Annotated in this window: 48 protein-coding genes and 1 other RNA gene (2 of these 49 cut by a window edge); 24 read left to right on the top strand and 25 right to left on the bottom strand. The window is 63.9% G+C overall.

Going from position 1 to position 57,274, the window contains the following annotated elements; translation table 11 throughout:
- Both KUV74_RS09995 and KUV74_RS10000 read left to right on the top strand, forming a co-directional pair.
- Positions 1-664, top strand: partial view of a tripartite tricarboxylate transporter permease gene (locus tag KUV74_RS09995; protein WP_045995208.1) — the end only. Its footprint begins 851 nt before the window's first position; only the last 664 of its 1,515 coding nucleotides appear in the window; its start codon lies beyond the left edge, outside the window; the stop codon is at positions 662-664.
- Positions 661-1,713: an Ldh family oxidoreductase gene (locus KUV74_RS10000; protein ID WP_222516245.1), complete on the top strand. Its 1,053-nt coding sequence runs from the start codon at positions 661-663 to the stop codon at positions 1,711-1,713. The genes KUV74_RS09995 and KUV74_RS10000 overlap by 4 nt, the downstream gene beginning before the upstream one ends.
- Before the next feature lie 386 nt (positions 1,714-2,099).
- On the opposite strand, the gene KUV74_RS10005 is transcribed toward KUV74_RS10000, so the two are convergent.
- Positions 2,100-2,588 carry a DUF2938 domain-containing protein gene (locus KUV74_RS10005; RefSeq protein WP_315900763.1) on the bottom strand — a complete coding sequence of 163 codons (489 nt, stop codon included), beginning with the start codon at positions 2,586-2,588 and terminating at the stop codon, positions 2,100-2,102.
- Positions 2,589-2,742: 154 nt separating this feature from the next.
- On the opposite strand from KUV74_RS10005, the gene KUV74_RS10010 reads away from it, so the two are divergent.
- On the top strand, positions 2,743-3,219 hold the full coding sequence (locus KUV74_RS10010) for a helix-turn-helix domain-containing protein (RefSeq protein WP_222516246.1): 477 nt from the start codon (positions 2,743-2,745) through the stop codon (positions 3,217-3,219).
- A 127-nt stretch (positions 3,220-3,346) separates the two neighbouring features.
- On the opposite strand, the gene KUV74_RS10015 is transcribed toward KUV74_RS10010, so the two are convergent.
- Genes KUV74_RS10015 through KUV74_RS10025 form a run of 3 tightly spaced genes read right to left on the bottom strand, consistent with a single transcriptional unit; the run spans position 3,347 to position 5,095 of the window.
- Positions 3,347-4,087: a 16S rRNA (uracil(1498)-N(3))-methyltransferase gene (locus tag KUV74_RS10015; RefSeq protein ID WP_222516247.1), complete on the bottom strand. Its 741-nt coding sequence runs from the start codon at positions 4,085-4,087 to the stop codon at positions 3,347-3,349.
- Positions 4,087-4,629: a protein-export chaperone SecB gene (gene secB / locus KUV74_RS10020; protein ID WP_222516248.1), complete on the bottom strand. Its 543-nt coding sequence runs from the start codon at positions 4,627-4,629 to the stop codon at positions 4,087-4,089. Before secB ends, KUV74_RS10015 begins: the two co-directional genes overlap by 1 nt.
- 43 nt (positions 4,630-4,672) lie before the next feature.
- The gene (locus tag KUV74_RS10025; protein ID WP_045990988.1) at positions 4,673-5,095 is read right to left on the bottom strand and encodes a rhodanese-like domain-containing protein; all 423 of its coding nucleotides are present in this window, start codon (positions 5,093-5,095) and stop codon (positions 4,673-4,675) included.
- A gap of 494 nt (positions 5,096-5,589) precedes the next feature.
- On the opposite strand from KUV74_RS10025, the gene gpmI reads away from it, so the two are divergent.
- The 3 genes from gpmI to KUV74_RS10040 all read left to right on the top strand — a co-directional run bounded on the left by gpmI (position 5,590) and on the right by KUV74_RS10040 (position 9,811).
- Positions 5,590-7,161 (top strand): 2,3-bisphosphoglycerate-independent phosphoglycerate mutase, encoded by a 1,572-nt coding sequence (gpmI, locus tag KUV74_RS10030; protein WP_222516249.1) that lies wholly within the window; start codon positions 5,590-5,592, stop codon positions 7,159-7,161.
- 167 nt (positions 7,162-7,328) lie between these two features.
- A complete protein-coding gene (locus KUV74_RS10035) occupies positions 7,329-8,435 on the top strand; it encodes a murein hydrolase activator EnvC family protein (protein WP_315900764.1) in 1,107 nt (368 codons plus the stop codon).
- Positions 8,436-8,506: 71 nt separating this feature from the next.
- Positions 8,507-9,811, top strand: a complete 1,305-nt coding sequence (locus KUV74_RS10040; protein WP_222516251.1) for a S41 family peptidase — start codon at positions 8,507-8,509, stop codon at positions 9,809-9,811.
- Positions 9,812-9,850: 39 nt separating this feature from the next.
- Here the strand turns inward: KUV74_RS10040 and KUV74_RS10045 are convergent, their stop codons facing one another.
- From KUV74_RS10045 to KUV74_RS10055, 3 genes are all read right to left on the bottom strand, one after another.
- Positions 9,851-11,113 carry a UbiH/UbiF/VisC/COQ6 family ubiquinone biosynthesis hydroxylase gene (locus tag KUV74_RS10045; protein ID WP_222516252.1) on the bottom strand — a complete coding sequence of 421 codons (1,263 nt, stop codon included), beginning with the start codon at positions 11,111-11,113 and terminating at the stop codon, positions 9,851-9,853.
- Between the two features lie 254 nt (positions 11,114-11,367).
- Positions 11,368-12,696 carry a 2-octaprenyl-6-methoxyphenyl hydroxylase gene (gene ubiH / locus KUV74_RS10050; protein WP_083970168.1) on the bottom strand — a complete coding sequence of 443 codons (1,329 nt, stop codon included), beginning with the start codon at positions 12,694-12,696 and terminating at the stop codon, positions 11,368-11,370.
- A 470-nt stretch (positions 12,697-13,166) separates the two neighbouring features.
- Positions 13,167-13,751 carry a UPF0149 family protein gene (locus tag KUV74_RS10055; RefSeq protein WP_045990983.1) on the bottom strand — a complete coding sequence of 195 codons (585 nt, stop codon included), beginning with the start codon at positions 13,749-13,751 and terminating at the stop codon, positions 13,167-13,169.
- A 232-nt stretch (positions 13,752-13,983) separates the two neighbouring features.
- Here KUV74_RS10055 and KUV74_RS10060 point away from each other — a divergent pair, with 232 nt between their 5' ends.
- The 3 genes from KUV74_RS10060 (at position 13,984) to KUV74_RS10070 (ending at position 15,347) form a co-directional block, all read left to right on the top strand.
- Positions 13,984-14,295: a cell division protein ZapA gene (locus tag KUV74_RS10060; RefSeq protein ID WP_045990982.1), complete on the top strand. Its 312-nt coding sequence runs from the start codon at positions 13,984-13,986 to the stop codon at positions 14,293-14,295.
- A gap of 210 nt (positions 14,296-14,505) precedes the next feature.
- Positions 14,506-14,690: non-coding RNA, 6S RNA (gene ssrS / locus KUV74_RS10065), on the top strand.
- Positions 14,691-14,726: 36 nt separating this feature from the next.
- Positions 14,727-15,347 (top strand): 5-formyltetrahydrofolate cyclo-ligase, encoded by a 621-nt coding sequence (locus KUV74_RS10070; RefSeq protein ID WP_260425354.1) that lies wholly within the window; start codon positions 14,727-14,729, stop codon positions 15,345-15,347.
- 387 nt (positions 15,348-15,734) lie between these two features.
- Here KUV74_RS10070 and ilvA read toward each other — a convergent pair whose 3' ends face one another.
- Positions 15,735-17,297, bottom strand: coding sequence for a threonine ammonia-lyase, biosynthetic (gene ilvA / locus KUV74_RS10075; RefSeq protein WP_260425355.1), 1,563 nt, complete (start codon positions 17,295-17,297; stop codon positions 15,735-15,737).
- A gap of 204 nt (positions 17,298-17,501) precedes the next feature.
- Between ilvA and rpiA the strand changes: the two genes are divergently transcribed.
- Positions 17,502-18,176, top strand: coding sequence for a ribose-5-phosphate isomerase RpiA (gene rpiA, locus KUV74_RS10080; protein WP_045990979.1), 675 nt, complete (start codon positions 17,502-17,504; stop codon positions 18,174-18,176).
- Positions 18,177-18,182: 6 nt separating this feature from the next.
- Here the strand turns inward: rpiA and waaA are convergent, their stop codons facing one another.
- The 3 genes from waaA to KUV74_RS10095 are packed head-to-tail and all read right to left on the bottom strand — an operon-like array spanning position 18,183 to position 22,013.
- Entirely contained in the window at positions 18,183-19,481 is a 1,299-nt protein-coding gene (gene waaA / locus KUV74_RS10085; protein WP_222516253.1) for a lipid IV(A) 3-deoxy-D-manno-octulosonic acid transferase, read from the bottom strand.
- A gap of 2 nt (positions 19,482-19,483) precedes the next feature.
- Positions 19,484-20,914, bottom strand: a complete 1,431-nt coding sequence (hldE, locus tag KUV74_RS10090) for a bifunctional D-glycero-beta-D-manno-heptose-7-phosphate kinase/D-glycero-beta-D-manno-heptose 1-phosphate adenylyltransferase HldE (protein ID WP_045990977.1) — start codon at positions 20,912-20,914, stop codon at positions 19,484-19,486.
- Positions 20,904-22,013, bottom strand: a complete 1,110-nt coding sequence (locus KUV74_RS10095) for a glycosyltransferase family 9 protein (RefSeq protein ID WP_108131936.1) — start codon at positions 22,011-22,013, stop codon at positions 20,904-20,906. Before KUV74_RS10095 ends, hldE begins: the two co-directional genes overlap by 11 nt.
- Here KUV74_RS10095 and KUV74_RS10100 point away from each other — a divergent pair.
- On the top strand, positions 22,012-22,734 hold the full coding sequence (locus KUV74_RS10100; protein WP_222516254.1) for a 3-deoxy-D-manno-octulosonic acid kinase: 723 nt from the start codon (positions 22,012-22,014) through the stop codon (positions 22,732-22,734). The two genes, KUV74_RS10095 and KUV74_RS10100, sit on opposite strands and share 2 nt — an antisense overlap.
- A gap of 95 nt (positions 22,735-22,829) precedes the next feature.
- Here KUV74_RS10100 and KUV74_RS10105 read toward each other — a convergent pair whose 3' ends face one another.
- Positions 22,830-23,975: a glycosyltransferase family 4 protein gene (locus tag KUV74_RS10105; RefSeq protein ID WP_261395294.1), complete on the bottom strand. Its 1,146-nt coding sequence runs from the start codon at positions 23,973-23,975 to the stop codon at positions 22,830-22,832.
- A 38-nt stretch (positions 23,976-24,013) separates the two neighbouring features.
- Between KUV74_RS10105 and KUV74_RS10110 the strand changes: the two genes are divergently transcribed.
- The 3 genes from KUV74_RS10110 to KUV74_RS10120 all read left to right on the top strand — a co-directional run bounded on the left by KUV74_RS10110 (position 24,014) and on the right by KUV74_RS10120 (position 27,647).
- Positions 24,014-25,126, top strand: a complete 1,113-nt coding sequence (locus tag KUV74_RS10110; RefSeq protein WP_213229453.1) for a glycosyltransferase family 9 protein — start codon at positions 24,014-24,016, stop codon at positions 25,124-25,126.
- A gap of 87 nt (positions 25,127-25,213) precedes the next feature.
- Positions 25,214-25,972 carry a glycosyltransferase family 2 protein gene (locus KUV74_RS10115; RefSeq protein ID WP_045990973.1) on the top strand — a complete coding sequence of 253 codons (759 nt, stop codon included), beginning with the start codon at positions 25,214-25,216 and terminating at the stop codon, positions 25,970-25,972.
- Positions 25,973-26,012: 40 nt separating this feature from the next.
- Positions 26,013-27,647 (top strand): sulfatase-like hydrolase/transferase, encoded by a 1,635-nt coding sequence (locus KUV74_RS10120; RefSeq protein WP_222516255.1) that lies wholly within the window; start codon positions 26,013-26,015, stop codon positions 27,645-27,647.
- Between the two features lie 110 nt (positions 27,648-27,757).
- Here KUV74_RS10120 and waaF read toward each other — a convergent pair whose 3' ends face one another.
- Together waaF and rfaD are read right to left on the bottom strand one after the other, a co-directional pair.
- On the bottom strand, positions 27,758-28,831 hold the full coding sequence (gene waaF, locus KUV74_RS10125; RefSeq protein WP_409996586.1) for a lipopolysaccharide heptosyltransferase II: 1,074 nt from the start codon (positions 28,829-28,831) through the stop codon (positions 27,758-27,760).
- Positions 28,824-29,780, bottom strand: a complete 957-nt coding sequence (rfaD, locus tag KUV74_RS10130) for an ADP-glyceromanno-heptose 6-epimerase (protein ID WP_108131940.1) — start codon at positions 29,778-29,780, stop codon at positions 28,824-28,826. The genes waaF and rfaD overlap by 8 nt, the downstream gene beginning before the upstream one ends.
- Before the next feature lie 92 nt (positions 29,781-29,872).
- Here rfaD and glyQ point away from each other — a divergent pair, with 92 nt between their 5' ends.
- Positions 29,873-30,835: a glycine--tRNA ligase subunit alpha gene (gene glyQ, locus KUV74_RS10135; RefSeq protein WP_222516256.1), complete on the top strand. Its 963-nt coding sequence runs from the start codon at positions 29,873-29,875 to the stop codon at positions 30,833-30,835.
- Between the two features lie 2 nt (positions 30,836-30,837).
- On the top strand, positions 30,838-32,904 hold the full coding sequence (glyS, locus tag KUV74_RS10140; RefSeq protein ID WP_222516257.1) for a glycine--tRNA ligase subunit beta: 2,067 nt from the start codon (positions 30,838-30,840) through the stop codon (positions 32,902-32,904).
- A 634-nt stretch (positions 32,905-33,538) separates the two neighbouring features.
- On the opposite strand, the gene KUV74_RS10145 is transcribed toward glyS, so the two are convergent.
- Positions 33,539-34,705 (bottom strand): zinc-binding dehydrogenase, encoded by a 1,167-nt coding sequence (locus tag KUV74_RS10145; protein ID WP_222516258.1) that lies wholly within the window; start codon positions 34,703-34,705, stop codon positions 33,539-33,541.
- Positions 34,706-35,028: 323 nt separating this feature from the next.
- Here KUV74_RS10145 and KUV74_RS10150 point away from each other — a divergent pair, with 323 nt between their 5' ends.
- Positions 35,029-35,988, top strand: a complete 960-nt coding sequence (locus tag KUV74_RS10150; RefSeq protein ID WP_222516259.1) for a LysR family transcriptional regulator — start codon at positions 35,029-35,031, stop codon at positions 35,986-35,988.
- A 485-nt stretch (positions 35,989-36,473) separates the two neighbouring features.
- Positions 36,474-37,043, top strand: a complete 570-nt coding sequence (gmhB, locus tag KUV74_RS10155; protein WP_124804525.1) for a D-glycero-beta-D-manno-heptose 1,7-bisphosphate 7-phosphatase — start codon at positions 36,474-36,476, stop codon at positions 37,041-37,043.
- 1,328 nt (positions 37,044-38,371) lie between these two features.
- On the opposite strand, the gene gyrB is transcribed toward gmhB, so the two are convergent.
- From gyrB to dnaA, 4 genes are read right to left on the bottom strand one after another with little or no spacing between them, the layout of a single operon-like run.
- A complete protein-coding gene (gyrB, locus tag KUV74_RS10160) occupies positions 38,372-40,792 on the bottom strand; it encodes a DNA topoisomerase (ATP-hydrolyzing) subunit B (protein WP_045995091.1) in 2,421 nt (806 codons plus the stop codon).
- Complete coding sequence (recF, locus tag KUV74_RS10165; RefSeq protein WP_222516260.1) at positions 40,789-41,919, bottom strand: DNA replication/repair protein RecF; 1,131 nt, start codon at positions 41,917-41,919, stop codon at positions 40,789-40,791. Before recF ends, gyrB begins: the two co-directional genes overlap by 4 nt.
- Before the next feature lie 28 nt (positions 41,920-41,947).
- Entirely contained in the window at positions 41,948-43,051 is a 1,104-nt protein-coding gene (gene dnaN / locus KUV74_RS10170) for a DNA polymerase III subunit beta (RefSeq protein WP_045995089.1), read from the bottom strand.
- 60 nt (positions 43,052-43,111) lie between these two features.
- Positions 43,112-44,587 (bottom strand): chromosomal replication initiator protein DnaA, encoded by a 1,476-nt coding sequence (dnaA, locus tag KUV74_RS10175; RefSeq protein ID WP_045995088.1) that lies wholly within the window; start codon positions 44,585-44,587, stop codon positions 43,112-43,114.
- 601 nt (positions 44,588-45,188) lie between these two features.
- Between dnaA and rpmH the strand changes: the two genes are divergently transcribed.
- From rpmH to KUV74_RS10200, 5 genes are all read left to right on the top strand, one after another.
- On the top strand, positions 45,189-45,323 hold the full coding sequence (gene rpmH, locus KUV74_RS10180) for a 50S ribosomal protein L34 (RefSeq protein ID WP_008959105.1): 135 nt from the start codon (positions 45,189-45,191) through the stop codon (positions 45,321-45,323).
- A 13-nt stretch (positions 45,324-45,336) separates the two neighbouring features.
- Positions 45,337-45,786 (top strand): ribonuclease P protein component, encoded by a 450-nt coding sequence (gene rnpA / locus KUV74_RS10185; RefSeq protein WP_083970680.1) that lies wholly within the window; start codon positions 45,337-45,339, stop codon positions 45,784-45,786.
- A gap of 199 nt (positions 45,787-45,985) precedes the next feature.
- On the top strand, positions 45,986-47,665 hold the full coding sequence (gene yidC / locus KUV74_RS10190; RefSeq protein ID WP_045995087.1) for a membrane protein insertase YidC: 1,680 nt from the start codon (positions 45,986-45,988) through the stop codon (positions 47,663-47,665).
- Between the two features lie 140 nt (positions 47,666-47,805).
- Positions 47,806-49,176, top strand: a complete 1,371-nt coding sequence (mnmE, locus tag KUV74_RS10195) for a tRNA uridine-5-carboxymethylaminomethyl(34) synthesis GTPase MnmE (protein WP_213229459.1) — start codon at positions 47,806-47,808, stop codon at positions 49,174-49,176.
- Positions 49,177-49,437: 261 nt separating this feature from the next.
- Positions 49,438-50,010 (top strand): YceI family protein, encoded by a 573-nt coding sequence (locus KUV74_RS10200; RefSeq protein ID WP_222516261.1) that lies wholly within the window; start codon positions 49,438-49,440, stop codon positions 50,008-50,010.
- Between the two features lie 38 nt (positions 50,011-50,048).
- Here the strand turns inward: KUV74_RS10200 and KUV74_RS10205 are convergent, their stop codons facing one another.
- The 4 genes from KUV74_RS10205 to rdgB all read right to left on the bottom strand — a co-directional run bounded on the left by KUV74_RS10205 (position 50,049) and on the right by rdgB (position 54,083).
- On the bottom strand, positions 50,049-50,924 hold the full coding sequence (locus tag KUV74_RS10205; RefSeq protein WP_222516262.1) for a 23S rRNA (adenine(2030)-N(6))-methyltransferase RlmJ: 876 nt from the start codon (positions 50,922-50,924) through the stop codon (positions 50,049-50,051).
- 665 nt (positions 50,925-51,589) lie between these two features.
- The gene (locus KUV74_RS10215) at positions 51,590-52,264 is read right to left on the bottom strand and encodes an OmpA family protein (RefSeq protein WP_222516263.1); all 675 of its coding nucleotides are present in this window, start codon (positions 52,262-52,264) and stop codon (positions 51,590-51,592) included.
- A 38-nt stretch (positions 52,265-52,302) separates the two neighbouring features.
- Positions 52,303-53,472: a radical SAM family heme chaperone HemW gene (gene hemW / locus KUV74_RS10220; RefSeq protein WP_222516264.1), complete on the bottom strand. Its 1,170-nt coding sequence runs from the start codon at positions 53,470-53,472 to the stop codon at positions 52,303-52,305.
- Positions 53,472-54,083 (bottom strand): RdgB/HAM1 family non-canonical purine NTP pyrophosphatase, encoded by a 612-nt coding sequence (gene rdgB, locus KUV74_RS10225; protein ID WP_045992730.1) that lies wholly within the window; start codon positions 54,081-54,083, stop codon positions 53,472-53,474. The genes hemW and rdgB overlap by 1 nt, the downstream gene beginning before the upstream one ends.
- A gap of 328 nt (positions 54,084-54,411) precedes the next feature.
- Between rdgB and KUV74_RS10230 the strand changes: the two genes are divergently transcribed.
- The gene (locus KUV74_RS10230; protein WP_045992729.1) at positions 54,412-55,083 is read left to right on the top strand and encodes a LuxR C-terminal-related transcriptional regulator; all 672 of its coding nucleotides are present in this window, start codon (positions 54,412-54,414) and stop codon (positions 55,081-55,083) included.
- A 160-nt stretch (positions 55,084-55,243) separates the two neighbouring features.
- Here KUV74_RS10230 and KUV74_RS10235 read toward each other — a convergent pair whose 3' ends face one another.
- Positions 55,244-56,485: an AAA family ATPase gene (locus KUV74_RS10235; RefSeq protein WP_045992728.1), complete on the bottom strand. Its 1,242-nt coding sequence runs from the start codon at positions 56,483-56,485 to the stop codon at positions 55,244-55,246.
- A gap of 12 nt (positions 56,486-56,497) precedes the next feature.
- On the bottom strand, positions 56,498-57,274 hold the 3' portion of the coding sequence (hemL, locus tag KUV74_RS10240) for a glutamate-1-semialdehyde 2,1-aminomutase (protein WP_045992727.1). The gene runs 516 nt beyond the window's last position; the window shows 777 of its 1,293 coding nt (coding positions 517-1,293); its start codon lies beyond the right edge, outside the window — the gene reads right to left on this strand; the stop codon is at positions 56,498-56,500.

Here is a 57,274-nt window from a genome sequence, read left to right on the forward strand (position 1 = left end):
CTCAAAGCAAAAGGAGGCATACGGGACGGGCCATATTGAAGGCATTGTCGATGCCAGCTCCGCCAACAACTCTGGCATCAGCGGCGCCTGGGTGCCGGCTTTGGTGTTCGGCATCCCGGGAGACTCCATCACGGCCATCGTCATCGGGGTGCTGTACATGAAGGGCATGAACCCCGGCCCCACCATCTTCATGGATGGCAGTGGGTTGATCTATGCGCTTTTTGTCGTCTTTTTCCTGGCTAACCTGGTGATGCTGCCCATTGGATATGCCGCAATACGGTCGGCAAAAGTATTTATCCTGACGCCAAGGAAGGTACTTATGCCGATTATCCTTTGCTTCTGCATCGTTGGCGCATTTTCGATCAACAATTCGATTACCGATGTCTGGATCATGCTTATTATCGGCGCGGTGGCATCGATCCTGGCGAGGTGCGATTTCCCGATGGCGCCCGCCATCCTGGGGCTGGTGTTGGGCACTACCCTGGAAAACAACTTCATGAGCTCCATGCTCAAGAGCAATGGCGACCTGCTGGCCTTCTTTTCACGCCCGATCAGCGCAGGGCTAGGCGCCCTCGTCATTCTGCTGTGGCTCTCGCCGTTGCTGACCATGGCCTACAAGAAGTTCAAGCACGCCAACTCCAACAAGGCACAGGAATTATCATGAGACGCTATACGACTCCGTGGTTGGAAGATGTCCTGGTGACACTTTTCAGAGAAGCCGGCGCATCCGAAGAAGTCAGTCGGACGACCAGCAGCATCCTCATCGAGGGAGACCTGCTGGGGCACCATACCCATGGGGTAAAACTGGCCAACGGCTACCTCAAGGACTTGAAGTCCGGCCATGCACGTGGTGATGCGTCGCTGCTCGAATCCCGCCAGATCAGCCCTGTGGCGGCGGCCTACGACGGACACTATATCCTCGGCCCTTACCTGGTCCAGAAGGCGCTTGAGCAAAGTGCTGATGCGGCCAGGACGTCGGGGATCGGTATCGTCAGCATCAAGCGATCCCACCACATTGCCTGCCTGGCCTCCTATCTGAAGCCCTTCGTCGATCAGGGGCTGATGCCGATCATCATGACGTCTGACCCGGCGGTAAAGTCGGTGGCGCCATACGGGGGGCTCGACCCAGTCTACACACCCAACCCGATCGCCATGGGAATCCCGAGCCGAATCCAGCCGATCATGCTGGACGTCAGCATGTCCACCGTCACCAACGGCAGCGTGGCCAAGGCCAGGGCCGAGGGCTCAAGGCTCGATCATCCGGTCATTCTCAGCAACCAGGGAGTCGTCAGCGATAACCCCGCTGACTACTTTACGGACCCTCAGGGCAGCATTCTCCCGCTTGGTGGGCGCGAGTTTGGCCACAAGGGCTTTGCCATGGGATTGATGGTCGAGGCACTGACCTCGGCCCTTGGTGGCTTCGGACGCAAGGACGATCCAAGTGGGTGGGGGGCCTCGGTGACCGTCATGGTGATCGATCCAGCACTATTTGCAGGGAGCAGCGACTTCCTCGACGAAACCGACCACCTGGTCGAAGCCTGTCTGCAAGCCAAGCCCGTTGACCCCGAACGTCCTGTGCGACTGCCAGGCCAATCGGGGCTCAGGCGTCGCACCGAGTTTCTCGATCAGGGCATCCCGCTTCCCGGCGAAGTGGTCGCAGAGCTTCGCAGCGCCATCGAGGATTCGTCATTGAAAGGAACCCTGGACGTTTGAGCCATCAAGGCTCGCTACCAGGCTGCGCCAGGTGCGAATGGATCATGGCGTTGTCCCTCGCCCCGGTATCGCAAATAGCCCGGCTCACATGAGCCGGGCTATGCACGAGAGGCTATTGGCGTCCTGCGGGGGAAGGCTGGACAACCACGCCCAGCCAGCATGTAAGCGCTCACTAGCACGAATTTACACGCCGGTATTGCAGAGCTCAGGCGCTCGTCGTACGCGCCCTAGGCGCTGTCCGAAAAGTCGACGAGCGAAGGTTAGACAAGGCAAAAATCGGTGAGAAAGCGCAGTTTACGGGGTGTAAATGAGTATTTTGACCGGGCTGGCGTACCAGACGATTTTTAACGCCGTATTACCGAGCGCAGGCACTTTTCAGACAAGCCCTAGAAGGCGAGCATGCCCCCAAGCCCGGCTACCCAAAGGCCGATACCGAAGCTTGCGTGCGCCGTCAGGCTGCGAAGCCTGGCGATGTTAGGCCGAGGCGTCCTGCGGGCGGCGATGCCTGCGCCCAACCCCGGTTGCAGTACCAGAAAAGGGGCGAGCACCGTCACCACACCGAACACCAGCGCGGACACGAACGCCGGTCGTTGCTGCCAATCCGATCCGACAAGCACCAGAAACACCAGGGCGAACACCACGCCCGTCAGATAGTGAAACGTCCACCCCAGCGCCGCCTCTGCGCGTAACGGCGCGCTTCCCGAGATGGGGCGATGGACGACAGTGCCTCCCGCCAGGTGACCCAACCAGCGCCCCACCAGGGCGTAGTCCAGGGAGGGAATGCCGAGTACCCGGCGCTGCGCCAGCGCGACGACATCCATGAAGGCGGTCGCCCCCACGCCAAGCCAAAGGGCATCAACCAGAAGTTCTGCCACTGCACTACTCCTCCAACAGAGAGAGCCCGCTGTCGAGCCGATCGAAGAGAAACGCGTCCTGAGGGGCAAGAGACGGCAAGGTCGCGCGCTCTCTTGCAGATTCAGGCAAAGCCGAAGTAGCTTACGACCTCAAGTCAACTTGAGGTCAAGCGCCATGCTCGACATCTCCGAGGTCTCCCGGCAAAGCGGCGTCGCCGCGTCGAAACTGCGCTATTACGAAGAGATCGGACTGATCCGCTCGATCGGACGTAGTGGGCTGCGGCGGGTCTTCGCGCCGGACGTGCTGTCACGCCTGTCGCTGATCGCCCTGGGACAGGCGGCCGGGTTCTCGCTGGCCGAGATAGGCGACATGCTTGGCCCGGAAGGCAACCCCGACATCGACCGCGAAAGACTGGGTGCCAAGGCGGACGCCCTGGACCGGCGCATCAAGCAATTGAGCGCGATCCGCGATGGCCTGCGCCATGCCATGACCTGCACCGCACCCCGCCACCTGGAATGCCCCACCTTTCAGCGCCTAATGCGCATTGCGCTTGCCAGGCAGTCAGCGCGAGGGCCTGGACGACAAGGGGCGAATGGAGCGAAAGAGGCGAGAACCCAGCATGGACAAACAAGACTGAAACGAGATGGCTGAACGGATCTCTGCCACTAGCGCAAAAAAGGCCCGGCTCCTCGAAACAGGAGCCGGGCCTTTTTCAACACGCGGATCAGGACGCCGGATCGGGTCAGCCGGGACGACGCTGGCCGCCTAAAGTAAGCACTTACATATCCCCGAAGCGTGATTGAAGAAGCGTCAGCGCCACCACCGGGGCGGTTTCGGTACGCAGGACCCGTGGTCCCAGGGTCAGCGCCGCAAACCCTTGTGCCGTCGCCGCCTCGACCTCGCGCGGGGACAGACCACCCTCGGGGCCGATCAGCACGCAGGCGCTGGCGACATGCTCGGCGCGCTCGAGCACGCCTGGCGTACCCGGGTGGAGCACCAGCCTGAGCGCCTCGTCACGCTGGCCCAGCCACTCGCTCAGCGCCTGCGGGGCCCTGACCTCGGGCACCGTGGCGCGGCCGCACTGCTCGCAGGCGCTCACCGCCACCGCCTGCCAGTGGGCCAGCTTCTTTGCCTCACGCTCGCCCTTGAGGCGCACATCGCCGTGCTCGGTGTACAGCGGAGTGATCGCGGCGACGCCGAGCTCCACCGCCTTTTGGATGGCGTAGTCCATGCGATCACCCTTGGAGATCGCCTGCCCGAGATGGACGGACAAGGGCGATTCGCCGTTTCCATCGCGCACTTCGAGTATGTGAACGCTTACTTTCTTGCGATCGGACTCGGAGATGTCGGCACGGGCTTCGCGACCCTGACCGTCGAACAGCACCAGGGGATCACCGGGCTTGAGCCGCAGCACGCGCCCCACATGTCGCGCGGCTCCTTCAGGCAGAACGACGTCGCCGCCGGCGACAAGCGCGGCGGCGACGTGGATGCGGGGGCCCTGGAAGGCGGCGTCGCTCATCAGTGGGCGGTCGGCGCCTGCTCGCCCTGGGCAGTGCCCTGAGCATCGCTCTGCTCGGCCTCGCGGCGCTTCTTCTGGGCGTAGAGCGCCTCGAAGTTGACCGGTGCCAGCATCAGCGGCGGGAAGCCACCACGATTGACCAGGCTGTCGACACACTCGCGGGCGTACGGGAACAGCACGTTGGGGCAGAAGGCACCCAGGGTGTGGTCGAGCTGGTCACCTTCGATGCCGGTGATGCGGAACAGGCCGGCCTGTTCGATCTCGGCCAGGAAGCAGGTGGTGCCGCTCTCGCTGTGGGTGACCTGGGCGGTGACCTTAATCACCACCTCGAAAAGGCCGTCGGCGACCTTGGTGCTGCGGGTGTCCAGGTCGAGGCCGACCTTGGGCTTGAACGGCTGACCGAAGACGCCAGGTGAGTTCGGCGCCTCGAAGGAGATGTCCTTGACGTAGATGCGCTGCAGCGAGAACTGCACCTGCGGCTTTTCCTGATCCTGCTGACCGGCGGCCTGGGCGCCAGCGTTCTGGTTGTTTTCGTCTGCCATGAGAAAGATCCTTGAATCGGGTAATCAGAAATCGTGCGGACGGTCACTTCTTGACGATGGGCAGGTTATCGGTCTGCCACTGGGTCATGCCACCCTTGAGCTTGAACACGCGCTCGAAGCCAGCCTTCTTGAGCTTGGCCGCCACGGCACCTGAGCTCTGGCCGTGCTTGCACACCACCACGATGGGCGAGGCCTTGACCTTGTCGAGCTCGTTGATACGGGAATCGAGGCTGCTCTGGGGAATGTTGCGAGCGCCAGCGATGTGTCCCGCCTTGAAGTCGTTCTTGTCGCGAACGTCCAGAATTACCGCGTCTTCGCGGTTGACCATCTGGGTCGCTTCGCTGGTGGTAACGCCACCGGCGTTGGCGTTGCGCAGCTCATACAGCAGCCAGGCCGTCAGCACGGCCAGGAAGGCAGCCACCAGCAACGGGTGATTCTGCACAAATTCGAACAGCTGATCGATCATGGGGTCGGCTAACTCTCGTCGGATGCAAAAATGGTGGTGGCCTGGGTGGCGAAATCGGCGTCCATGGCCTTTGTTACAAGATCTATGTCACAAGACCGGTGCCTCAAGGCCGGTGTTGCGAGTCCAGTCTACAGACCGGACGACGCGAGACGCAGGTACGTTGCCCGCGCTCGATCACCGCTACCCGCCGCAGGGCGGTCAGTATACACGACTCGGGGGCGATGCCGCCTGCCTCCGGACACTGCCTCGTCGGGTCAATGACGACCGCTGCCAGCGTGCGATATGATGCCGCAAGGAGGATCGTGTCGCGAGCCTGAAACCGCAAGCCACGAGACTCACGAAGACGCGCCGATCTTATTGTCGGACGCGCTTCCCGAATCGCCAGGCACCAGCGTTTACCCACGACACCCCAGGACATCCGGCGACGACGCCAGGCGTCGAGCGCCAACAAAAGGATGCCGGGCGAGGTCATCTTGAGCTAGAGGCAATTCCTCATGACGGATACTGCGACCGCACCGCGCCCGGTGGCGCTGATCATCCTCGACGGCTATGGACACAATGAAGACGCCGCGTCCAACGCCGTCGCCGCCGCCGACACCCCCAACATGGACCGCCTGTGGCAGCAACGCCCGCACACCCTGATCCACACCGATGGCCGCCACGTGGGCCTGCCGGACGGTCAGATGGGCAACTCCGAGGTCGGTCACATGAACCTCGGCGCCGGGCGCATCGTCTACCAGGACTTCACCCGCATCACCAAGGCCATCGAAGACGGCGAGATCGACGACAATGCCGTGCTGACCGCGCCCATCGACGCGGCGGTGAAGGCGGACAAGGCGGTCCACCTGCTCGGCCTGCTGTCCCCCGGTGGCGTCCACAGCCACGAGGATCACCTGCTGGCGGTGGCCGAGATGGCCGCGCGGCGTGGCGCCAAGCGCATCTACCTGCACGGTTTCCTCGACGGCCGCGACACCGCGCCCAAGAGCGCCAGAGCCTCCATCGAGCGCGCCAACGCCAAGCTTGCCGAGCTGGTGGGTCAGGACAACGGCTTCGTCGCCTCGATCATCGGCCGCTACTTCGCCATGGACCGCGACAACCGCTGGGACCGCGTCGAGAAGGCCTATCGCCTGATCACCGAGGGCCATGGCGAGCACCAGGCCGAGAGCGCCGAAGTCGGCCTCGACGCCGCCTATGAGCGTGGCGAGACCGACGAATTCGTCGCCGCCACCAGCGTGCGCCCGAACGGCAAGCCGGTCGCTGCCGAAGACGGCGATGCCGTGCTGTTCCTGAATTTCCGCGCCGACCGCGCCCGCGAGCTGACCCGTGCCTTCGTGCTCGAGGACTTCGACGGCTTCAACCGTCAAGTACAGCCGACGCTGGCCGCCGACGGCCTGGTCATGCTGACCCAGTATGCCGCGGATATTCCCGCGCCCTCGGCCTTCCCGCCTGCCGACCTGAACAACACCCTGGGCGAGGTCATGGAGAAGCGCGGCAAGACCCAGCTGCGCATCGCCGAGACCGAGAAGTACGCCCACGTCACCTTCTTCTTCTCCGGCGGCCGCGAGAAGGAATTCGAGGGCGAGGAGCGCGAGCTGATTCCTTCACCCCAGGACGTCAAGACCTACGACGAGAAGCCCGAGATGAGCGCCTTCGAGCTCACCGACACCCTGGTCGACGCCATCGACGGCGGCAGCTTCGACCTGATCATCTGCAACTACGCCAACGGCGACATGGTCGGCCATACCGGTGACTTCAACGCCGCCAAGGCGGCCATCGAGGCGGTAGACAAGTGCGTGGGTCGGGTGGTCGAAGCGATCGAGCGCGCCGGCGGTGCCTGCCTGATCACCGCAGATCACGGCAACGCCGAGCAGATGGTGCACCCCGAGACCGGCAACCCCCAGACTGCGCATACCACCTTCCCGGTGCCACTGGTGTACGTGGGCAGCCGCGAGGCCCGGCTAAAGGACGGCGGTCGCCTGTGCGACCTGGCGCCGACCCTGCTGACCATGATGGGCGAGTCGGTGCCGGAGGAGATGACCGGCGAGGTACTGATCGAGCTGTCGTGAGACCTCTGCGCACCGCAGCCCCAGTCGCGCCATCGAGGCGCCAGCCCGGCAGCTGCCCACCACCACGTACGACGCCGCCCCGCCCGGGGCGGCGTTGTGGGTTTGTCCGCGCGGCTGTCGCCCTGGGCGCAGCGGTCCTGTGGCTGGGAGGCCTGCCGCTCACTCCTGTGACACAGGCCGGCCTGCCGCTCGCTCAGGCCAGTCCCAGCGAGCAGCAGGCCAGGCAAAGGCTCGACGCCATCGGCGAGCGTATTCAAGAGGCCAGTCAGCGCCTGGCCAGCACCGATAGTGCCCGCGACCAGGCCAGCGAAGCCCTGCGCGAGGTGGAAACGGCGCTGGCCGAGACCCACCAGCGCCTGGATACGCTGCAGGCCGAACGCCGCCGGCTCGACCAGGAGATGGCCGAGCTTGCGCATCGTCGAGAACTGATGGAAGCCGAACGCCAGGAGCAGCGGGCAGCCCTGGGTCGTCAACTCGATGCGCTCTATCGCATGGGCCTGACACCACAGTTGAAGCTGCTGCTGAATCAGGACGACCCAGCACGACTGGACCGCCTGCAGGCCTATCTCAACCATCTTGCCGACGCCCGCAACGAGCGCCTCGACCTGCTCGCTGAACTGGACCAGCGTCTGGATGACAACCGCCGCGAGCTCGAACACCGCAGCGAGGAGCTGGCTTCCCTGGAGGCCGATGTGGCGTCCCGTAGCCAGGCCCTGGCCAGGCAGAGCCGCGAGCGTCAGGCGCTGGTGGCACAGCTCGACCAACGCTACGACACCGAGGCCTCGAAGCTGGCCTCGCTGGACCAGGACCGGGCCCACGCCGAGCGGGTGCTGCGCGAGGTGCAGGAAACCATGGCACGGCTCGAGCGCCCGCCGCCGTCCACCGCCATCGAGCGCACCCGAGGCGACCTGCCGTGGCCGGTGCAGGGCATGATGCTGTCGCGCTTTCGCGAATCCCGCGGCGTCCACCGCAACGGCATCCTGATTCAGGCGCCATCCGGGACTTCGGTCGAAGCGGTTCACCCCGGCCGGGTGGTGTTCGCCGACTGGATGCGCGGCTTCGGCAATCTGCTGATCGTCGACCACGGCGACCAGGTGATGACCCTCTACGCCCACCTGCAACGCTTCGAGACGGAGGTCGGCAGCCGTGTGGAGCGTGGCCAGACACTGGGCCGCGTCGGCGTCAGCGGAGGCCGCGACGCTCCGGGGCTGTATTTCGAGGTACGCCGTGGCGGTGACCCCATCGATCCTGGTGGCTGGATCGCGCGGCGCTGAGCACACGCCATTTTCAACCATCCGGCCTAAGGCTATGCTTGAACCTTGCCCCTACGTCGAGCGGAGACCGCATGACCGAACCCCGAGCCGCCCACCGTCCCTCGCGCCTCAAGACACTGACCGGGACTTGCCTTGCGTGGTGCCTCGCCGCGTCCCTGGCCTGGCCTTCGCTGGCCAGCGCCCAGGCGACCGACGATGATCTGCCGATCAGCGAGATCCAGGCCTTCTCCGAGGTGTTCGAGCGGATCAAGCGCGGCTACGTGGAAGAGGTCGATGATGCGACCCTGCTCAAGAACGCCATGCGCGGCATGCTCTCGGAGCTGGACCCCCACTCCAGTTACCTCGACGCTGACGCCTATCGCAACCTGCGGGAGACCACCGAAGGCGAGTTTGGCGGGATCGGCATCGAGGTCGGGCTCGACGACGGCCAGCTGACGGTGATCTCGCCGATCGACGACACCCCGGCCGAGCGCGCGGGACTTCAGGCTCAGGACGCCATCCTGCGCATCGACGAGACCCCCACCGATCGGCTATCCCTGCAGGAAGCGGTGGACATGATGCGTGGCGAGCCAGGCACCGAGATTCGCCTGACCGTGGTCGGCGCCGGCGATGGTGCTCCACGCGAGGTCACCCTGGCTCGGGAAATCATCCGCACCGACAGCGTGAGGAGCGACATCCTCGAGCCCGGCTACGGCTATCTGCGCATCAGTCAGTTTCAGGCCCGCACCGGCGAGCAGGTCGAGGATGCCCTGACCGAACTGCGCGACCAGGGGGCTCTGTCAGGCATCGTGCTGGACCTGCGCAACAACCCCGGCGGCGTACTGCAGTCGGCGGTGGACGTGGCCGACGCCTTCCTCGACCGTGGCCTGATCGTCTACACCGAGGGGCGCCTGTCCGATAGCGACATGCGCTTTTCGGCGACCCAACGCACCGCGGCGCCGGACGTGCCGCTGGTGGTGCTGATCAACGGCGGCAGCGCCTCCGCCGCCGAGATCGTCGCAGGCGCCCTGCAGGACCAGCGCCGTGGCGTGGTGATGGGTACCGAAAGCTTCGGCAAGGGCTCGGTGCAGCAGATCATGCCGCTGGGCAATGGTGAAGGGCTCAAGCTGACCACCGCGCTCTACTACACCCCTAACGGTCGCTCGATCCAGGCCCAGGGCATCGAGCCCGACGTCGAGGTCGTGCGCGGCCGGCTCGAGGTCGCCGATACCAGCAACCTGCGCATTCGCGAGTCTGACCTGGAAGGACATCTTGGCGATGGTGGAGATCGCGCCGGCAGCAGCCGCAGCGATCGGCTAGACGGCGACTACCAGCTGGGCGAGGCACTGAATCTGCTGAAGGCGCTGAACGTGATCAGTCAGCGCGACACGCGCTAGGCCGGGCGACAAGGCCCTGGCCCGCGCTCGGCCTGCCCCCTAGCGACAGCTAAGCGGCAGGCGTCCGCGTGAGCCGGTGGCCTGCTGCATGATCAGGCGCTTGATCGGAGACAACCGGTCGACGCCGGAAAGCCCCAGGTTGCGCGCCAGCGTCAGGCCCGGGTGGCGGCTGCCGAATAGACGCCGAAAGCCTTCCATCAGCACCAGCATCATGGCGTTATCACCACGCCGACGTCGCTCATAGCGTGCCAGCAGGCTCAAGCCACCAGGTGCCACACCGCGACGGCGCCCGTTCAGCAACTCTTCGGCCAGTACCGCCGCATCGAGAAAGCCCAGATTCACCCCCTGGCCGGCCAGGGGGTGAATGCTGTGAGCGGCGTCGCCGATCAGCGCAAGCCCCGGCAGGTGGTAGCGCTCGGCGTGGCGCTGGCTGAGCGGGAAACTCCTGGCCTCATCCAGCACCTCCACCGCCCCCAGGCGATGATCCAGCGCCTCGGCCATGGCCTGGCCCAGCGCCGCCGGCGAGAGTGCCGCAAGACGTTCGGCTTCCTGCGGGGTGGTGGACCAGACGATCGAGCAGTAGTGGCTGTCTCCCGCCACCGTCAGCGGCAGGAAGGCCAGGGGACCGGTTGCCAGAAAGGCCTGACGGGCTACACCGCCGTGACGCCGCTCGGTCTTCACCGTGGTCACCAGCGCGCACTGCCCGGTGTCCTGTTCACGTACCGCTATCCCGGCCAGCTCGCGCAGCGGTGAACGTGCACCGTCGGCACCGACCACCAGCGGGGCTGCCAGCACGCTGCCATCATCCAGGGTCACCCGCCGACGAACGGCGCCGTCGTCCAGCGCCACCACCTTGCGACCATGCAGGCGCTGCACCTGCGGCAGCCTCGACAGTTCGGCTTCCAGCGCCGCCAGAATCACATCATTTTCGACGATATGGCCAAGCACCGGCACCCCGGCCTGATCGGCGCGGAAGCCGACCTCGCCGGAGCCATCGGCGTCCCACACCTGCATGGCGGTGTAGGGCGTGGCGCGCCAGGCGTCGATGCGCGGCCAGGCACCGAGGCCTTCCAGCAACCGTCGAGACACCGGGGTCAGGGCGCTGACGCGGGGGGCCGGCACACTGCCCGGCAGGTCATCCGAGTCCAGCGGGCCCGGACGCGGGTCCACCATGGCGACCGTCCAGCCTTCCCGTGCCAGCAGCACGGCCAGTACGGCACCTACCATGCCGATACCGGCGATCACCACATCGACTCCCGTCGGCGCTGCCTTGGCGGCTGAACCCTCTGCCTGCTCCTTCATCGGCGTCTCGCTCTCCCAGTCTTCCTGACAATCACTGACTCGCTTGCACCACGTGCCTTTGCGGATTCGCCCTCAGGGGTCCTTTGCGGATTCGCCCTCAGGGTCGCGGCAACGCAGCGCACCCAGTGTACCGCCAAGGGCAATCCTATGCTCGACCGCCAGGCTTTCAGGGGCAGTGCCTGAAGGCTGCCTGACGCCATGGGAAGGCCCTGTGAGCCAGATGACACCAACGGGCCAGGGTTGCCCCTACCCAGTTATCGTTCGCTGCCCATGGCCCGCCTGGCGAGGCCCCGCCTCAGCGGCCCTGCGAGGTTCAGGCCAATCAGTCCCGCGGCACGGGCGTGGGACAGCAGTGGCTGGTCGATGCCGAACAGCCGAATCAGGCCGTCGCTGAAGCGCACCACATTGCGCTGGTCCGCTTCGCGGCGTCGCTCGAAGGAGGCCAGGGTCGCCGCGCTGCCAGGCGCCTGGCCGGCCTCGAGCCCTTGCTCGATGGCCTCGACCAGGTCGATCACCCCTCGCAGCGCGAGGTTGAAGCCCTGGCCCGCCACCGGGTGCAGGGCGTGGGCGGCGTTGCCCAGCACCGCCAGTCCCGGCCGAGTCGTCTCCCGCGCGGTGACCAGCGACAGCGGGTAAACGTGACGCTGGCCGACCTTGACGAAGGCGCCGGCTCGATCGCCAAAGGCGGCCTGCAGCTCTTCGAGAAAGGCGCGGTCCGACAATGCCAGTCGGCGCTGTTCGCTGCCCTTTTCATGGGTCCACACCAGCTCCATGGCCTGTCCCGGCAGCGGCAGCAGCGCCATCGGGCCTTGCCGTGTGAAGCGCTCGTAGGCAACGCCCTGGTGGGGGCGCCCGACCGCGACATTGGCGATCATTGCCACCTGATCGTAGGGGGCCGCGTCGCTCTCGATCCCCAGCGCCTCCTTGAGGCCAGAGCGACCGCCGTCGGCCAGCACGGTCAGGCCGGCCTCCAGCACGCTGCCGCTGGACAACCACAGACGATGGCCTGCGGCCACGGGTTCGATACGCTCCACCCGAGCCGGACAGTGCCAGTCGAGCGGCAGCTCGGCCAGGCGGCGATGCAGCACCCGCCCCATCCAGGCGTTGGGTACCACGTAGCCGAGCGCCTCGACGCCCATTTCGTCGGCACGCAGGCGCGTCGCACCAAGGCGCCCCTTCTCACTGACATGGATCAGCGAGATCGCGCTGGCCTTCGCGGCCATGGCCGACCACACCCCGAGGCGCGAAAAGTGCGCGGCGGACCCCGCCGCAATGGCGCTGGCGCGGGCGTCGAAGCTTGGCTGCCAGGCGTCGTCTTCTCCCGCCGAAGGCGCCGCTTCCTGCGGCGACGGTGCGAGCGGTGCCATCGGTGCGGCCTCGACCACCGCGACCTTGAGGCCGGAGTGTTCGATCAATTCCGCCAGGGCCGCCCCCAGGCTCGCCCCCACCAGCCCCCCGCCGATGATCGCCACGTCGACCCGCTCGACCGCATGGCCACCTTCCTGGCAAGACGCCTGAGGGGCGTTCGCTGAAAGGCGGCTTGCCGTTGGTTCCACAGTGCTCTCGGGGGTGTCTTGCGGCATTACTGTATTCCTGTAATAACTTTACGTAATCAAACATTTATTAGCGTGCTAGTTGGCTATAAAACCACCAACTACCCTGGCGAAACAGCATCCTGATTTACACCTCAACCACCAACATCCCTCCCTTGCAGGACCTGTGACACGACACTCTTCTGGAAAATTGGCGCACCCATGTGCGCGGTAATCCGACGATCATCCGGTCCACGACTACCCGGTCGTCGACCAGCGGCGGCGCCCCGGGCGGCGGCGAGAAGCGTCCACCACACCAGAGGCACGCACCGATGAGAAAGGTGTGATCGCCGAGAAAGGCATGATCGCCAAGGACAGGTAAGCGGCTGATTCGCCAGCGACCCGAGCCCAGAAGCGCGCTGCCGGATCGATCACACCATCCAGCATAGCAGGCTCTGGCGACGGGAAAAGGAGGGAAAAATCCCGAACTTTGCAGGCATCGTTCGGGACTTTGGCAAGCGTCAGTGGGTGGTGGGAGGCGTCTCGTCGACCTGCTCGACCTGCGGGGTGCCAGGGTGCTGTTCGGTATAGAGCAGCATCGCCGCCATGCGGGCGTGTTCGGTCAGGGCAAAGAGGTCGTTTTCATTCTCGGCGCTGTCGTCGATATCGGTCTCGATGGCGGCCAAACCCGCGAGATCCTCGATGGCCTCCCTGAGCGGCTCGGACCACTTCTTTCTGGGCGCGTCGCCTGCATCCTCCACCACTTCGAGAAAGCCGAGGGTCCACTCCTTGAGGCCCTGGGCACGCTCGGCCAGCGAGAACATCTCGTCAGGCAGCAGCGGTTCGAAGTTCAGCTCAGTGCTGGCCAGAGCGTCCAGGGTCTGGCGGCGCCAGCCGAGCAGGCGTTCGGCGCTGGGCTCGTCTCTGGGCTGGTCGACCCCGAGGGTCAGGCAGACCTCCTCGAGCCAGGCCTCGGCGGTGAGGTCGTGCAGGCCGAGTGCCGCGCACAGGCGCCCGTCGAGAAAGGCCGGCGACTGCATGCTGCCATGCAGCAAAAAGGTGTCGGCGATGGTGGAGAAGTCCTGGCGTTCGTTGATCAAAGACATGATGATATCCGCTGAAGAAGAGGTTCAGGGTGGCAATACCGCGGCGCCCCCGGGGTGACCAGAAGCCGCTTGCCCATGGCATCGGCAAGCGCCGTCGGTGATCCCGTCTTGAGGTGTCGCGTTGACCCCCCGCTGAAGGCTCTCTTATAGTGACTCGCAATCGATCCCCGATGGTAACGCATCCTGCCCGTTCGGCGCTGCGTTAGCCAAGGCCCGCCCCGGAGCCAGGCCCATGAATGACACCAAGCGGCATACCACCGACATTACGCTGCTAGAACGCCCCTACACCATCGCCTGTGCCCCCGAGGAGCAGGAGGGACTGGAGCGTGCTGCCCGCTATCTGGACCAGGCCATGCAGGGGATCCACGCCCAGGGCAAGGTGGTGGATCGGGAGAAGATCGCCATCATGGCTGCACTCAACCTGGCCCACGAACTGCTGGGCCTGCGCGACGAGAAGCGTGCAGGCGAAGCCAGCCTGAGCGAGCTGAACACCCGCCTGGAACAGGCGCTCGCCAAGGCGCCGAGTCGCGATTCCGACGTCTGATCAAGGCTGATCAGAGCTTTCGGTACCTGAGCCCGCATCACGTCCCGCACCGCCCCGGTGGTCCGCGCCCCGCCTCATCTGCGAGAGCCGTGCCAGCATCTCATCCCCTTGCTGGTGTCTCGCGACCAGCGCGCCTGGTCGACACTGCCTCCTAAAGCACTCGAAGGCATCTTCACTTTGGCGCCAGGCCCCGGTCTGGTAGCATGGAGGAGTTCCCTGGGGTGTGCGCCAGTCGTTACAGTCCCTCGAGCCTATGCGCAGTACCCAGGGGGCCAAATGCTAGCCGGGCCCGTGTGCAAGTCCGTGCGACGGAAAGCCTGACGGCTCGGCTGCGGCCACCCACCTTGAACCTATGGGTTCAAGGGCCAGAACGACAGCGGCACTCTGGGGAACCTCGAATGAACGATCTGCGCTCTTCCATTGACGCACAGATGACGCTCGGACACTTGTCACGTACCGAGCTGCGACGCGAACTACGCCGCCGCCGCCGGGCCCTGAGCCCGCGCCAGCAGCAGGCCGCCAGCCAGTCACTATTGGCTCGCCTGCGTCGCCTTCCTGAACTGCTGAGTGCCCGTCGCGTGGCGCTCTACCTGCCCAATGACGGGGAGATCGATCCTCGCCCCCTGCTCGACTGGCTACGCCAGCGGCGCGCCCAGGCCTATCTTCCGGTGCTGCGCCCCCTGAGCGACAATCGCCTGTGGTTCGTCCGCTACGACGAGCACACCCCCATGGTCGCCAATCGCTTCGGCATCAGCGAACCCTGCAGCCGTCACGGCGCCCATCCGTCGCGTCGTCTGCCGCCCTGGGCGCTGGACGCCATCCTTCTACCGCTGGTGGGCTTCGACGACGCCGGCCAGCGCCTGGGCATGGGTGGAGGCTTCTACGATCGCACCCTGGCCTTCGCCCATCCCGACAGCGGGCAGGGCGGCCCCAGGCCACGCCTGATCGGCCTGGCCCATGACGTCCAGCGCGTCGAACGCCTGCCGGTGGCCTCCTGGGACGTGCCGCTGAACGCCATCGTCAGTGATCGCAGAGTGATCCGCCCTGCCTGAAACGCCTCCGGCCGCCCCTGAGGGCGGCCGGAGTTGGATCTATGCCGATGTCGTGACCATGGTGCCTGGTGCCTCAACCTCCCACCAGCGCCTGGGCGTAGCCGGTTGCCACGACTCCCAGTCCGAACACCAGCACCAGTGACATGATCAGATCGGGCTTGCGTTTCATTCCTGACTCCCTTCATACGGCCGCTTGCCGTATTGTCTTGATGTTGTGGTCAAAGCGACTGACTCAGACTATAGGGTGATCACCCATGTATGGCAATCATCACGCTTCCACGATGAAGCCCGTCAGCCAGGCGTCATCATGCCCAGCAAGTAAGTCAGCGCTTGCGCGCGCAGGATACGCCGCTTTGCCTCGACTTCCAAGACGTCATCCCGCCATGGCTATGCCATAAACAGTTGGTAGGCGGGATTGTCACTTTCCTTCCAATAGCGATAGCCAATGGCGTCAAAATGTTCCTCGACGTGGGAGCGATCCCCGTTGGGAATCTGCATGCCGACCAGCACCCGACCATAGGCAGCACCGTGGTTGCGGTAGTGGAACAGCGAGATGTTCCAGTCCTGGGGCAGATGGGTCAGGAAGTTCATCAGCGCGCCGGGGCGCTCGGGAAACTCGAAGCGATAGACTTCCTCGGTGAACTCGGTACGGGGCCTGCCGCCGCCCAGATGACGGATATGCAGCTTGGCCAGTTCGTTGTCGGTCAGATCCTCGACCGGGTAGCCCGCCTCGATCAGTTTGCCGATCAGCGCCTGGCGATCCTCGCCGCCCGGCTTGACCTGTATGCCGACGAAGATGTGGGCCTGGTCGGCATCGGCGTAGCGATAGTTGAATTCGGTGACCATGCGCTTGCCGATGGTGCGGCAGAACTTCTTGAAACTGCCAGGTCGCTCGGGAATGGTCACCGCCAGGATCGCCTCGCGCTGTTCGCCGAGTTCGGTACGCTCGGCGATATGCTGGAGCCGATCGAAGTTGGTGTTGGCGCCAGAATTGATGCATATCAGGGTCTGGCCCTCGGCCCCGGTCTCCTGGATATACTTCTTGAGACCGGCCAGCGACAGCGCGCCGGAGGTCTCGGACACCGCCCGGGTATCCTCGAAGATATCCTTCACCGCCGCACACATCTCATCGGTGTTGACGGTGATCACCTGGTCCACCAAGTCACGCATCAGGGAAAAGGGAATCTCGCCGATCTGCGCCACCGCCACGCCCTCGGCGAACACCCCGACCTGTTCAAGGATGACCCTTTCACCGGCCTCCAGCGCGGCCTTCAGGCAGGCGCTGTCCTCGGCTTCCACCCCGATCACCTTGATCTCCGGGCGCAGGTACTTGATGTAGGCCGCCATGCCGGCGATCAGGCCACCACCGCCCACCGGAATAAACACCGCATCGATGGGGCCGCTGTGCTGACGCAGGATCTCCATGGCCACGGTGCCCTGTCCGGCGACCACATCGATATCGTCAAACGGCGGGATATAGGTGTAGCCGTGGGCCTCGACCAGCTCCTGGGCGTGCTCTGCGGCGGCGGCGAAGGCGTCGCCCTTGAGGATGACCTTGGCGCCCCAGCCACGTACCGCAGCCACCTTGATCTCCGGGGTGATGCGAGGCATCACGATCACCGCCTTGACGCCCATCTGCTTGGCCGCCAGCGCCAGGCCCTGGGCATGGTTCCCGGCGGAGGCGGCGATCACGCCCTTGGCTTTCTGCTCATCGGTCAGGTGAGCCATGCGATTGTAGGCACCGCGCACCTTGAAGGAGTGCACCGGCTGAAGGTCTTCACGCTTGATCAGAATCTGATTGTTGAACCGTCGCGACAGCATGGGCGCAGGTGAGATCGGCGTTTCTCGGGCGGCTTCGTAGACCCGGGCCTGGAGAATCTTCTTGACGGTAGCTTCGAGCATTCTGGTATCCAGCGTGAGGGAGGCGGGCAAAACCCCTATTGTTAGCATCGCCTCACGCCCAACGTCCAGCGCCAGCCACCCCAGGCAGACATTGCTTGCCTCAGTGCCGAGCTGCCGCGACCGCGATGAGGGCGGAAGCGGGCGGAGCCCAGGCACCACGGTGACACGCCACACAGCGTTTCTTCCGTCTTTCGCGATGCCCTATAATGGCCGCAGCTTTCCTCTTCTCACGCTCCCCATCGCAGGTATTCCATGACCCAGGACGAACTCAAGGACGCCGTCGCTGCCGCCGCCATCGACGAGGTCCGCCCGATGCTCGGCCGTGACATCGTGATCGGTGTCGGTACCGGCTCCACCGCCAACTGCTTCATCGACCGCCTGGCAGAGCTGCGCGGGGACTTCCGCGGAGCGGTGGCCAGCAGCGAGGCCAGCGCCCAACGATTGAAGGGGCACGGCATCGACGTCTACGAGCTCAATGAAGTCGGCACTATGCCGGTCTATGTCGACGGCGCAGACGAAGTGAACGCTCACCTTCAGATGATCAAGGGTGGGGGTGCCGCGCTGACCCGCGAGAAGATCGTGGCGGCCTGCTGCAAGACCTTCATCTGCATCGCCGACGCCTCCAAGCGGGTCGAGCGCCTGGGCGACTTCCCGCTGCCCATCGAGGTGATTCCCATGGCCCGTTCCTACGTCGCCCGGGAACTGGTCAAGCTTGGCGCCGATCCGGTCTACCGCGAGGGCGTGGTCACCGACAACGGCAATCAGATCATCGACTGCTACGGCCTCGACATCGATGACCCCGTCGCCCTGGAGACCCGCATCAACGCGATCGTCGGAGTGGTGACCAACGGCCTGTTCGCCGCTCGTCCGGCGGATATCCTGCTGATCGGCGGCGCCGACGGCATCAGCCGGCATCTTCCTGCCTGAGCCCGATCACCTGCCTTGGCTGTGGCCAAGCAGCCGGTCCAGGCCAGCGAGGGTGGCCTCCAGCGCACCCCGGTGGGTGTCGATGACACCTTGCCCGGCCTCGCTCAGCCGCTTGCGCTGTTCTGCATCCTCGAGCAACGCGGCGACACGCTCGACCAGCTCGTCGGCGTCGGCGATCTCGACCAGCGCGCCGGCGTCTCTCAGCAGCTGGGCCACGTCCTCGAAATTGTCGAGATGCGGGCCGGTCACCACCGGCACACCCATCAGCGCGGGTTCGAGCAGATTGTGGCCACCGATGGGCACCAGACTGCCGCCGACGAAGGCCAGGTCCGCAGTGCCGTAGAGCGCCTGCAGCTCACCCATGCTGTCGCCAAGATAGACCTCTGCCCTGGCGCTGGGGACGCGTCCCCGGGAGCGCCTGACGGTCTCGAAGCCGGCCTCCTGGCACAGCCTGGCGACCTCCTCGAAGCGCTGCGGATGGCGCGGCACCAGCACCAGCAGGATATCGGGAAAGCGTGCCTGAAGGCGGCGCTGGACCCCGAGCAGCAGCTCATCTTCGCCGGGGTGGGTGGACCCGGCGACCCAGATCGGGCGATGCCCGATGGCTGCGTGCAAGCGCTCACTCACCTTCAGAGATGCATCATCAAGGGCCATGTCGAACTTCATCGATCCGACGACCTGGATGTGGTCGGACGCCATGCCCAGTTCGACGAAACGCTCGGCATCCTCACCGGACTTGGCCGCCAGCCAGTCGACACAGGCCAGCGACTCGGCCATCAGCGGGCGCAGGCGCCGATAGCCACGAAAGGCACGGGGCGACAGGCGGCCATTGACCACCGCCACCGGGATACCCCGCCTGGCGCAGACCCTCAGCAGGTTCGGCCACAGCTCGGTCTCGAAGAAGATCGCCTGGCGAGGGGCCAGACGCTGGACAAAGCGGCGCGCGGCGCCGGGAAAGTCGAGCGCCACGAAGACATGGCTCAGGGGAGCGGCCGCCTCCGCCTCGGGAACGTCGTCCACCAGCGAGAGCACTCGTTCGGCGCCGGTGGCGGTCATGGTGCTGACCACCAGTCGGTGATCGGGATGGCGCAGGCGCAGGGCACGGATCAACGGTCGTGCCGCCACCACCTCGCCCACCGAGGCGCAGTGCAGCCATAGCCGCGGACGCTCGTCGGCGAAGGGCCGCAGACAGCCCATCCGCTCGCCACGAGCGCGATCCGGCAGCTGTTCGCGCCAGACCCGTCGCCAGATCAGCGGCGACAGCAGTCCGATGGCACCTGAATAGGCGAGCCGTGGCCAGCTCACCCTCAGCTCTCGCGATCGAGGATGGTCGAGATCATGGCGGTGGTGGAGACGCCATCCTCGAAGCCGAGCACCTTGACCTCGCCCCCTGCGTCACGCACCGCTTCGCCGCCGGCGATATCCTCGGGCCGGTAGTCCCCGCCCTTGACCAGCACGTCCGGCAGCACCGATTCGATCAAGCGAGCCGGCGTATCCTCGGCGAAGGGCACCACCCAGTCCACCGCGCCGAGTCCGGCCAGCACCTGCATGCGGCGATTGAGCGGATTGATCGGCCGCTTGGGGCCCTTGAGCCGACGGATCGAGGCGTCGTCGTTGACCGCCACGATCAGCCGGTCACCGAGCTGGCGGGCGTGCTCCAGGTAGGCCACGTGGCCGGCATGAAGAATGTCGAAGCAGCCGTTGGTCATCACCACTCGCTCGCCACGGGCCTGGGCGGCGCGCACCGCCAGCACCAGCGGTGATTCCTCGATGACGCCGAATTCGGCCAGCTTGTCGCCGTGCAGCGCGGTGTAGAGCTCGGCGATGGACAGCGTCGCGGTGCCGGGCTTGGCCACCACCAGACCCGCCGCCAGATTCGACAGGGTCATGGCCTCGGCGAAGCCGTGGCCGGCGGCCAGGGCTAGACCCAGCACCGCGATCACGGTGTCGCCGGCGCCGGTGACGTCGTAGACCTCACGGGCCCGAGTCGGCAGGTGCAAGGGGTCATGGCCTTCGCGAATCAGCGTCATGCCCTTCTCGCTGCGGGTGATCAGCAGCGCCTCGAGCTCGAGCTCCTCGCGCAGCGCCTCGCCCTTGGTGGCCAGGATGTCGTCGCTGGGGCAGGGCCCGACCACCGCCTCGAATTCGGCCAGGTTGGGGGTGATCACGCTGGCACCACGATAGCGCCGGAAATCGCTGCCCTTGGGGTCCACCAGCACCCGCTTGCCGGCCCGGCGCATTTCCGGGATCACCATCTCGACGTTGGCCAGGGTGCCCTTGCCGTAGTCGGACAGGATGATCAGGTCGAAGTTGTCGGTGGCCTCGATCAGCCTGGGCGCCAGCTCCGAGGTGTCGATCTTGTCGAGTCCATCCTCGAAGTCCAGCCGGATCAACTGCTGATTGCGGCTCATCACCCTGAGCTTGGTAATCGTGGGCATGCCGGGGGTACGGTGAAAGTGAGTGCTCACCCCCACCTCCTCCAGGCGCGCGGTCAGACGGTCGGCATTGTCGTCGTCACCGACCAGTCCGGCCAACGCCGCGTGGGCCCCCAGAGAGGCGATGTTCAACGCCACGTTGGCGGCGCCGCCCGGACGATCCTCGCACTCTTCCACGCGCACCACCGGCACCGGGGCCTCCGGCGATATCCGGGAGGTGCCGCCGTGCCAGTAGCGGTCCAGCATGACGTCGCCCACCACCAGCACGCGGGAGCGCTCAAGCGCGGTCAGATCAAGCTTCATCGGGTGACTCCCTATCGAGGTCGGAGCGGTGTTGCGAGGCGGTGTCGGCGAGCAGGGTATCGAGTCGCTCGATCACGTCGTCGGCGCGAATCAGCGACATCGCATCGGGATGGCGGACCCGCTGGCCCCAGGTGATGGTGTCGGGATCCGCCTGGAGGAACTCCCGGACGGCGTCAGGGTAGCGATTGACCACGTAGTCGCGCCACAGGTAGGGCGCGGCGCGATCGGGGTTGGTGGTGGCAAACAGGCCCACCACCGGGGTAGCCAGGGCGTTGGCCATGTGCACCGGGCCGGAATCCGGGGCGATCACCACCCGGGCGCGATCGATCAGCGCCAGCAGACCCTTGAGCGAGGTGGCGCCGATGGCGTCGATCACCGCCTCGGGGTGACACAGCGACTGAATGCGCGAGCCCATCTCGCGCTCCTGGGTACTGCCGCCCCCGGTCATCACCGTCTTCAGGCCAAACTGGGTCCAGGCGTGCTCCACCACGGCGGCGTAGCCTTCCGCCGACCAGTTGCGAAAGTTGCGCAGGCGCGGATTGGCACAAGGACTGATCAACAGATAGGCGCTGTCGCCGGTGAGCTCCCTGGCCTCGGCGTAGGCGCTGTCCGGCACCGGCAGTCGCCACTCCAGCGACGTATCCTCGACCCCCAGCAGGCGCGCGAAGTCCATGAACGACTCCAGCACGTGGGCTCGCTCACGCGGGGCCAGCTGACGATGCGTGAACCAGTACTGACGGTCCTTGGCCCGTGCCGGGTCGAAGCCCACCCGCACCTTGGCCTTGAGTCCCAGCGACAGCACGCTGGCTCTGAGTGCCTGCTGCATGTGCAGCAGCACGTCGAAGCGGGTATCGGCCAGCTCGCGCCACAGCGCCCGCATGCCCTTGAGGCCGGTGGACTTGTCGTAGACGACGAACTCGACCCCTGACAGGCCGGTCAGTAGACTGTATTCGCCCTTGCCGACGATCCAGGTGATCCGCGCCTCGGGCCATTGGCGCTGCAGGGCTCGAACCGTGGGCACCAGATTGCACACGTCTCCCAGGGCAGAGAGACGCAGCACGCCGATGTGGGCAGGTCGAGCGGGCAGAGGATGCTTCATGCGGTTGGCAACGTATCAGTCAGGAAAGGTGGGCATTTTATACGATGCCACCAGTTTATGTGACGCTGTACCACGGCCACAAATCGGACCCGCTCTGCTGGCGCCAGAATACTGGCGCGAGGCAGGCCTGGTGACCGGACAGGCGCCGGGTCGCGGCCAGAGTCTGTTTCTCGAGGTGGGCGATCGTCAGTGGGTGCTGAGGCCCTACCGCCGCGGCGGTCTCGTCGCCCGGCTATCGACCTCCCGTTACCTGTGGACCGGGCTCGAACGCAGTCGCGCCTTTCGCGAAGTGCGTCTGACGGCACGGCTTTACCAGGCCGGCCTGCCGGTGCCGCGGCCGGTGCTGGGAGGCGTCGTTCGACATGGCCCAAGCTACGAGGCCGCGCTGATCACCGAGCGCCTGCCGGCCACCCGAGCGTTGGCAGAGCATCTCGGCAGCGGTGATCTGGCCCCGGGCCTGCTCCATGAAGTGGGCCAGGTCATCCGACGCTTCCACGACCATGGCCTCGACCATGTCGACCTCAACGCCCGCAACCTGCTGGTCGACGACAGCGACCGAGTCTGGCTGATCGACCTGGACCGCTGTCGCCTGCGCGCCCCTGGCAAATGGCGCGAGGGCAATCTGGCGCGACTGGGACGTTCGCTGGCCCGCTTCTGCGTCGACGAGAGGTCGGCCCAGCAGGCGCTCGAAGAGATCCGCCGCGGCTATAGCGACGTCTAGCCTGTGATCGATTCTCGGCTCCAGAACACTTTTGCAGCAACGCCTACAGTGATAGCGACCGCTTACTCACCTCTCTGAGCAAGCGGTGTCACTCGTCAGACGGCAGGCCGGCCAGCGAGCACGTCGTCGTAGACCCGAGTCAGCCCCTGCACATGCTGCGACAGCAGGAAGTGCTGCTTGACCCGACGTCGCGCCTCTTCACCCAGACGTCGCCTGAGCTCGCCATCTTGCGCCAATTCCAGCATGGCGGCGGCCCACTCGGAGGCGGATTCGGGGCCTGCCAGGCGGCCACTGTGAGCGTCGATCAACTCGGGGATGGCGCCACTACGCGAACCGATCACCGCCTTGCCGGCGGCCATGGCCTCGATCACGGTCAGGCCGAAGGCCTCGTTGCGCGACGGCACACAGACCACGTCGAGCACCTCGAACAACCGCGCCAGGTCACGCCGAAAGCCGGTAAAGGTGATGCGCTGCGACAGTCCCTGCTCGGCGACCAGCGCCTCGAGCTCGGCCACGTACTCCTCACGACTGCCCTCCTCGGCGCTGAGTCCACCGATGATGACCCCATGGACATCGAGCGTCGGATGCTCGGCGATCAGCCTCGCCAGGGCCTCGACGAACACCCGCTGGCCCTTGCCAGGCGTCAGTCGCCCCGCCACCCCGATGGTGGTGGCCGACGCCGGCAGCCCGAGGCTTGTGCGCAGGGCGCGCCGCTCGCCGGCGTCCAGACGCGGCGCCAGCGGCGCCGGGTCGATCCCCAGATACAGCCGCTGGATACGCTCGGCCGGCAGGGCGAAGGCCTTGACGTTACGTCGCCGGGTCGCCTCGCTGATGGACAACAGCCGCGACACCCGTCCGTAGGCCCAGCGGTGATACAGGTCCTTCTTCGGCCGGGTGACCCCCATATGGTCGGTGAACACCACCTTTAGCCGCGGCCGCAAGGTCGCCAGCAGGGCTGCCAGGCGCAGGTCGCTGGACTTGTGGCAGTGCAACAGGCGGATGTCGTGACGGGCCAGGTACTCAAGCCACCGGCGCACACCGAAAAGCGCCGAGCCTCTGGAGCGGGCAGTCAGCGTCGGCACCCCGGCATCATCGAGGCTCCTGGCCACCCGCGAGTCGCCCAGTGCCAGGGCATGCACCTGCCACCCCTGAGCGGCAAGCTCCGGTATAATCCTCGAAGGATACATTTCCAGTCCGCCCCAGCCGTCCGACAGGCAGATGTGCATGACCTTGTGACTCAAGGTGGTCTCCTTTCCGATAGCGGGGCTCGGGAGCCCAAATGACAGCAACGACGGCCTCGGCCGACGCTCGTGCCCCTCGACTGCTGGTGGTACGCAACGACAAGCTTGGCGATTTCATGCTCGCCTGGCCAGCACTCGCCGCCCTCAAGAAGGCCAAGCCCGCCCCTCATGTCAGCGTGCTGGTACCCGCCTATACGGCGCCGATGGCAAGGCTCTGTCCGTGGATCGACGACGTCGTCATCGACCCGGGTGAACAGGCGCCGAAGGATGCCCAGCGTGCCCTGCTGGCGACACTGCGCCAGGGCGGTTTCACGGCGATGCTGACGCTCTACTCCACCACCCGCATCGGCTGGCTCGGCCTTCGCTCGGGGATCCCCCTGCGCATGGCGCCAGCCACCAAGTGGGCCCAGCTATTCTACAACCGTCGCGTCACCCAGCGCAGATCCCGTTCGGCCAAGCCTGAATACATCTACAACCTGGAACTGGCCGAGGCCATGATTCAGGCGCTGGGACTCTCGTCAGGACAGCCGTCGCAACAGCACCCCGCGCCCCCCTACTGGCCCCTGGCCCCGCAACAACGTGACGCTCAGCGTAGCGCGCTGGGCCAGGCGCTGGGACTCGACGACACGCGCCCTTGGGTGTTCCTGCACCCGGGCAGCGGCGGCTCGGCGGTCAACCTGACTCCCGAGGCCTACGCCGGGCTTGCACAGGGTATCGATCGGCGCCTGGCCGAGTCGGGTGAGCGACCGCCCCACTGGATTCTTACCGCCGGCCCCGGCGAAGAAGCCGTGGCCGATGCCCTGGTCAAGACGCTGGACGAGGCTGGGCTCAGTGCTTACCGACAGCCGGCCTGCGCAGGGCTCGCCGACTTCGCTCGCAGTCTGGCGGCGGCCGACGCCTTTATCGCGGGTTCCACCGGCCCGCTGCACGTGGCAGGCTGTCTCAACCTGATCACCGTCGGCTTCTACCCGTCCCATCGCTCGGCCACCCCGCTGCGCTGGCAGACTTGCAACGACGCCGATCGGCGACTGGCGTTTCATCCACCGACGGATGCCGCTCACCAGGACATGTCGGCCATCGACCTGGAGGCCGCCGCCGCCGCCACTGCAGCGCGCCTGAGGAAGGTCAACCACCATCGGTCGACGGCATAGCAACAGCGTATCGGCGCATCCCACTCGCCACAGCGTATCGGTTGTTGGCACCAGCACCCCATCAAGCCCTTCGTATAGGCAGGCCCCATGACCCCGATTACCGGCATCATCATTACCCTCAACGAGCAGGACAACGTCGAGGAGGCCATCGCTTCGCTGGCTCCGGTGTGCGACGAGGTGATCGTGGTCGATTCCGGCAGCAGCGATGACACCGTTGCCCTGGCCGAGGCCGCCGGCGCTAGAGTGATCCATCAGCCCTATCTGGGCGATGGTCCGCAGAAGGCCTTCGCCGTCCCTCAGGCGTCACATGACTGGATCCTGGCGCTGGATGCCGACGAGCGCCTGGACGACGACGCCGTGGCGGCGATTCGCGAGCTGTCGCTGGACGACCCGCGCAAGGCCTACCGCTTCAAGCGTCGCAACTTCGCCGGCCGCCACTGGATTCGCGCGGCGGGGTTCTACCCGGACCCGGTGACCCGGCTGTACAACCGCACCACCTCGGGCTATCTGCCCAAGAAGGCGCACTCCTCGGTCCAGGCACCGGAGGTGGTCGACGTGGACGCCCATCTGCGTCACTTCACCTACCGTGACCTGTCCCACTGGATGCAGCGCATCGATCAACTGTCGACCCGCGACGCCTGGGCGATGAAGGAACGTGGTGTCACCCCCTCGTCGACTCGTCCCACGCTACACGCGATGACCGCCATGCTGCGCAAGCTGGTGCTCAAGGGCGGGCTGCTGCAGGGCCAGGATGGCATGACCGTCGCCATCACGACGGCATTCCATGCGTACATGAAGTATGCAAAGCTGAACGAACTGTACGAGAACGAGCGAGCCGATCGCTGATTCGTATCGGTTTCACGGAACGACACCTGGCGCCTCGATCATGCCCCTGCACCGCCCCGCCACCTCGACCTGGCTTCGCTGGGCCGTCCATCTGATTCTCGGCCTGTCCGTGGGCCATGCCCTGGTCATGGTCACCCGGCTGCCCGGCTGGTGCCTGCCGCTGCCGGCACTGGTGTGGTGTGCCCTGGCCGGATGGAAACGCTGGGGCGCGCCACCTCCACCACGACTGCGGGTGCAGGTGATCCCCTGGGCGCTGGCGCCACTGGCCTTCTGGGGCATCTACGTCTACCTGGCCAACAGCTTCGGCCAGGTGGACATGGGCGCGGTCTATTTCCACCTGCAGGCGGGCATTGCCAAGCACGGCGGCAGCGAGCGCAGCGTGGCGGCGATACTGTACACCGCAGCCATGTTGCTGATTCTGGCGGCCTACACCTGGCTGGTGCGAGCCGACTACCGCTGGCAACGCTGGGACCACTGGCTGGCCTTCGTGCTGCTGGTCGCCAATCCGATGTTCTACTCCATGGGCCAGCGCGGCGCGGCGGTGGTCACCGATCCCGGCACCTGGCTGGAGCGTCGCTACGTCGAGCCGGTGATCCTCAAGGCGCCGCCGCAGCCCCCCAACCTGCTGTTGATCTACCTGGAGAGCCTCGAGCGTACCTACGCCGACGAGGCCCGCTTCGGCGACGCCTACGCCGACCTGGCCGCCTTGGAAGCGGATGCGGTGGTGTTCGACAATGTTCGCCAGCTCGACAACACCGGCTGGACCATGGCCGGCATGATCGCCAGCCAGTGCGGCACGCCGCTGATGCCCGCCGGCCTGCTCCACGACAGCCAGTTCGAGCCACTGCACCACGTGGTACCCGGAGTCGCCTGCCTGGGAGATCTGCTCGCGGGGCTTGGCTACCGCCAGACCTTCATGGGCGGCGCCAGCACTGAATTCGCCGGCAAGGGGCTGTTCTACGAAGACCACGCCTACGACCGCGTGCTGGGGCGCGAGCAGCTCGCTGGCCGCCTCGACGACCCGGACTACCTCAATAGCTGGGGCCTCTACGACGACAGTCTGTACGCCATGGCGGAAGAGGAAGCAAAGCGCCTGGATCGTCAGGACGGTCCCTGGAACCTGACCGTGCTCAATCTGACCGCCCACGCCCCGGCGGGCTATCCGGCCAGGGCCTGCCAGGCCAATCAGGGTGAGCACGACGGTGTGGATATCCTGTACGCGGTGAAATGCTCGGCCTGGCTGACCCGCCGGCTGATCCAGCGCCTTGGCGACCAGGGTCTGCTGGAGGACACCCTGGTGGTGATCGCCAGTGACCATCTGACCATGCGTGTCTCGGCCTGGGATCAGCTGATTCAGACGCCTCGCACCAACACCCTGATGATGATGGGCAATGCGCTGACGCCCCAACGCATCTCGACCACCGCCACCACCATGGACACCCTGCCGACGCTACTGGAGGCGATGGGCTTCACCATCGACTGGCACCGCGCCGGACTGGGCGTCTCGCTGTTCTCGAACGATCCGACCCTGGCCGAACGCTACGGCCTGGAAGCGCTCAACGGGTACATGCGTGAAGAAACCGCGCTGCAGCAGCGCTTGTGGCAAGGCCTGGCCCCGGCGTATCGCAACGACGGACAGCCCGACACCCCGCCCGAGGCGCCCCAGCAGCCTTGACGTTGGCGTCTACCTGCCTGGGCGCCCATATGAAGAGTAGCGGCGACAGGGCGCCTGGATGACGACCAGGACGGTTGGACAAGGCTTCACCGACGACACCTTGCCCCGGATCACTCGTTGCTGGCGTCGATCCGGTTCGGGGCCTCGTCTGTCAGGATCGCCTCCAGCACGCTGTCCACAGTGATCTGCTTGAGGCAGTTGGTATGCCCGAGCGGGCAATGTCGCTCGAAGCAGGGCGAGCAGGACAAAGCCAGATAGTGAATCCGGGCGTTGTCGGTCAGCGGCGGCGTATAGGCCGGCGACGAGGAGCCATAGATCGCCTGGATACGCGTCCCTACCGCGGCGGCCACATGCATCAACCCGGAGTCATTGGTCACCACCTGACGACAGTCACCAAGCAGGTCGACGGCATCCTCCAGGCGGGTCGCGCCACACAGGTTGTGGGCATGCTCGAGACCGGTCACGATCTCCTCGCCCGCCCCGTGATCCTTGGGCCCACCCAGCACCCTTACCTCGAAGCCTTGAGCGATCAGCTCCCCGGCCAGGCGATGGAAGTAGGCCAGCGGCCACTGCTTGGCGGGGCCATATTCCGCCCCTGGCATCAGGCCAATGGCAGGACGCACGCCGAGTCGATGTTCATCATGCAAGCGCGCCAGGTTGATCGCATCCTGACGCAGCTGTGGCTGGGGAATCTCGAAGTCGCCGGCAGCGGCAGCGTCCGCCGGCAGCCCCAGCGAGACGAAGCGTTTGACGGTCTGGTCGAGCACGTCGCGCTGCAGCTCACGGCGCTCGCTCAACAGGCCAAAACGGTGCTCCCCGGTGAAGCCGGTTCGCCTGGGTATCCGCGCCAGAAAAGGCACCAGTGCCGACTTCCAGGAACGCGGCAGCACGATGGCATGATCGAAGCGTCCCTTGAGCGACCTGGCCAGCCGTCGTCGGGCGGAAAAGCCGAAGACGCCGTGTCCGACGGCCAGCTCGACGACCTCGTCGACCTCATCCATGCGCTCGAGGATCGGCCTCGACCAGGCAGGCGCCACCACCGCCAGGGCGGTGGCGCCCTGCTGCTTCAGCGCCTTGAACAACCCCTGGGCCATGACCATGTCACCGACCCAGCTGGGACCGACCACCAGCAGCCGCTGGCCCGCCAGCCGCGGCTGCGCCATGACCGGCGCAGCTTCAGCCATTCAACCACTCCAGGTAGCGGGTCACGCCCTCGGCCACGGTGTGGAATTCCTTGTCGTAGCCGGCCTCGCGCAGCCGCGAGATATCGGCACGGGTGTAGCTCTGGTAGCGCCCCTTGAGCTCTTCCGGGAAGTCGATGTAGTCGATGCGGCCCTTGCCGTAGAAGTCGATGACCGTCTCGCCGATCGTCTTGAATGGCTCGGCGCGGCCGGTACCGAGGTTGTAGATTCCCGACACCTCGGGGTTGTCCAGAAACCACAGATTGACGTCGACCACGTCGCCGACATAGACAAAGTCACGGCTCTGCATGCCCGCGTCGTAGCCGTCCCAGGCGCCGAACAGGCGCAGGTTCTCGCCGGCGCTGATCTGGGTGTGGTGATGGAAGGCCACGCTGGACATCTTGCCCTTGTGCTGCTCGCGGGGGCCGTAGACGTTGAAGTAGCGAAAGCCCACCACCTGGGTCTTGAGTTCGGCCTGGCGCGAGCGCACGTACTGGTCGAACAGCAGCTTGGAGTAGCCGTAGACGTTGAGCGGTTTCTCGTGCTCGGGGGACTCCACGAACACCTCGCTGCCGCCGTAGGTGGCCGCCGACGAGGCGTAGAGGAAGGGAATGCCCTCCTGCTCGCAGAAGTGCAAAAGCTCCTTGGAGTAGGTGAAGTTGTTCTCCAGCATGAAGCGTCCATCCCACTCGGTGGTGTCCGAGCAGGCACCTTCGTGGAAGATCGCCTCGATGGGCGGAAGCTGGTTCAGCTCGCCGCGCATGTGGGCCTTCACCCGGGACAGGAACTCGTCCTTGTCCATGTAGTCCCCGAGGGTCAGATCCGCCAGGTTGACGAACTTGGTGCCGTCCCGCAGGTCATCCACCACCAGGATGTCGGTGCGCCCCCGGTCATTGAGGGCCTTGACCAGATTTGAACCGATGAAGCCGGCTCCGCCTGTCACTACGATCATGGGAAAACCTCTGTTGGCGCTGTGCCTATAACCGAATTGCCTGTGATTGTATACTTGACGGCTCGTGAATTCATGGCCAACGGTGCTTCCCAATGACACAGTCGACGCCAGACGTGGCAACCTTCCAGGGCCTGATCCTCGCCCTGCAACAGTACTGGGCCGAACAGGGCTGCGTGATCATGCAGCCGCTGGACATGGAAGTCGGTGCGGGCACCTTTCACCCGGCCACCTTCCTGCGCTCCATCGGACCCGAAACCTGGAACTCGGCGTACGTTCAGCCGTCTCGCCGTCCCACCGATGGCCGCTACGGCGAAAACCCCAATCGCCTGCAGCACTACTACCAGTTCCAGGTGGTCATGAAGCCCTCCCCGGCCAACCTCCAGGAACTGTATCTGGGGTCGCTTGAGCGTCTCGGCATCGACCCGCTGGTCCATGACATCCGCTTCGTCGAAGACAACTGGGAGTCACCGACCCTGGGTGCCTGGGGACTCGGCTGGGAGGTCTGGCTCAACGGCATGGAGGTGACCCAGTTCACCTACTTCCAGCAGGCCGGCGGCATCGAGTGTTTCCCGGTCACCGGTGAGCTGACCTACGGCCTCGAGCGCATCGCCATGTACCTTCAGGACGTGGACAGCGTCTACGACCTGGTATGGACCATCGCGCCCGACGGCTCCCGCGTTACCTACGGTGACGTCTACCTGCAGAACGAGCGCGAGCAGTCCACCTACAACTTCGAGCATGCCGACGTGGACGCCCTGTTCGGCAACTTCGACCACCAGGAAAACGAGTGCCAGAAGCTGCTCGCCGCCAACCTGCCGCTGCCGGCCTACGAGCAGGTACTCAAGGCCTCCCACACCTTCAATATGCTCGACGCCCGCCACGCCATCTCGGTCACCGAACGCCAGCGCTATATCCTGCGCGTGCGCACCATGGCCCGCGACGTGGCCCACGCCTACTACGCCTCACGCAAGGCGGCCGGTTTCCCGCTGGCCCCGGAAGCGCTGCGACGTGAACTTCTCGACGACGAACCCCTTGCCGCACAGGGAGACGCATAAGCATGGCCGCCCACACCCTCTTGCTTGAACTCGGCGTGGAAGAACTTCCGCCGGGAGCCATCGACACTCTCTCCGACGCCTTCGCCGAGGGCGTGCGTCGCGGCCTCGCCGATGCCGGCGTCGACTTCCAGGGCGTCACCGCCTACGCCTCCCCCCGCCGGCTGGCGGTACGGGTCGAGGCACTGGCCGACAAACAGCCCGACCGCGACGTCGAAAAACGCGGCCCTGCCCTGGCGGCAGCCTTCAAGGATGGCGAGCCAACCAAGGCAGCCCAGGGCTTTGCTCGCTCCTGCGGCGTCAGCGTCGATGAACTGATCCATCTGGAGACCGACAAGGGCACCTGGCTCGGCTACCGCGAACAGCAACAGGGCGAGGCCACCGTCGCCCTGCTGCCCGCCATCATCGACAAGGCTGTGGCGGCCCTGCCGGTGCCCAAGAACATGCGCTGGGGCGCTTCCCGCATCGAGTTCTCCCGCCCGGTTCACTGGCTGGTGGCGCTCTACGGCGACCAGGTCGTACCCGCCACGGTGCTGGGCCTTGAGGCCGGCCGCGAGACCCGCGGACACCGCTTCCACGCCCCCGAGGCCATCGCCCTGAAACATGCCGACGACTACCTCGGTGCCCTGGAGGATGCCTGGGTGCTGGCCGATCGCAGCAAGCGTCGCGAGCGCATTCGCGAACAGGTACTGGCCGAGGCAGAACTGCTCGAAGCCACCGCCGTCATCGACGAGGACCTGCTGGAAGAAGTCAGCGGTCTAGTCGAGTGGCCGGTGGCGCTGACCGGCAGCTTCGACGAGCGTTTCCTCGAGGTGCCGGCGGAATGTCTGATCTCGTCGATGAAGGCCAACCAGAAGTACTTCCACCTGCTGGATGCGGACGGCAAGCTCAAGCCCGCCTTCATTACCGTGTCCAATATCGACAGCCGCGAGCCGGACAAGGTCATCGCCGGCAACGAGAAGGTGATTCGCCCTCGTCTGGCCGATGCCGCCTTCTTCTACGAGACCGACCGCAAGCGCCCGCTCGCCGAGCGCATCGAGGGCCTCTCGAGCGTGGTGTTCCAGAAGCAGCTCGGGACCCTCGCCGACAAGGCCAGACGCAGTGCCAACGTGGCCGCGCACATCGCCAGCCGGACCGGCGGTGACGAGTCCCGCGCTCGCCGTGCTGCGGCCCTGGCCAAGTGTGATCTGGTCACCGAAATGGTGCTCGAGTTCCCGGAGCTTCAGGGCATCATGGGGCGCTACTACGCCGAGCACGATGGCGAAGACGCCGAGGTCGCACGCGCGCTGGAAGAGCAGTACCTGCCGCGGTTTGCCAGCGACGCCATCCCCCAGACCCTGACCGGACAGGCCCTGGCCATCGCCGATCGCCTGGATACCATTACCGGGATCTTCGGCATCGGCCAGCGCCCCAGCGGTACCAAGGACCCCTTCGCCCTGCGCCGTGCTTCCATCGGCGTGCTCAATATCCTGGTCAAGGGTGAGCTGGATCTGGACCTGCGCGAGCTGCTCGAGCTGGCCGTGGCCCAGCATGAGGCGCTGCCCAAGGCAGACGGCCTGGTCGATGACGTCCTTGGCTACATGCTCGATCGCTTCCGTGCCTGGGCCCAGGACGAAGGGATCGGTGCCGAGGTTTACCTGGCGGTGCGTGCACGCCCGGTGACCCGCCCGCTGGACTTCGCCCGTCGCCTGCGCGCCGTGGCGCAATTCGCCACGCGTGATGAAGCCGCCGCCCTGGCCGCCGCCAACAAGCGAGTCGGCAACATCCTGTCCAAGCAGGATCACGATGGACGCACCGAGGTCGACGAGAGCCTGCTCTCCGAGGACGCCGAGAAGGCCCTCAAGAACGCCGTGGCAGCTTGCCAGGAGCAGGTCGCTCCGCTGTTCCAGCAAGCCCGCTACAGCGACGCTCTGGACGTGCTGGCAAGCCTTCGGGCACCGGTCGATGCCTTCTTTGACCAGGTGATGGTCATGGCCGAAGACGAAGCCGTTCGTGCCAATCGTCTGGCCCTGCTGGCAAGCCTCCAGGCGCTGTTCCTCGAAGTAGCGGATATCGCCGAACTGCAGCAGTAATCCAGCCCCTGGTGGCAACGAGGCCGGTCCCGCAAGGGGCCGGCCTTTTTTTGTATCGACAGGCTGAGCCCGCCCGGCACGCCACCCCACGGCCCCAAACCTTCTGAACCCTTCATAGGGGATACCACAGCCGCTACGAACGCAGGAGTGAGCCAATGGGATGTCGCATGGAGAGTCAAACCTGGCGATGCAGAGTGTGGCACTCGCCACCGACGTTTCACGTGGAACATTGCCCAGATAGAAAGCGCCGGCGGCGACAATGTTTCACGTGGAACATACAGGAGTACAAGCAAGGGCAGGCTCTCGTGTTTCACGTGAAACCCACCCCGCTTGATGTACCTCCAGTACGCCGCCTGGAGCTTGTACCCCGACGCGAGCCCTGAGCCTCACGACCGCTGCTTTTCTTGGCGCCCCGCCTCCGCCGCTTTACTCAGCGCCCCGCCTCCGCCGCCTTACTCAGCGCCCCGATTCCGCCGCTCTACTCTGCGCCCCGCCTCCGCCGCGCTACTCTGCGCCCCGCCTCCGCCGCGCTACTCTGAGCCCCGCCTCCGCAGCCTTACTCAGCGCCCCGCCTCCGCAGCCTTACTCAGCGCCCCGATTCCACCGCGCTACTCTGCGCCCCGATTATGCCGCTTTACTCAGCGATACGTTCCGCCAGCCGCTGATCCATGATCACCAGCGTCTTGCCCAGTTCGAGATCATTGTCCTGCGGGTCAGTTGCCGACAGGCCCACGCTCGGGTGACGGTCGGCTATGGTGCTCGAATGCAAGCCACTGCCAACGGCACCGTTGGCGAGCCACTCAGGCAAGTCGTCGGCGCTCAGACGACGTCCGATAGCGGGCCTGAGTCCGTGGCGATCCATATAGCGGAGCATGGCCTCCAGGTCGTCACGGCTGCCGACGCTGATCCCTTCCAGATGCAACAACTTGCGAATCGCCGGTCCCACCAGATCACCCTCGACACGGCCACTCTCGAGAAAGCCCACCAGGGCGACATGCCCATTGGTAGCCATTGACGGCAGAATGGCATCGACCAGAAACTGCCCGCCCACCACATCGATGGCACGCCCTACGCCCACCGACTCGGTGATGGCCATCACCTGGGACGCCACGTCGGCCGCCCCACCCTCCCGACCGATCACCGCTACCGCGCCTAAATCCCTGAGCCGTGATGCCAGAGCGGGTCGCGACGTCACCACGATAGGCCGAGCACCGGCCGCCGCCGCCATCTGCAGGGCCTGCAGCGACACGTTGCCGGTTCCCGCCAACAGCAGGTAACGGCCTTTCAGCTCATCCAGGTCGCCAAGCGACTTCCAGGCCGTGACGCCGGAGATCGCCAATGCAGCGGCTTCCTCGAGCCGCCAGCCAGATGGCACGGCAACCAGCGCACGACGGGGAACGATGACCTCCTCCGACAACCAGCCATCACCAGGACCTCCCAGCTTTGAGGCGTGATAGGATTCCTTGAAAGCTCCAGAAATCCAATCGATGGTGTAGTGGCCCAGCACCGGTTGTCCCACCTCGAGATCAACGACATCCCTTCCCGTTTCCAGCACCACCCCAGAGCCTTCAGACAGCGGCACGAAGGGGCGTGGCATCTGCGGCAGATAGCTGCCGTCCTGCAGCGCCCTGTCGCGGTAGTTCAGCCCCACCGCAGCGACCCTGACACGCACTTCTTCGCTGGCCAGGTCACGACGTGCTACCTGGTATTCATGGATTCCTTCAGGCCCCACCCTGTCAGAGCGGAATTGACGAAAGTGACGTAGCGATACCAATGGGCGTAGACGAGCTTCCAGTAACATGGGAACAACCTCCTCGTTGGTCTTCCCCTATCCTGGCCCGTCCGAGACCAGCGCAGTAGCGAAGCTCACGGAGTACTGTCTTGCACTAGACTCAACAATAAGGCCCCGACACCCAGCCGACGCCTGGACCTTACCGCGCCTAAGCAAGGCCATGGTCTCTGAAAGGTGGTCATCCACACCAGGAGTTCGCCCGCAGTGGCGCCACACGTGCCTCTGTTTGCATGAGGTCGGTAGGAAGACTTGGGCGAAACCGACTGCATCGACCCTGGCCCCATGGCGACTCGTGCAATGACCAACCCCCTGCCTCTGGACGAGAGTGCACCATGCCATCCCATCACGACACACTGGTCGCTGGACTGCTTGCCCTGGTTGAAGTGGCAAGATATGGCTCACTGCGCGCGGCCGGCGAACAGCTCAACCTCACCAGCGGCGCGGTCAGTCGCCGCCTCGATGCGCTGGAGTCCCGACTCGGGACGAAGCTGTTGCACCGGACCACCCGTGAGGTTTCCCTGACCCTGGCGGGCCGCACCTACCTGGAACGCGCCGTCCCTGCTCTACGGTTACTCGACAAGGCGGCGGATACCTTGCAGGACATCAGTGACCGACCGCGAGGACTGATCCGCCTATCACTACCGGTCAATTTCGGCCGAATCCATATTGCGCCCTTCCTCCCCGAATTTCTCGATCGTCATCCAGACATTGAAGTGGACGCTGACTTCGACGATCGCTTTGTCGATATCGCCTCGTCCGGGCACGATCTGGCAGTGCGAGTCGGGGTGCTCGAGAACTCTCGCTTGGTCGCCCATCCCTTGGCCGCAGATCAGCGCATGCTGGTGGCGTCGAGGGCCTATCTTCAGCGCCAGGGTGTACCGCGTCACCCACTGGACCTGCTGCACCACAACTGCCTTCACTACACACGGTTCCAGGGTATTCAGCGCTGGCCACTTCGCCGTGGCGACGAGGTTCACAACGTGCCGGTCAGCGGAAGCTACAGAGCGAACTATGGGCACGCACTGGTGATCGCGGCAGAGGCAGGTATCGGCATCCTTCATACCTCCCGATCCATCGTCGGGGCCTCGCTGGAAGCCGGCAGGTTGCTCCCCGTGCTCGAGGACTGGTCGCTGCCGGACATCAGCATCCACGCGCTGCTTCCAGGACGGGATCCTCCAATGCGGGTACGAGCATTGCTCGATCACCTGAAGGACTCGATACCCACATCACTGGCGACAGCCGGCGCGACAGGTTTGCACACCGACACTACGTCGCCACCCCTTTCGGACTAGGGTGTTGCCAGCGACAACTAAGGGGCTGGGGTCGCAGCGATCCGTGGCTTACCGAATACGGAGGAACCTGGGATGGTTGTCGCTGGAAAGGGCTTGCGACACCCGTGCATGAGGCCCTTGCATGAGACCCTTGCTACGCCCTCGACATGGCGGGAACAGCACGAGCTTCCGCTAGGGCTTGTCTGAAAAGTGCCTGCGCTCGGTAATACGGCGTTAAAAATCGGATCAAAATGCTCATTTACACTCCGTAAACTGCGCTTTCTCACCGATTTTTGCCTTGTCTAACCTTCGTTCGTCGACTTTTCGGACAGCGCCTAGCAAGGGGTGAGACAGACAGCAACAGCGGCGGGGTTGGTAAAAACTGCGACCTGGGCCACAGACACGGCCTCGTCAGCACCTGATTGTTTCACGTGAAACATGCCCCTACACTGGGTCGATTACGTGACAGCAACCACCCTTACCCATCGCATAGACCAGGTAGACCCATGGCCCCACGACTCGTCATTCTCGACCGTGACGGAGTGATCAATCAGGACTCCGACAACTACATCAAGTCGCTCGCCGAGTGGGTCCCCTACCCCAGCGCCATCACCGCCATCGCCCGTTTGTCCCAACAGGGCTGGACCGTCGCTGTTGCCACCAACCAGTCAGGCATCGCGCGAGGCTACTACGATGAGGCGACGCTGGAGTCCATGCACACCAGGATGCTGAGTCTGGTGGAGGCCGAAGGCGGTCGAATCGAGCATATCGCCTACTGCCCTCACATTAGCGAGGATCGCTGTGATTGCCGCAAGCCCTTGCCCGGTCTGCTCCGCCAGATTCAGGATGCGCTTGCACTCGACAGCCTGGAAGGCGCCTGGATGGTGGGCGACAGCTACCGGGATCTCGAGGCAGGCGCTGCCATGGGCTGCCGCCTTGCATTGGTGCGTACCGGCAAGGGCGAGCGCACACTAGCCAAGCATCCAGAACTTGGCCGGACCGACAGCGAGGCAGAGGTCTATGACGATCTCGCTGGTTTTGTCGACCAACTGCTGCAAGGAAACCTGGATACCTGAAAGCACCCTGCATCAGGCTCGCCCCGTCGTCACCCCTCGCCACCCCTCGGCGAGCCTCCAAGCCTGGGCGCTGACTTAGCTCTCCCTTCATCTGTCTGCAACTGCCGAGCCCCATGTTTCACGTGAAACATGGCGGCTCGCATTCTTCGTATATCAACGTCCAAACAATAGCTTAGAGCACGGAAAAGCTCTTGCGACTTACCCGCCCGGGAGATCATGGTGCTCAAATGTCGGTCTTTCCGTGATGACTACGAGTGCAATGTATCGAGCCCCCTTCAGTATCACAGAGCCCCCCCGGACAGGTTCCCGCACGTTCCATATACCGCGACAACCAGGGCATCCAGTCTGAAGCGTGAGACTCCTCGAGTCCAAATAGCAGTAGGCGGAACACCTGACGTGGATAACAAGACGCAGGTAACAAGATCCAGGCAGCAAGACACAGATGGCAAGACGCGGATCGCAAGATGTGGATAGCCAGACACGGCCCCAGCCTTGGAATCTCAGGCCTAATGCCGTGATGTTTCACGTGAAACGTTGCGGAGGAGCGAGGCCACAGACGCAGCCCGATTATGGCTTGTCGTGCGCTATCGTCTGTTACCACCCCTTGCCACCATCCCTTCCCCCCCCCCTTCCAACAACACCTCCATTCCTCCCTTTCTGATTCCCTCCTTCCATTCCCTTCTTTGAGATGACGCCAGCAGTATCGATACGCCGCCTCTTTGACCACTTCACTTGTCATCGCGCAAGCCAGATACCTTCCTCCACGTATCTTCCTGAAGCCCGTGTACTCCCCCGTAGCCGGCACGAATGCTGATATCGACCAGACATTTGGTATCAAAGAGGCGTGAGTCCTGGCTTGAGCGGTTGGACCTTATATCGCCAGATGTTTCACGTGAAACGTGCAGGCCTGACGCTGTCCTCAAGCGCCTGCCCCGCGTACAGCCTCCGTGGTGAAATCACGCCTTCGTCTTTCCTCTACTGACATCCATCGACGTCCACTGACTTCCATCGCCGACACACCGCGCCCACTCACCACCCACTCACCGCGTTCGCCAGCAGAATTTTCCGACCACAGCCAATGGCGTGCGGTCAGATGTGTATCTGCTCATTCGCGATACACCCTCGCCGGATGGCAATAGAAGCCTGGTGCACCCTGCCCTCTTATAGCGGGCCTTTCAAGAAACCAGTCACCCAGCCATCCAACCATTCGGCCGCTGGCAAGCTACTGATACTAGAACAGAAAAAACCCCGATCCTGAAGATCGGGGTTCTGTCGCGATATGTTTCACGTGAAACATCGAGGCCATGGGCCTGGGACTTCCTGCTGCACTAGATGTCCAGATTGGCCACCAGAGCGTTGCGCTCGATAAAGTCACGACGCGGTTCGACTTCATCACCCATCAGGGTGTTGAACATCATGTCGGCGGCAACGGCATCTTCGATGGAAACCCGCAGCATACGCCGCGTATTGGGATCCATGGTGGTTTCCCACAACTGCTCCGGGTTCATCTCGCCCAGGCCCTTGTAGCGCTGGATCGACAGACCACGCTGTGCCTCGTTCATCAGCCAATCCAGCGCCTCATAGAAGGTCTTGACCGGCTTCTTGCGCTCACCACGGGCGATATAGGCGCTTTCTTCCAGCAGCCCATCCAGCGTCTCACCGAGGCCAGCGATGGCGCGATAGTCGGCGCTGGTGAAGAAGTCCAGGCCCCAGACGTAGTCGGTGGTCACGCCATGGGCAATCAAGGTTACCGCCGGCAGGAAGAACCCGCGTTCATTGTCTTCCTGCAACGAGAAGGTGTAACGCGGTCCGCCCTCGTAGGCCACCAGATCGTCCATTTCCTTCTGCAGGAACTCGATCCAGTTCTGCATGGTGCCGCGATCACGAAGGCTGTTTTCGCCGTCAAGATGTGCCGCATGGACGATCTTGCGCAGCACCTCGCTGGGATAGACCCGCGACAGACGATCGATGCGCTTCATCACATCACGGTACTGGTTCACCAGAGTCTCAAGCTGAGCCCCGCTGATTCCTGGCGCATCTTCACTGACGCACAACCGCGCTCCGTCCAGGGCGGTGGTGGTCAGGTAGTCGATCATCGCCTGCTCATCCTTGAGGTAGAGCTCCTGCTTGCCACGCTTGATCTTGTACAGCGGCGGCTGGGCGATAAACACATGCCCGCGCTCGATCAACTCCGCCATCTGACGGAAGAAGAACGTCAACAGCAGGGTACGAATATGCGAACCGTCCACGTCCGCATCGGTCATGATGATGATCGAGTGATAGCGCAGCTTGTCCGGATTGAACTCCTCACGGCCAATGCCGCAACCCAGGGCAGTGATGAGCGTCCCGACTTCCGCAGACGACAGCATCTTGTCGAAGCGGGCCTTCTCGACGTTGAGGATCTTGCCCTTGAGCGGCAGGATAGCCTGGGTACGCCGGTCACGCCCCTGCTTGGCACTACCCCCGGCCGAGTCACCCTCGACCAGGTAGAGTTCGGACAGACCGGGGTCCTTTTCCTGACAGTCGGCCAGCTTGCCGGGCAGCCCTGCGATGTCCAGGGCGCCTTTGCGGCGGGTCATATCACGCGCCTTGCGCGCCGCCTCACGGGCCCTGGCAGCGTCCAGCATCTTGTTGACGATGGCCTTGGCTTCGTTGGGCTTCTCTACCAGATACTCCGAGAAAGACCGCCCAAGCTCCTGTTCTACCGCGGTTTTTACCTCGGAAGAGACCAGCTTGTCCTTGGTCTGGGAGGAAAACTTCGGGTCCGGCACCTTGACCGAGATGATCGCGGTCAGGCCCTCACGGGCATCGTCACCGGAGGTATTTACCTTGGTCTTCTTCAGCAACCCTTCCGCTTCAATATAGTGATTGAGCGTACGAGTCAGTGAAGCGCGGAAACCGGCCAGGTGGGTACCGCCATCCCGCTGAGGGATGTTGTTGGTGTAGCAGAAGATGTTCTCGGCGAAGGTATCGTTCCACTGCATCGCCACCTCAACCGCCACGCCATCTTCCCGCTCCACATTGAAGTGGAAGACGGGGTTGAGAACGGTCTTGTTGGTGTTGAGGTGGTCGACGAAGGCCTTCAGGCCACCTTCATAGTGAAACAGCTCTTCCTTGCCACTACGCTCGTCCAGCAGGCGGATAGCCACACCAGAATTCAGAAACGACAGCTCACGCAGACGCTTGGCCAGAATATCGTAGTGAAACTCGATATTGGCGAAGGTCTCGGGAGACGGACGGAAGTGCACCCGCGAACCGGTCTGCTCGGTCTGCCCCACCACAGCCAGCGGCGACTCGGGGACACCGTGACGATAGATCTGCTCGTGGACCTTGCCAGCACGCCAGATGGTCAGCTTGAGCTCTTCAGACAGCGCATTGACCACCGAGACACCAACGCCGTGCAGGCCGCCAGATACCTTGTAGGAGTTGTCATCGAACTTACCGCCCGCGTGCAACACCGTCATGATCACTTCGGCCGCCGATACGCCTTCCTCTTCATGAATATCGGTCGGAATGCCACGGCCATTGTCACTGACGGTGATCGACTCATCCGGATGGATGATCACCCTGATCTCGCTACAGTGGCCGGCCAGCGCTTCGTCGATGGAGTTGTCCACCAGCTCGAACACCATGTGATGCAGGCCGGTACCATCATCGGTATCGCCGATGTACATCCCGGGCCGCTTGCGTACGGCATCCAGGCCTTTCAGTACCTTGATGCTCGATGAGTCGTAAGCATGTTCGCTCATTGACCACTCCGTCGTGAAGTCTGTCTGTCTATGGCCTGCAGCTGGCCGAAGCCGTCAGCGTCTTGTTTCACGTGAAACATTGCCATCGGCGTATCGGGTTGCCACAGGTCGGCCAGTACCTCGTGATCCACGCTGGTGATGAAGGCCTGGCAGCGCATCCGCTCCAGCCACTGGCAAAAGATCCTTCGGTGGTTCTGGTCCAGTTCGGCGGGCAGATCGTCGATCAAGTAGAGACAGGTCCTGCCTGTCATCTTCTCGAGTAACCGTCCCTGGGCAAGCTTCAGTGCGCTCACGACGAGTTTCTGTTGTCCTCGTGAAAGCACTTCGACCGCTGGTCGTTTGTCGAGTCGAATCGCCAGATCCGCTCGCTGGGGCCCCTGCTGGGTAAATCCCATCTGACGATCGGTGTCGCGTCCCTGCTCGAGCACCTCGGCCAGATCTCGCTGTCGATCCCAGCCACGGCTATAGCGCAGCGTCAGTGATGGCAGTGAAATCAGCCCTTCCAGCGTTTCCTCGAATACCGGGATGAAGGTATCGATCCATTCCCTGCGCAGGATGTCCATGCGCTCGCCCGAAAGCGCCAGCTCATGCTCCCACACTGACAGGGATTGAGGCTCCATTCTACCATGCCTGAGCAGGGCATTCCGATGTTTCAGGGCGCGACGGAAACGCTGCCAGGCCTGCAGGAAGTCATGTTTCACGTGAAACACTCCCCAATCCAGGAACTCCCTCCTGCCGGCGGGAGACCCCTCCAGCAGGCGGAAGGCGTCGGGGTTGATCAACTGCAGGGGTAGGGTCTCCACCAGACGAGACACCCTGTCGAGTCGCTCACCGCCAATGCGCAGCGTCAATTCGCGCTCCTGACGCAGGCGGCGCAAACCGATCGATACAGGGGGATCACCGGCAAGGCGGCCATGCAGGACAAGGGCGTCAGCATCGTGGTGGAGTACCTGGGATAGCCGACGCGCCCGAAAGGACCGCCCCATGCCCAGCAGGTGGATACCTTCGAGCAGGCTGGTCTTGCCGCTGCCATTGCTTCCAGTGATCAGGTTGATCCCGGAAGATGGTGAAATATCAAAGGCCTGCAAGTTTCGCAGGCCTTGAAACATCAAGCGGTCTAGCGCCATGGAAAGGCCTTGCTGGCAACGAATACCGTCACAGGCGCATCGGCATCACGACATAGAGGGCATCGCCGCCACCGGGTTCTTCCATCAGCGCACTGCTGTTGGGATCGCCCAGCGTCATCTGCACGCGATCCTCACCCACGGCGTTGAGCACATCGATCAGATAGCCGACGTTGAAGCCGATCTCCATGGCCGGCCCGCTGTATTCGATGGCGATGTTTTCCTCGGCCTCTTCCTGCTCCGGGTTGTTGGCCATCACCCTCAGGTTGCCCTCTTCCAGATTCAGCCGTACCCCACGGTACTTCTCGTTGGAGAGGATGGCGGTACGCGACAGCACCTGACGCAACTCCGAACGTTCAGCGATGAAGACCTTGTCGCCGCCCTTGGGCACGACCCGCTCGTAGTCCGGGAACTTGCCATCCACCAGCTTGGAGGTGAAGGTGAAGTCCCCGGTGTGAGCACGGATATGGGTAGAGCCCAGGGTCAGGCTGACAGGCTCTTCGGAATCGTCGAGCAGCCGTACCAGTTCGAGTACACCCTTGCGCGGAACGATCAGCTTCTGGGCCGACTCAATGTTGATCTCCACGGGGCGAGAGCTGACCGCCAGGCGGTGGCCGTCGGTAGCCACGGTGCGGACCAGGTTCGGGGCGAACTCCAGCAGCAGGCCATTGAGATAGTAGCGAACGTCCTGCTGCGCCATGGCGAACGAGGTGGCGTCGATCAGCTGCTTGAGGGTCCCCCGCGGCAACGCCAGTTCGACACTGCTCTGACCATCTTCAATATTCGGAAACTCGGCGACCGGAAGCGTGGACAGGGTAAAGCGTGAACGGCCACTGCGCAGCACGGCCCGCCCGTCCTCGATGGACAGCTCCAGCTCGGACTGGTCTGGCAAGGACTTGCAGATGTCCATCAGCTTGCGCGCGGGCACCGTGATGGCGCCAGGCTCATCCACCTGGCTGGCCACGGTGCGGCCGACCAGTTCGACTTCCAGGTCGGTGCCGGTCAAGGCGACCTCGTCCTGTTCGACCTGGATCAGCACGTTGGAGAGCACCGGTAACGTCTGACGGCGCTCGACCACACCGGCCACCAGCGTCAGCGGGCGCAGCAGCGCTTCGCGGGAGATGGAAAATTTCATGTCGGCTCCACTTCTTGTCCGGGAGAGTGAGACGGTCACGCGGTTGATGACGTAGAGACGTTAACTGGTCAAAAGCCGCAACAGATTCTTGTAGTCTTCACGAATATCGGCGCTTTCTTCCTGCAGCGCCTGCACCTTGCGACAGGCATGTAGCACGGTGGTGTGGTCTCGGCCGCCGAAGGCGTCGCCGATTTCCGGAAGACTGTGATTGGTCAGTTCCTTGGCCAGGGCCATGGCGACCTGTCGCGGGCGCGCCACGGAGCGTGAACGCCGCTTGGACAGCAGGTCCGCCAGCTTGATCTTGTAGTACTCCGCCACGGTACGCTGGATGTTGTCCACGCCTACCTGCTTGTCCTGCAGAGCGAGCAGATCCTTGAGCGATTCGCGGATGAAGTCCTGGGTGATCGACTTGCCCATGAAGTGGGAATCGGCGATGACCTTCTTCAGCGCCCCTTCCAGTTCACGCACGTTGGAGCGAATCTTCTGGGCAATGAAGAAAGCCGCATCATGGGGTAGATCCACCTTGGCCTGGTCGGCCTTCTTCATCAGGATCGCCACCCGAGTCTCGAGCTCAGGCGGCTCTATCGCCACCGTCAGCCCCCAGCCAAAACGGGACTTGAGGCGCTCCTCGACGCCGCTGATTTCCTTCGGGTAGCGATCCGAGGTCAGGATCATCTGCTGGCCACCCTCAAGCAAGGCATTGAAGGTGTGGAAGAACTCCTCCTGGGAGCGCTCCTTGCCGGCGAAGAACTGGATGTCATCGATCAACAGCGCGTCGACGCTGCGATAGAAGCGCTTGAAGTCATTGATGGCGTTGAGCTGAAGGGCCTTGACCATATCGGCGACGAAGCGCTCCGAGTGAAGATACACCACCCGAGCGTTCTCGCGACGCCCCGCCAGGGCATTGCCCACCGCATGCATCAGGTGGGTCTTACCGAGGCCGACGCCACCATACAGAAACAGCGGGTTGTAGGCTCCCCCAGGGTTCTCCGACACCTGGCGGGATGCCGCCCTGGCAAGCTGGTTGGACTTGCCCTCGACAAACGTCTCGAAGGTGAAGTTGGGATTCAGGCCACTGGAGTGCTTGAGACTGCCCTCGACCTGAACCTGACGCTCACCACCGGGTGGACGCGTGACCGGCGCCTCACCGCCTTCGTCGCGCAGGCGGTCGACCTCGCGCTCATCCCCCACATCGCCGCGGGAGCTGGTGTGCACGGCCGCCGAGCGGGCCGGAGCGGCGGAGACAGGATCGCCGAGTTCGCGAGTCTGGGGTGGGGCCGGCGCAGCACGACGACTGCCCACCGTCAGCATCACCTTGGGCGGCTTGGCCGGCGCCAACTCCCGCATCAGTTCACTGATACGCTTGGCGTACTTGTCACTGACCCAATCGCGCACGAAGCGGTTGGGTGCCAGCAGCCTGAGCTGATTGGACTCCCCTTCTTCCGCCTGCAGAGGGCGAATCCAGGTGTTGAACTGCTGCGAGCTCAGTTCATCCTGAAGGGTTTGTAGACACTGTTGCCAGAGAGCGAGCGACACGCGAGCTACCTTGGTTGAAGAACGACCGCACATTGTAGCCTTGTCACCACGAGTTATCCACACGAGAACGGCACCGAAACCTAGCTGTGGAAAACCCTTGTACGCCATTCGGAGTTGTGCTGGAACAACTTGCTGGCGAACTAGCCCCTGTGGACAATCTCATCATTGATCCACCGGAACCACACCGCTCCTCCCCGCGGTCTCAACGTTTTCTCCACACTTTTATATGCAACGCAACATGTTGAAATTTCATACGAGAACACGCTTATCCACAAAAACTATCCCCAGTAGTAATAACAACATCAGTCAAGAACTTCTCTTTATTGTTATGTAGGCAGTGGGTCATGTCGCGAGGCCGGTCCTAGGTGGCTTGTTCACCCGCCGGTTCGGCTCGAGCAAGAGTTATCCCCAGCCGTCTGGTCCGGACTGGCAGGGGCGAACACCCTGAAACCTGCTTTCTGGCCCGCGAAAAGATTGCACCCAGGGCTTGAAATCACTAAAATATCCGGTCTTGAGCCGAATACCCCCGGGGGCCCGAGCGGATTCCGGGAGCCTCTGGATGTCTATCCGTTCCAAAAAACCACTGTGGGATTAACGAGTTATGAAGCGCACATTTCAACCGAGCGTTCTCAAGCGCAAGCGCGCGCACGGCTTCCGTGCTCGCATGGCCACCAAAAACGGCCGCGCCGTTCTGGCACGTCGCCGTGCCAAGGGCCGCAAGCGCCTGAGCGCCTAAGCGCAGGTCCTTCGTGGCCTGTCTGACCTTTCCCCGGCAATGCCGCTTGCTGACTGCCGGGGACTACCGCCAGGTGTTCGATGGGGCGGTCTACAAGGTTCACGGCAAGGGCCTGATGGCGTTGGCGATTCCCAATGACTTGGGACACCCTCGCCTGGGCCTGGTCTTCAGCAAGAAGAACGTACGCCGGGCCGTCGATCGCAATCGACTGAAACGACTGGCTCGTGAGTCCGTTCGGCATGCACAGCATCGACTTCCCGCCGTGGATATCGTCTTGCTGGCCAGGCGTGGCGTCAACGAGGTCGACAACGACACCGTGCTGCGCCAGCTGTTCGGCATGTGGCGTCGTCTCGAGCGCGAGGCCGAGAAGTCGACTCGTCCCTCGCGGACATCGACGACACCTCGCCACGCGAGTGACACCCGGGGTGACACTCGGTCACAGCCGAAGCAAAGCCGTAACTAGCAGCAAGAGGCTCTTCAATGCCGAACACACTTCGTCCGAGCATGAACGAGTCCCTCTTCCGGCCCCTTGACGTCACCTCTCGCGACGCGGAACGTTTCCGTACGAATACTGGCCTGCCTCCGGCAGGCTTTCGTGTATCTCATGTAGGCGTCTCGCGTGGCGCCATCGGCATGTTCACTTCCCTTCGGGCAGACCCTTCATGGACGTAAAACGACTACTCCTGCTGATCCCCCTGGCGGTGCTCGCCTACCTGATCATGGTGCAGTGGAACCAGGACTACGGTCAGCCGCCCAGCACCCCGGATGCTCCGGCGATCACCAGCAACGCGACCTCAAACGGTGCCGACGCCTCCACGTCGGAAGGCCTGGCGGCACCCAGCTCGGCCAATGATGTCGGCAGCGAGCTGCCCGGCAGCAGCGAGCCCGCTGCCAACAGTCGAGATCTCATTGCGGTCATCACCGACGTCCTCGACGTGCGTATCGACCCCCAGGGTGGCGACATCGTCTACGCCGCCCTCCCCCAGCATCTGATGAGCCAGGATGGGGATCGGCCCTACGTGCTGCTGTCCAATAACAGCACTCTGAGCTACGTCGCTCGCTCTGGACTGCAGCTTGACGGCAACAGCGGTCGTATCGCCTTCTCGCCCGAGAAGACCGAGTACCGCCTGGCCGACGGCCAGGACAGCCTGCAGGTGGATATGACCGCCACCGTCAATGGCGTCGACATCGTCAAGCGTTTCACCTTCAGTCGTGACGACTACGCAGTCGACGTCAGCTACCTGCTTGCCAACGCTGGCGAGGAGCCGGTCAGCGCACGCTTCATCGGCCAACTGGCCCGCGACAACAACCCGGATCCGTCCACTGGCCCCAAGATGGGCATGCGCTCCTTCCTCGGCGCGGCGTACTCCTCACCGGAGAACCGCTACGAGAAGATCGACTTCGAGGACATCCAGGCAGGCAACTTCCAGAACCGCGAGGTCGAGGGCGGCTGGGTCGCGATCATCCAGCACTACTTCACCTCCGCCTGGGTACCGCCGCAGCAGCAGGACAACCTGTTCTACGCCGCCACCGACAGTCAGGACCGCAACGTTGCCGCCTTCGCCGGCCAGGCCCAGACCCTGGCACCGGGCGCCGACGCCACCCTGGGTGCCACCCTCTACATGGGGCCCAAGGTGCAGGAGCGGCTTGAGGCCGTGGCACCGAACCTGGAGCTGACCGTCGACTTCGGCTGGCTGTGGTTCATCGCCAATCCGCTGTTCTGGCTGCTCGATCACATCCACGATCTGATCGGCAACTGGGGCTGGTCCATCGTCATCCTGACCATCATGGTCAAGGCTGCCCTGTGGCCGCTGTCTGCCAAGGCCTACAAGTCCATGGCACGCATGCGCAAGCTTGGCCCGGAAATGCAGCGTCTCAAGGAACGCTTCGGCGACGACCGCCAGAAGATGTCCCAGGAGATGATGAAGTTCTACCAGAAGGAAAAGATCAATCCGCTGGGCGGCTGTCTGCCGATCCTGATACAGATGCCGGTATTCATCGCGCTGTACTGGATGCTGCTGGAGTCCGTGGAACTGCGTCACGCGCCCTTCATGCTGTGGATCCAGGACCTGTCGGTGAAGGACCCCTACTTCGTCCTGCCGATCCTGATGGGCGCCTCCATGTTCGTTCAGCAGATGCTCAACCCGACGCCTCCGGACCCGATGCAGGCGAAGATCATGAAGATGCTGCCGATCGTCTTCACCTTCTTCTTCCTGTGGTTCCCGGCCGGTCTGGTCATCTACTGGGTGTGCAACAACTGCATCTCGATCATTCAGCAGTACGTGATCACCCGCAAGATCGAGGAAGACCCCAGCGTCGGCAAGGGCATGAACACCAAGTAAGTCCTCATGCATGACGCTTCCAGACCCCCGCTTCGGCGGGGGTCTGGCGTTTCAGGGCCCGCACCTCTGGCCACACCAGCCGGACTGGCAAAGCCAGGCGCTGCGCCTGACAATACGCCCGATCATCAAGGAGTCTGACCATGACCACGCCTCTCTACACCCAGGACAGCATCTGCGCCCTCGCCACGCCGCCGGGTCGGGGCGGCGTCGGCATCATACGCGTCTCGGGGCCCGCCTGTGGCGCGATTGCCAGCGCCATGCTGGGCCAGGTACCGGAAGCGCGCCAGGCCTTCTACGGACCGTTCAGGGGCGATAACGGGGTAATCGATGAAGGCATCGCGCTGTTTTTCGAAGGGCCACACTCCTTCACCGGCGAAGACGTGCTGGAACTTCAGGGTCACGGCGGCCCGGTGATCATGGACATGCTGCTCGAGCGCTGTGTGGCGCTGGGGGCACGGCTGGCCCGCCCGGGTGAGTTCTCCGAGCGCGCCTTTCTCAATGACAAGCTCGACCTGGCTCAGGCCGAGGCCATCGCCGACCTGATCGACGCCAGCTCCCGTGGCGCCGCCGAAAATGCCTTGCGCTCCTTGCAGGGCGAGTTCTCCACCCGCGTGCAGTCGCTGGTCCAGGGCCTGATCGAGCTGCGCATGTACGTCGAGGCGGCCATCGACTTCCCCGAGGAGGAGATCGACTTCCTCGCCGATGGCCATGTCGCGGCCAAGCTGGGCGCGCTCATGACGGAGCTTGCCGAGGTGCGTCGCAGTGCCGGCCAGGGCGCGCTGATGCGCGAAGGCATGAGCGTGGTCATCGCCGGACGGCCCAATGCCGGCAAGTCGAGCCTGCTCAATGCGCTGACCGAACAGGACACCGCCATCGTCACCGATATCGAGGGCACCACCCGGGACGTGTTGCGAGAACATATCCATCTGGACGGCATGCCGCTGCACATCATCGACACCGCCGGCCTGCGCGATACCCCCGACGCGGTGGAAAAGATCGGCGTGGCCCGCGCCTGGAGCGAAATCGAGAAGGCCGACCGGGTCCTGCTGCTGGTGGACGCCACCACCACCGAGGCCACCGACCCCATGGCCATCTGGCCGGAATTCGTCGAGCGCCTGCCGGACGCCTCACGCTTGACCCTGGTGCGCAACAAGGTGGACCAGAGCGGTGAAGCACCGGGACTCGATTTATCCACAACACCTCCTACGCTGCGGCTCTCCGCCAGATCACGTCAGGGTGTGGATAACCTCAAGTCTCACCTCAAGGAGATCATGGGCTTTCAGTCCACCACCGAAGGCCGCTTCTCGGCTCGGCGTCGTCACCTGGACGCCCTCGACCGCGCCCGAGAGGCCCTCGACAACGGCCATGCACAACTCGAAGGCTATGGCGCGGGCGAGCTGCTGGCCGAGGACCTGCGTGATGCCCAGCAGGCGCTGGGGGAGATCACCGGCGAGTTCAGCGCCGACGATCTGCTGGGTGAGATCTTCGGCAGCTTCTGTATTGGCAAGTGAAAGCCTGAAAATGCACAAAAGCCTTTAAAACAGACGCTCCACCAATAGCGAGCACTTACCCACGTTCATGCGCCAGCGATCGCCTCGCCATCCCTTCGGTGATGGCGAAGCCACGCCTGGCGCCGACATGGGGCGCCTGAGGCGTCCGCCATCACTGGTGCCAGGCATCCGCCCCCCGGCCGGCCGGACCGAGGGCTCGTCCAGGGCATCTGTCATACCCGCTACACTGTGGGCAGTGCCCCCTTGCCCACAGGAGTCCCCATGAAAGTCCTTCCCCTGGTTGTCGCAATGGCGCTAGGCAGCGTCTCGCTTTCCGCCCTGGCGGACTGGCAGCTGTCCGGTGACGATTCACGCCTGTGGTTCGGCTCGGTGAAAAACCAGAGCATAGGTGAGACCCACCACCTGGACGGTCTGTCCGGCGGTATCGACGATAACGGCAAGGTCACCATCGAGGTGGCCACAGAATCGCTGGACACGGGCATCGATATCCGTGATGAACGGATGCTCGAGCACCTGCTGGCCGCGGCCAGCTTCGCGATCTTGGCCCAGGTAGATACCTCCAGCTTCGATTCACTTGGCGTAGGCGAGACCCTGGCGACCAGTATCCCGGTCGATATCAGTCTCGGCTCGGCGTCGACCGAGCAGGAAGCCCAGGTACTGGTGGCAAGACTCGCCGACACACGCTGGCTGGTGGTGTCGGATCAGCCGGTATGGCTAAGCGCAGAATCGCTGGGCTTCGAGGAAGGCATCGCCGCCTTGCAGGAAATCGCTGGCCTCTCATCCATCGACCGAACCTCACCGGTGGGCTTTCGCTTGATGTTCGAAGCACCATGACCCGATTGGCGTCTGGCCAGATGACCAACGACCAGGCGCTACTCTTCGACCCACCAGCGCTGCTCGTGGCGCGCTGCGTCACCGAGCAGCGGTAGCCAGTCAGCGATGGCGGCCTGCATGCTGTCGCTGACACCCCAGGGCGGGTTGGCCACCAGCATCCCGCTGCCGTACATGCCGTGACTCGCCCCACCCGGGGGGTGCAGGATCACCTCGCTGCGCCATAGCTTGCGTACACCGCTGGCTCGCAGCCTGTCCAACAGCTCCTGGTGGCGTCCTGCGGGCAGCAGTGGATACCACAGCAGCAGCACCGCGTGGCGGACCTTGCAGAGGGCATGAATCATGGTCTCGGCGACCTCCTGGTACTCCGACTTGCGCTCAAAACTCGGGTCGACCAGCACGCACAGCCGCGGTGTCTTTACCGGGAGCAGTGACCTGAGCCCGGCCAGGCCGTCGCCATGCACGCGTCGAATATTCGCCTGCTGCCCTTCGCCTGCCAGTGACTGCCGGGCCAGGTGACCGTGCTCACCCGGGTGCAACTCGAACAGGGTCAATCGGTCCTGATCACGCAGCCGATGACCCAGCCACCAGGGCGAGCCCGGGTAGTGGGTCAATTGCTGTGGCCGCGGCTGAACGGAGTCGATCGCCTCAAGCCAGGTCGTCAGCAGTGGATTCTGTGCGCCCGCCTTGCCCGTCTCGGTGCGGCTGTCCCACAGGCGCTTGACGCCCGTCTGGTACTCCTTGAGCCGCGCGGTTTCTTCAGCCGCCAACGGATAGCTTCCTCGCCCGGCGTGAGTATCTATAAACGTAATGGCGCTATCTTTACGTAATAGGTGATCGATCGTGGCGTAAAGCCACAAGTGTTTATGAACGTCGGCGAAATTGCCGGCATGATAGGCGTGCTGATAGGAAAGCATGGATGGTCTGACCTGGTCGTGGGGCGAAAATCGTTCGCCGAGTCGATGGCGTTACGATAGCAGCAAGTAGGGGTCTGCGTGCAGACGTATGGACTCATAACAGACATTGGGCTGGTACGCTGTACCCCCACGAACCCGAGCCGTTGAATATCATGGAGCCGTCGCCAGATAGCGCTGTGACCAAGGTTGGGGCAGCAGCAGGGCTTAGGTGAGACCAGACCAGACCAGACCAGACCAGGAAAATTCTAGAGAGTCCTGAAGATATCTAGAGAGTCCAGGAGAGACCGGGCAGGAATGAAGAGATAGGCAGGTATCGAAAAGGCCCGCGCCTCTGTCGAGAGGTGCGGGCCTTGCCATTGCAGTCGCTGCAACGTCGCGACTTCAGCTACGGGCTATCGACGCAAGCGAGAGAAACCCACCGAGGTGGCGGGCCTCCCTCATACAGGCAGCCGAGTCGCCTTACCCCTGCTGGCCGGTCAGCGTCAGAGTAATCTCGACGCGACGATTCTGGGCGCGACCTTCTTCGGTGTTGTTGCTGGCGATCGGCTGGTTTTCACCGTAGCCGGTCACGTACAGACGACCAGAGGCGACACCCTGCCCCTGGAGAATAGAGAAGCCAGCCGAGGGGCAGGCCTCCCTCATACAGGTCAGGCAGCCGAGTCGCCTTACCCCTGCTGGCCGGTCGGCGTCAGGGTAATCTCGACGCGACGGTTCTGGGCACGACCTTCTTCGGTGTTGTTGCTGGCGATCGGTTGGTTTTCACCGTAGCCGCTCACGTACAGACGACCGGAGGCGACACCCTGCCCCTGGAGGTAGCTGCCCACCGACTGAGCACGACGCTCGGACAGACGCTGGTTGTAGCTGGCGTCGCCGGTAGAGTCGGTGTGGCCGGCGATATTGACGCGGGTTTCCGGATACTGGGTCAGCACGTTGGCCACGTCGTTAAGGGCACTGGTGGCACCACCGGTCAGATCAGAGGAATCGAAGCCGAAGGTCACGCTACTCGGCATATTGAGCACGATGTTGTCACCCTGGCGCTCCACGCCGATTCCGGTGCCCTGCATGCTCTGACGCAGCTGTTCTTCCTGGCGATCCATATAGACACCGATGCCACCGCCCACGGCGGCGCCCGCAGCGGCGCCAATCAAGGCACGGTCACGCTTGCTGGTGCTGCCGTCGCCACTGATGGCACCGGCAGCGGCACCGACGGCGGCACCCACAGCGGCGCCAATGCCGGTGTTGTTGCGATCGGTCTGGCCAGTGTAAGGATCCGTTGTGGAGCAGCCAGCCAGAATCACGGCGGCTGCCAGCGGGGCGATCAGTCGAGTCTTGCTGCTCATGGCGTCAACGTCTCCTTCCATGTGGTACATCATCCCTTTCAGTCTTCGCTGAACAGGGTCAAAAGGTCGTTCAAGAATAATAGACCTTGCGCAGAAGCTTGAACCCTGGCGGCGTCTTGCACAATAAGTCCCTTTTCACGCGCCTTGTCGATCTTTGGCGACAACTCTGCCACAGAGCGTCCTGTGTGTGCACACCAGGTATCCAGCGATACCCCGTCGACCAGTCTCAGTGCGTTCATCGCGAATTCCAGCGCCACCTCGTCGGGCTTCACCCGCCGGTGACCGGCCACGAAACCCCGTGGGTCCTGATGTCGCCGCAGGTAAGCCTCGGGCTGGCGAGTCTTCCAGCGACGCTCGATGTGGAAGCCCGACTCGCCCGGCTGGCTGATCTTGCCGTGGGCACCGGCGCCGATCCCCAGATAGTCGCCGAAGCGCCAGTAGTTGAGGTTGTGACGCGCCCGACGCCCGGGCTTCGAGTAGGCCGAGATCTCATAGCGTTGAAACCCTGCCGCCTCGAGACGCTCGTGGCCCAGGTCCTGGATATCCCACAGCACCTCTTCTTCCGGTAGCCGCGGTGGCTTGGCATGAAACTCGGTATTGGGCTCCAGCGTCAGCTGATACCAGGACAGGTGTTCCGGCGCCAGCGTGATGGCCCGCTCCAGGTCGGCAAGCGCGAGCTCCGGGGTCTGCCCCGGCAAGCCATGCATCAAGTCCAGATTGAGATTGTCGAATCCGGCTCGGCGAGCCTCATCGAAGGCGCGCTCGGCGTCCTCGCCGCCATGGATACGACCCAGCGCCGAGAGCTGTGCGTCGTGAAAACTCTGCACGCCAAGCGACAGCCGGTTTATGCCGGCACGGCGATAGTCGGCAAAGCGGCCACGCTCCAGCGTCCCCGGGTTGGCTTCCAGCGTAATTTCGATATCCGAGGCGAAAGGCACCAGCTGGCTCGCCGTATCCAGCAATCGGCGATAGAAATCTCCAGACATCAGACTCGGGGTGCCGCCGCCGATGAAGATGCTGACCAGCTCGCGTCCGTCGGCAAGCCTGGCATCGCTGCGCAGGTCGTCGATCAACGCCGCCAGATAGGCCTCTTCGGGGAGTTCGGCGCCGCGCCCGACACCGTGGGAATTGAAGTCACAGTAGGGACACTTGCGCACGCACCAGGGCACATGGACATACAGCGCCAGCGGCGGAAGACGAGACACCATCACGAACTCGACCGACGCTCGAGTTCGAGCAGCAGCGCCGAGAGGGCGCGACCGCGATGACTCAGTCGGTTCTTCTCCGCCGCGCCGAGTTCAGCGGCGCTGGCGCCCTGATCCGGCAGCCAGAACAGTGGATCATAGCCAAAGCCGCCCTCACCGCGCGGATGGGCCAGGATCTCGCCACGCCAGTCGGCCTGGACAATCAGTGGCACTGGATCCTCGGGATGCTCGAGCAGCACCAGCACGCACCAGTAGCTGGCACCACGACTCCCTTCGGGCACCTCGGCCATGGCCTCGAGCAACTTGTCGTTATTGCGACCGTCGTCCTTGGGTTCACCGGCAAAGCGGGCGGAATAGATACCGGGGCGACCATCGAGTGCATCCACGGCGAGCCCGGAGTCGTCGGCCAGCGCCGGCAGGCCGCTGATACGGCTGGCTTCCCTCGCCTTGAGCAGGGCATTTTCGACAAAGGTCAGTCCCGTTTCCTCGACCTCTGGAACGGCAAACTCCGACTGGGCGTGAACCTTGATGCCCAGTGGCGCCAGCAGCGCGCCCAGTTCCTTGAGCTTGCCGGCGTTTCCACTGGCCAGCACCAGTTCGGTAAGTTGACTCATGGTGTCGCTCTTGATGGGTAGTTCGATAGAAGACACGTCGGCACTATGCCGGCATGTTTGCCTATACTCTATCATGCGCGGTTTGAATGCCGTTTAAGCACAAAGTTGGAAAAAAGATTCAAAAAATACCGGGAAACTGTCCGAAAATTCGCTATTTTCTAGGACCAAGGTATGAAATATTTCGGTATAACCGTGTATCAAGCCTAACTTTACTATGCAGTAGTTACAGAACCTTACAAAATGAATGAAATAGGCCCATAATGGTCACCACTTACTAGTCATACCCATCCCTGTCAGCAGGCGTCTGCGGGTGCACGGAGACACGACGATGAGCAACAACACAGGACAGATAGTGCTGGTGACTGACCACAACCCTCAGTCACTGCTCTTCATCAACTATATCAAGGACCAATTCCACTGCCCTGTCTCCATCGCCGCCCCCGCCGACACCATCGAGATCGATGACAGTCAGCAGGTGCTGGTATTGATGGACGCCGACCACGTCGACGACGCCGCCATGCAGCATTGGCAGGACGTCAGTGCACGCCACAGCGGCCTGTTGCTCACCGCCTTCAACCTGCGTGACGAAGAGCATGCGCTGGAGGTGCTATCCTTCATGCATCTGCGAGGAGTCTTCTATCGTCAGGACAGCCTCGACAGTATCTGCAAGGGCATCGCCAAGCTGTTCGAGACCGACGATCTGTGGATGTCGCGCTCGCTGATGACTCGCCTGATCGAGTTTTCCCGCCGCCAGCAGCTCAATGCCTATCGACCGGCCTGTGGCCTGACCCAGCGCGAGATGGAGATCATCGGACTGCTGGGCTCCGGCGCCTCCAACATGGAAATTGCCGAACGCCTGTGCGTCAGCGAACACACCGTAAAGTCTCACCTGTACAACGTGTTCAAGAAGATTCGCGTCAGCAATCGCCTGCAGGCGGTCAACTGGGCACGCCAGAATCTCGGCGCACCGCCACCTCGACGCTCCACTGCGACACGCTAAGGCTCGACGACCGAGCCCCGGACCTACGGGGGCACGGATGCCTCTCGGCCGAAATCGAGCAACGGAATGAAGCGACTGCATCGACAACACAGGTGCAGCCAACAAGGACGCCGGCATCGCCGGCGTCCTTGTTGGTGGAGAAAGATACCTGGCTGGTCTCTCACAGCACGCGTATGTGCTCTTCGATCAGGCTGGCCAAGGTCTCCGCCGCGTTGTCGGCCGTGCTGTCCAGCCGCACCAGGTGCAGGCGTTCCTCGTCGGTGAAGTCTTCGAAGGCGTCCTGCTGTGCCGCCAGCACCGCCAGGCTCAACGATTCGTCCCGCTCATTGCGCACCGCACGTTTGCTGATGCGCCGTCTTAGCGTCTCGTCGTCGGCCTCGAAGCTTACCAGCAGCACCGGCAGTCCCCGGGCCTCGGCCTGCCAGCGCAACAGCTCGCGCTGCTTGCGCTCGAGGAAGGTGCCGTCGACACAGACCATGTAACCGGCATCCAGCAGAATCCCGGCGCAGGCGGCCAGGCGCTGGTAGGTCTTGTCGGTGGCCTCGCGGGTATAGATATCCACAGGCAGATCGTCACTACCCTGTTGTGGATTGAATCCATGCAGCACCAGGCGCTGAACATCAGAGCTCAGTCGCACCGCCCCCTGGCGTCCCACCAGGGTACGGGTGAAACGGCTCTTGCCGCTGCCCGACACCCCGACGCCGATCACCAGCGGCGGAAAGCGGAACTCCGCGTGGCGCTCCGCCAGGGTCAGGTAGCGGCGGAAACTGTTCATGGTCTCGGCCATCAGCGACGGACGCTCCTGGCCGCTCACCTGGCGGCGCTGCAGCGCACGGCGCATGCCCGCCATGGACTCGATGACCTGCAACAGTGACAGGATCCGTGCCAGCTCGTAGTCGCCACTGCGACGTAGATAGCCATCCAGCGCCTGATGGGAGAGCGTCATCTCGCCACGCAGTTCGAGTTCCACCCTGAGACTCGCCAGGTCATGGCCGGGATCTGCCATCTCGGGATAGTCGAAGGGCTTGGGATCCTGGGCAGCACTCTGGGCGACCACCAGACGCCCGTTGTCACACAGACGTACATCGGAGTACTCCATGTACCAACGGCTGGGACGCAGGCGATCCTTGCGCACCTCGATGATCGGAGCGAGACGATCGAATTCCTGATCCAGCCACACCTTGAGGGCGTCCAGGCGCTCGACATCCTCGTCCCCGGTCAGCAGGGATCGACAGGCCGAGAACTCGGCCTCGCTGCGGTGCTTGAGCACCGTCAGCGGTTCCGGCAAATCGCTCTCCGGCGGCAACGGCTCGGCGTGAAACTCGGCCAGCGCGTCCAGCAGTTCTTCCAGGGTAAATGGCTCCAGCGCGGTGTCCGGCGAAGCGGCGTCATTGCCAGTCATGGTCGGCTCCTGTCAGGCCTGGGTCGTCATCTGGGCGAAGGCTTTCTCGGCAGCGTCCAGGGTCACCTGGATATCCTCCGGCGTGTGTGCACTGGACATGAAGCCAGCCTCGTAGGCCGACGGCGCCAGGTAGACTCCCTGCTCGAGCATGGCGGTGAAGAAACGGCGGAAGGCATCGGCGTCACAGGCGGTGGCCTGGGCAAAGTTCTCGACGCTGCTCTGAGCGGTGAAGAATACCCCGAACATCCCTCCCACGCGCTGGGTGATCATGTCGATACCAGCCTCGCGTGCCCGGCTTTCAAGCCCGTTGCACAGGGTCTCGACACGCTGCGCCAGGGCCTTGTGAAAGCCCGGCTCTTTCAGCTTGGTCAGCAGTGCCACCCCCGCCGCCATGGCCAGCGGATTACCGGCCAGGGTGCCGGCCTGGTACACCGGTCCCAGCGGCGATAGTTCGCTCATGATCTCGCGGCTGCCACCGAAGGCACCCACCGGCATGCCGCCACCGACGATCTTGCCGAGACAGGTCAGATCCGGGGTCACGCCAAAGTGTGCCTGGGCGCCGCCCAGGGCGACACGGAAACCGGTCATCACCTCGTCGAAGATCAGTACGCTCTGGTGGCGGTCACAGACCTGGCGCAGGGTCTTGAGGAAATCGGCGCTCGGCGGGATGCAGTTCATGTTGCCGGCCACCGGCTCGACGATGATGCAGGCGATCTGACTGCCGATCTCCTCGAAACAGCGCTCCACCTCGTCGATGTCATTGTAGGACAGCGTGATGGTATGTTCGGC

Origin of the sequence: Halomonas sp. DP1Y21-3 (genome assembly GCF_019801245.1) — a bacterium.
GTDB classification, from domain to species: Bacteria; Pseudomonadota; Gammaproteobacteria; order Pseudomonadales; family Halomonadaceae; genus Halomonas; species Halomonas litopenaei.

What these genes read in the sequence shown, in the direction of transcription:
- KUV74_RS10015 (WP_222516247.1), bottom strand. Translation starts at nt 4,087, where the DNA reads ATGAGCGACGCCGCCTTCCAGGGCCCCCGCATCCACGTCGCCGCCGCG.
- KUV74_RS10115 (WP_045990973.1), top strand. Translation starts at nt 25,214, where the DNA reads ATGACCCCGATTACCGGCATCATCATTACCCTCAACGAGCAGGACAAC.
- KUV74_RS10120 (WP_222516255.1), top strand. Translation starts at nt 26,013, where the DNA reads ATGCCCCTGCACCGCCCCGCCACCTCGACCTGGCTTCGCTGGGCCGTC.
- yidC (WP_045995087.1), top strand. Translation starts at nt 45,986, where the DNA reads ATGGACGTAAAACGACTACTCCTGCTGATCCCCCTGGCGGTGCTCGCC.
- ubiH (WP_083970168.1), bottom strand. Translation starts at nt 12,696, where the DNA reads ATGCCGCAAGACACCCCCGAGAGCACTGTGGAACCAACGGCAAGCCGC.
- rpmH (WP_008959105.1), top strand. Translation starts at nt 45,189, where the DNA reads ATGAAGCGCACATTTCAACCGAGCGTTCTCAAGCGCAAGCGCGCGCAC.
- hemW (WP_222516264.1), bottom strand. Translation starts at nt 53,472, where the DNA reads ATGGTGTCTCGTCTTCCGCCGCTGGCGCTGTATGTCCATGTGCCCTGG.
- recF (WP_222516260.1), bottom strand. Translation starts at nt 41,919, where the DNA reads ATGGCGCTAGACCGCTTGATGTTTCAAGGCCTGCGAAACTTGCAGGCC.
- KUV74_RS10205 (WP_222516262.1), bottom strand. Translation starts at nt 50,924, where the DNA reads ATGCTTTCCTATCAGCACGCCTATCATGCCGGCAATTTCGCCGACGTT.
- KUV74_RS10010 (WP_222516246.1), top strand. Translation starts at nt 2,743, where the DNA reads ATGCTCGACATCTCCGAGGTCTCCCGGCAAAGCGGCGTCGCCGCGTCG.
- waaF (WP_409996586.1), bottom strand. Translation starts at nt 28,831, where the DNA reads ATGGCTGAAGCTGCGCCGGTCATGGCGCAGCCGCGGCTGGCGGGCCAG.
- KUV74_RS10110 (WP_213229453.1), top strand. Translation starts at nt 24,014, where the DNA reads ATGACAGCAACGACGGCCTCGGCCGACGCTCGTGCCCCTCGACTGCTG.
- ilvA (WP_260425355.1), bottom strand. Translation starts at nt 17,297, where the DNA reads ATGCTAACAATAGGGGTTTTGCCCGCCTCCCTCACGCTGGATACCAGA.
- KUV74_RS10055 (WP_045990983.1), bottom strand. Translation starts at nt 13,751, where the DNA reads ATGTCTTTGATCAACGAACGCCAGGACTTCTCCACCATCGCCGACACC.
- KUV74_RS10040 (WP_222516251.1), top strand. Translation starts at nt 8,507, where the DNA reads ATGACCGAACCCCGAGCCGCCCACCGTCCCTCGCGCCTCAAGACACTG.
- KUV74_RS10000 (WP_222516245.1), top strand. Translation starts at nt 661, where the DNA reads ATGAGACGCTATACGACTCCGTGGTTGGAAGATGTCCTGGTGACACTT.
- KUV74_RS10095 (WP_108131936.1), bottom strand. Translation starts at nt 22,013, where the DNA reads ATGAAGCATCCTCTGCCCGCTCGACCTGCCCACATCGGCGTGCTGCGT.
- KUV74_RS10235 (WP_045992728.1), bottom strand. Translation starts at nt 56,485, where the DNA reads ATGACTGGCAATGACGCCGCTTCGCCGGACACCGCGCTGGAGCCATTT.
- rfaD (WP_108131940.1), bottom strand. Translation starts at nt 29,780, where the DNA reads ATGATCGTAGTGACAGGCGGAGCCGGCTTCATCGGTTCAAATCTGGTC.
- gmhB (WP_124804525.1), top strand. Translation starts at nt 36,474, where the DNA reads ATGGCCCCACGACTCGTCATTCTCGACCGTGACGGAGTGATCAATCAG.
- KUV74_RS10200 (WP_222516261.1), top strand. Translation starts at nt 49,438, where the DNA reads ATGAAAGTCCTTCCCCTGGTTGTCGCAATGGCGCTAGGCAGCGTCTCG.
- glyQ (WP_222516256.1), top strand. Translation starts at nt 29,873, where the DNA reads ATGACACAGTCGACGCCAGACGTGGCAACCTTCCAGGGCCTGATCCTC.
- KUV74_RS10230 (WP_045992729.1), top strand. Translation starts at nt 54,412, where the DNA reads ATGAGCAACAACACAGGACAGATAGTGCTGGTGACTGACCACAACCCT.
- KUV74_RS10060 (WP_045990982.1), top strand. Translation starts at nt 13,984, where the DNA reads ATGAATGACACCAAGCGGCATACCACCGACATTACGCTGCTAGAACGC.
- dnaN (WP_045995089.1), bottom strand. Translation starts at nt 43,051, where the DNA reads ATGAAATTTTCCATCTCCCGCGAAGCGCTGCTGCGCCCGCTGACGCTG.
- mnmE (WP_213229459.1), top strand. Translation starts at nt 47,806, where the DNA reads ATGACCACGCCTCTCTACACCCAGGACAGCATCTGCGCCCTCGCCACG.
- KUV74_RS10100 (WP_222516254.1), top strand. Translation starts at nt 22,012, where the DNA reads ATGCGGTTGGCAACGTATCAGTCAGGAAAGGTGGGCATTTTATACGAT.
- rdgB (WP_045992730.1), bottom strand. Translation starts at nt 54,083, where the DNA reads ATGAGTCAACTTACCGAACTGGTGCTGGCCAGTGGAAACGCCGGCAAG.
- KUV74_RS10150 (WP_222516259.1), top strand. Translation starts at nt 35,029, where the DNA reads ATGCCATCCCATCACGACACACTGGTCGCTGGACTGCTTGCCCTGGTT.
- glyS (WP_222516257.1), top strand. Translation starts at nt 30,838, where the DNA reads ATGGCCGCCCACACCCTCTTGCTTGAACTCGGCGTGGAAGAACTTCCG.
- hldE (WP_045990977.1), bottom strand. Translation starts at nt 20,914, where the DNA reads ATGAAGCTTGATCTGACCGCGCTTGAGCGCTCCCGCGTGCTGGTGGTG.
- secB (WP_222516248.1), bottom strand. Translation starts at nt 4,629, where the DNA reads ATGGCAGACGAAAACAACCAGAACGCTGGCGCCCAGGCCGCCGGTCAG.
- KUV74_RS10025 (WP_045990988.1), bottom strand. Translation starts at nt 5,095, where the DNA reads ATGATCGATCAGCTGTTCGAATTTGTGCAGAATCACCCGTTGCTGGTG.
- KUV74_RS10215 (WP_222516263.1), bottom strand. Translation starts at nt 52,264, where the DNA reads ATGAGCAGCAAGACTCGACTGATCGCCCCGCTGGCAGCCGCCGTGATT.
- gyrB (WP_045995091.1), bottom strand. Translation starts at nt 40,792, where the DNA reads ATGAGCGAACATGCTTACGACTCATCGAGCATCAAGGTACTGAAAGGC.
- gpmI (WP_222516249.1), top strand. Translation starts at nt 5,590, where the DNA reads ATGACGGATACTGCGACCGCACCGCGCCCGGTGGCGCTGATCATCCTC.
- KUV74_RS10145 (WP_222516258.1), bottom strand. Translation starts at nt 34,705, where the DNA reads ATGTTACTGGAAGCTCGTCTACGCCCATTGGTATCGCTACGTCACTTT.
- rpiA (WP_045990979.1), top strand. Translation starts at nt 17,502, where the DNA reads ATGACCCAGGACGAACTCAAGGACGCCGTCGCTGCCGCCGCCATCGAC.
- KUV74_RS10070 (WP_260425354.1), top strand. Translation starts at nt 14,727, where the DNA reads ATGACGCTCGGACACTTGTCACGTACCGAGCTGCGACGCGAACTACGC.
- KUV74_RS10045 (WP_222516252.1), bottom strand. Translation starts at nt 11,113, where the DNA reads ATGAAGGAGCAGGCAGAGGGTTCAGCCGCCAAGGCAGCGCCGACGGGA.